Source organism: Acinetobacter sp. WC-323 (assembly GCF_000314615.1).
Classification (GTDB): Bacteria; Pseudomonadota; Gammaproteobacteria; order Pseudomonadales; family Moraxellaceae; genus Acinetobacter; species Acinetobacter courvalinii.
The window spans coordinates 1-56,177 of the sequence record NZ_AMZS01000056.1; the positions used below are offsets into that span (position 1 = coordinate 1).

Below are 56,177 nucleotides of genomic sequence, written 5' to 3' on the forward strand. Positions count from 1 at the left end.
AGTTGGTGACCTGACTGATGTCGGCGGCCTGCTTGGTGGTATTGGCGGTGGTGAAGGCGGCCCTCTAGGCGCAATTACAGGCATTATCGGTGGCATTACTGGTGGTATCGGCGGTGGCGAAGGCGGTCCTTTAGGTTCAATCACTGACATTATCGGTGGCATTACTGGTGGTATCGGTGGTGGTGAAGGCGGTCCTTTAGGTTCAATCACTGACATCATCGGCGGTATTACGGGTGGCATCGGTGGTGGCGAAGGTGGTCCTTTAGGCGCAATTACAGGCATCATCGGTGGCTTTACAGGCGGTGACCTAGGCAACAATCCTGTTACTGGTGTAATCCAGTCTGGTATTGATGTACTACAAGGTGTCGAAAGCCTGAAAACCGATATTATCAACACCGGTATTAGCACGGTCGGCGGTGCAATTGGTAGCGTACTTCCGGGTGTTCATCCTGTTACGGATCTGACCAATCTTGGTACCCTCACCTTTGAAACTTCTCGCGATACCGTAAACGGCACACTTGAAGCCATTTCTGATCTGGCAGGTGCTGATATTGGTGGGCTGCCGTTCCTTACGGTGTGTGGACATTGATCAAAAGGTTCACGCTTCGGTCTGTTCAACATGCAGTTGGTGACCTGACTGATGTCGGTGGCCTGCTTGGTGGTATTGGCGGTGGTGAAGGCGGCCCTCTAGGCGCAATTACAGGCATTATCGGTGGTATTACGGGTGGTATCGGTGGAGGTGAAGGTGGCCCTTTAGGTTCAATCACTGACATTATTGGCGGTATTACGGGTGGTATCGGCGGTGGTGAAGGCGGCCCTCTAGGCGCAATCACAGGCATCATCGGTGGCATTACAGGCGGTATTGGCGGCGGTGAAGGCGGCCCTTTAGGTTCAATCACTGACATTATCGGCGGAATCACTGGCGGTATCGGTGGCGGCGAAGGTGGTCCTTTAGGTGCAATTACAGGCATCATCGGTGGCATTACGGGCGGTGACCTAGGCAACAATCCAGTTACAGGCGTAATTCAAACTGGTATTGATGTGCTACAAGGTGTCGAAAGCCTGAAAACCGATATTATAAACACCGGTATTAGCACGGTCGGCGGTGCAATTGGTAGCGTGCTTCCGGGTGTTCATCCAGTGACTGATCTGACCAATCTCGGTACCCTCACCTTTGAAACTTCTCGCGATACCGTTAACGGCACACTTGAAGCCATTTCTGATCTGGCAGGTGCTGATATTGGTGGCGCTGCCGGTTCGCTTACAGGTGTGGTAGGTACATTGATTAACAATGGTTCCACTGCTTCTGGTCTGGTTCAACACGCAGTTGGTGACCTGACTGATGTTGGTGGCCTGCTTGGTGGCATCACGGGTGGTATCGGTGGTGGTGATGGTGGTCCTCTAGGCGCAATCACAGGCATTATCGGTGGTATTACGGGTGGTATCGGTGGGGGCGAAGGCGGTCCTCTAGGTTCGATTACTGACATTATCGGTGGAATCACTGGCGGTATAGGCGGCGGTGACGGCAGTCCTTTAGGCTCAATCACTGACATCATCGGTGGCATTACTGGCGGTATCGGCGGTGGCGAAAGTGGTCCTCTAGGTTCGATCACTGACATTATCGGCGGTATTACAGGTGGTATCGGTGGTGGTGAAGGCGGCCCTCTAGGTTCGATCACTGACATCATCGGTGGCATTACAGGTGGTATCAGCGGCGGTGTAAATAGCGGAGATATTATTTCTGGCATTGCTCAACCGATTCAGACCGTAATCAGTAATGGAAATGTGACGATTGATAGCTTGCAAGATCATGTCAGCACACTGTTCAGTGACGGTTCATTTGACGGTATTAATAACCTCATCAGTGTAAGTGCTGGCAATGGTGATTATAGTATTGATGGAAGTATCGATGGCATCTTGGATGCATTGACGGGTACTGTATCTTCAGGCATTGCTGTTGGCGAACCAAATCCAAATAGTGGTGCTTTAACAGATCTTGTTTCACTGCAATCTCCACTCAACAATCTTACAGATCATCTCTTCAGCTCTGTAAATCACTTCTAAATAGATCAAATAAAAAAGCCGCTGATCAGCGGCTTTTTTATATTTCTAATATTTATGATCTACGATCCGTAAAATTCAGGCACAAAAAAACCGCAATTAAGCGGTTTCTTCACTTTAAGTTGGTGCGCTCAGAGAGATTCGAACTCCCGACCCCTTAGTTCGTAGCCAAGTGCTCTATCCAGCTGAGCTATGAGCGCATTACTTATCTGCCTATTCAGGCGTGTGTTACTTTAAATCTTTACTTGGTGCGCTCAGAGAGATTCGAACTCCCGACCCCTTAGTTCGTAGCCAAGTGCTCTATCCAGCTGAGCTATGAGCGCCTTAAGTAAAGTGGCGGTGAGAGAGGGATTCGAACCCTCGATACAGTTACCCGTATGCATCCTTAGCAGGGATGTGGTTTCAGCCACTCACCCATCTCACCGTAACACGAGCGCAATAATACAAACTAAAACCACATTACACAAGGGATGTTCCTATTTTTTTCCACTATTTCAGCTCAATCAAATACTTTTTAATCAATTTTCGTATTTTTTCAGCATTTTTTAGTTCTACGCTTGTTAATATAGCGTTATCTCCTTTATTTGGATCGGGCCAATAAACAGAATCTTGCAATCTTTGACGTGCAGTTAGAGTTTGAATGACTTATGCTAAACCGATCTGCCAGATGTGAAATGAAACGATATGACTAAAAATTGGGCCGATCCCGAAGCAAAAGCAGAAGCGCAACGTTACGATAATCCTATTCCTAGCCGAACTCTTATTTTAACTACATTAGAACAATTAAAAGCTGCACAGTCTCATGCAGAACTGGTTGACCACTTCAATATCCCCGATCAGAAAAGTATTGATGCATTAAATCATCGTTTAAGTGCGATGGTGCGTGATGGGCAATTGATGAAGGATGGATTCAAATACCAGCCTGCAACCGATTTACCGAGCCATGAAGCCACGGTCTATATCAATAGTAAAGGTTTGGGGACTGCCAACATTGCAGGTCAGGATGATGTGCTCCTGCCTGAACGCGAATTACGTCTGGTCTTTAATGGCGATCGCGTTAAAGTCCGCCAGACCTCCGTTGACCGTAAAGGTAAAGCTTGGGGCTTTATTACCGAAGTGGTACAACGCCGGGTTAAACAGATTATTGGTAAAGTGGCTGAGCATGAAGGTGAATATTTTATTCAACCGGGCAATCCCAATCAGCATCAACCGATTACCTTAGAAAAAGAATTGATTGAACATGCCAATGCCAAAGTGGGCGATATGCTACGCGTGGCTATTGATGACTACCCGACCCGTGAAGAACTGGCGACCGGGCATGTGGTGCAGTCGATGGCGGATAAAGCCGATACAGAAATCATTATTCCGCAGACCATTCTAGAATTTGGTTTGCCTTATGAATTTCCAGAAGCTGTGATTAAGGAAGCCGAAAGCTTTAAAGAACCTTCTGAACAGGATCGTAAAGGTCGTGTTGATTTGCGTGATTTACCCCTCGTGACGATCGATGGTGAAGATGCACGCGACTTCGATGATGCAGTATTTGCAGAAAAACGTGCAGGTGGTGGTTATCGTGTGGTGGTCGCGATTGCCGATGTGAGCCATTACGTCCGTTTAGATTCACCTTTAAATGAAGAAGCTGAAGAGCGTGGGACCTCGGTTTATTTCCCGCACTTCGTGTTACCGATGCTGCCCGAAGCCTTATCCAATGGTCTATGTTCTTTAAATCCGCATGTAGACCGTCTGTGTATGGTCTGTGATTTAAAGCTGTCACGTGCCGGTAAAGTGACAGGTTATGAGTTCTACCCTGCGGTGATGCATTCCAAGGCACGGTTGACCTATACCCAAGTCGGCCAGTATTTTGAAGGTGCCACAGATGCCATCCCGGCAGATAAAACCATTCATAAATCATTAAACACTTTATTCCAGCTTTACCAAACGCTGAAAGAGTTACGTGCCAAACGTCATGCAATGGAGTTTGAAACCATTGAAACCTACATGACTTTTGATGAGCTAGGCGGAATCAAGGAAATCTTGCCACGTACCCGTAATGATGCGCATAAACTGATTGAAGAATGTATGTTGCTGGCCAACGTTGCCGCAGCAGAGTATTCATTAGAGCATGACATTCCGATGTTGTATCGTGTGCATGAAGCACCCGAGTTCTCCCGCATCCAAAAAGTGCGTGATTTCGTCAAATTACTAGGCTTACCGTTCCCTGAACAGCCAACTCAGGCCGACTACCAAGCTGTGATTGAAGCGACCAAAGATCGTCTGGATGCACCAAGTATTCATGCAGTACTGTTACGTTCAATGATGCAAGCCTATTATGGTGCGAACAATGCGGGACATTACGGTCTGGCTTATGAAGCCTATACGCATTTCACTTCGCCAATTCGTCGTTATCCGGATTTATTGTTACACCGTGCGATTAAGGCTTATCTTGATAAGAAACCTTACCCACTTTCAGGTGCAGCATTAGATGATGCGGGTGAGCATTTCTCACAAACTGAACGTCGTGCCGATGAAGCATCACGCAGCGTCACCACCTGGTTGAAATGCCATTATATGCAACAGCATTTGGGTGACGAGTTTATCGGCGTGATTAGCGCAGTAACCGAGTTCGGCCTGTTTGTCACCCTCAAAGACTTGTATGTGGATGGCATGATTCATGTGAGTCAGCTCGGTGAAGACTTCTTCCTGTATGATCAGGCCAGCCAAAGCCTCATCGGTCAGAATCGTGGTCAATCATTTAGCCTTGGTGATGAAGTCAAGATTCAAGTGGCAGGCGTGAATCTGGAAGAACGTAAAATTGACTTCCAGTTGGTTCAGCAATTAACCCATCTCGGCCGTGTGATTCGCCAGAAAGCACCTCGTACTGCGAATCCTTCTAGTCCGAATCGTGCGTCAACAACTGAAGAAGTATTTGGCAAAGCACCTTCATCGATGAAAGCTAAAGTCAGTGAAGACGGCGAAAAGCCTGTACGCAAGAAAAAGGATAAGAACAAACCAAGTTCTTATAGTAAAAAGCCAGCTAAAAAAGCAGCTGCTAAGCCTGAAACGAAAGAGAAGGCCAAAAAGAAAGTGAAAAAGAAAAAGTCGAATGCGAAAGCAAAGGCTGAGTAATTTATAATGGCTTTAGGGTTAACACCTTAAAGCCATTCACTTTATAACTGTTAATATCATGAAAATATTTTTAATCCTCTTTTTACTCTTACATTCATCCCAGTTATTGGCACAAACTGAAAAAATTATCTCTTCGACATCTAAAGAAATGCACCTAGATATTCCCGTATTTTCTCTTTTTTCAGACTTTTCCAAGATTCAATCTGAATTCCCCCTGCAAGAATACAGCCCCAATAAAAACTTTATTCAGGAATCAAAATATTATTTTTTTGAAGCTGAACTTGTTGATATTAAATTAACCGAGTGGAAGGGAAAGTTGCATGAAATCAATTACAGTCTTAAAACAGAAGATCCTGTTCAATTGAGAAAAATTCAAAAATATCTTTTCGAGCATTATAAAAAAAATTTCGAATGGGAACTAACTGTTGATAATGGATTTGGTAAATTCTATGAAAATTCCAATAAATCAATTTTAGGGATATATACTTATTCTTTTGAGCCTACAATCTCTTTTCTTTCAAATGAATTAAGAGTAGAGGAAACAAAAAGACGCTTTCCTGATTCAAATGAGTGATACACATGCAAAACTCAAAAATATTTTATTAGCCTTGATTTCTCTCCCGCTAAGCCCTACATCTATAACTATGTTTAGAAATGATATGGCAAAAATACAATGACACTACAGCAAGCGACACTTCCCACTCCCCAGTTTGATCAGATTCAACTTGCCGACTTAAAACAACAGATCGAACAAACGATTCAAAACGGTCAAGTCTTCCTGAATCAACTTAATGAGGTTCCACAAGGCACCGAAGCACAACTGGCGACATTGAGTGAAGTCGATCAGCTTGAAAATAATATGAGTGAGTCTTGGGGCATTTTGTCGCATCTCAATGCTGTGATGAACAATGCCGAAACCCGTGAAGTGTATCAGGCCCTGTTACCAAGTTTAAGCGAATACTACACCCAGCTTGGACAACACACGGCGTTATATCAAACCTATCAACAGATTCATGATAGCCCTGCATTTCAAACACTCAGTGAAGCCCAACAAAGTGCTATTAAGCTCGCACTTCGTGACTTTAAACTGTCTGGTGTGGCTCTCGAAGGCGAAGCGAAAAAACGTTATGCAGAAATTTCGGCACGTTTATCGCAGTTATCTTCGGACTTCTCCAATCATGTGCTTGATGCAACCCAGGCCTACTTTAAGCCTTTAACAGAAGCACAGCTCAAAGGCCTACCGCAAAGCAGCGTTGAACTGTTAAAACAATACGGACAACAGCGTGAGCTTGAACAGGCTGTTGCCACACTCGACTTCCCTGCCTATTTTGCAATTATGACCTATGCCGAGGATCGTGAACTAAGAGAAGAGCTGTATAAGGCCTATGTTACCCGCGCATCTGAGCAGTCTGACAAGACTGAATTTGATAATACCCCAGTGATGGAAGAAATCCTGAGCTTACGTCAGGAAATGGCACAACTGCTGGGTTTCAATAATTTCGCTGAATATTCACTGGCCAGCAAAATGGCACCTGATGTCGAAACGGTGGATAAATTTCTGGTCGATCTGGCAGAACATGCGCGCACCCCAGCACTGGCTGAAATTGCAGAGCTTAAGACCATTGCACAACAAGATGGCATTGAAGAACTTAAACCGTGGGATGCAACCTATTATTCTGAAAAGTTGAAACAACAACAATTCAACCTTTCTCAAGAGGCGCTAAAGCCATATTTCCCTGCACCAAAAGTAGTACAAGGTTTATTCCAGATCGTGCAACGCCTGTACGGTATCCAGATCGTCGAACGTCAGGCAGCCGTTTGGCAGGATGATGTGCGCTATTTTGAAATTGAAGATCAAGGCCAAGTGGTCGGTGGTTTCTATTTCGATTTATATGCCCGCAATGGCAAACGTGGTGGTGCATGGATGAGCGGCTTCCGTTCCCGCGTACAAACCACCAATGGTCTGCAAAAACCGATTTGCTACATGGTCTGTAACTTTACTCCACCGATTGGCGATCAACCTGCCCTGCTGACCCACGATGAAGTGATTACCTTATTCCATGAATTCGGACACGGCTTACACCACATGCTTACCGAAGTGGATAACATCTCGGTTGCAGGTACACATGGCGTGGCGTGGGATGCAGTGGAATTACCAAGTCAGTTCATGGAATTCTGGGCGTGGGACAATGAAAGTCTGGATGTCCTGAGTGAACATACCGAAACCAAACAAACCCTGCCGCAAGAACTGCTATCAGCATTATTAAATGCACGTTTCTTCCAGTCTGGTATGCAAACCCTACGTCAGATTGAATTTGCGCTGTTTGACCTGACCATTCACCGCCAAGCTCCAGCTTTAAACAGCCAGCAAATTCAGGAAACGCTGGACGAGATTCGCCATAAGTTTGCCGTTGTTCCTGCCGTACCTTATAACCGTTTCCAGCACAGTTTCAGTCATATTTTCGCGGGTGGCTATGCTGCGGGCTACTACTCATATAAATGGGCAGAAGTTTTAGCCAGTGATGCCTTTGACCGTTTCGAAAGCGAAGGTATTTTTAATACCGAGACTGGAAAAGAGTTTAGAAAGTTTATTCTAGCAGTTGGCGGAAAAGATACAGCACTTGATGCGTTTCGCAATTTCCGAAAAAGAGAGCCTAAAATAGATGCGTTATTACGTCATCAAGGTTGGACGAACACAGATAAAACCGCTTAAACTATGTCATTATTATTCACAGGGTGTAATTAACTGACATGAAAAGACAATTCATCGCGGGTGCAAAATGTCCCAAATGTGGAGCGTTAGATCGTGTGGTTAAGATCATCACTGTGGATGACGAGTGGATTGAATGTATCGAATGTGCTTACAGCGAAAAACGCCCGACCCACGTGGAAGAGCAACAACCCGCTGAGCCAGATGAAATTGGGGTGATACAGTTCAAACCTCGTCATTTTGACTAGAAAGGTTAAAAATGATGTCCACATATCCAACTGAAAATTCCAGATTATTATGGATGATCATCGGTGGAATAAGTGTTGTTGTGGTTCTGTTCCTTGCTGTCCAATGGTTTTTAGCACAAAAAGATCAGCAATCGACAACAACACCAACTCAACCTGCAGCGCAGACCGCTGTTACCACGTCTCAACCAGACCCTGCTGTCAGCAATGAAACCGTGACTGCGGAAAATGAGTCTGTAGAGCCGATTAAGCTGGTTGAAGAATCGATTATTAAAGCGCCGCTTCCAACCAATGACAGTCTGGCCAAGGAAGAAATTGCCAAACTGGATGATATTCACCTGCAACTTCAAGACCAGCAACATGAGCTTAAGCAGCAACATGAAGATGTTGATCAAATGCTTAAACTGAAGGAAGAGCAGATCAAGTTATTAGAAGCGCAACTTGCTGCCCAGAATCACTCTTGAAACCGAACAAGCTTTAACTTTCGTTAAAGCTTTTTTATTGCTGAACGTTTTAATCTAAAATTTGTTCAGAACGCGATTTCAACTGAACTGGTTTCTGAATCGTTTGCGCAATCAAGATTCCCACCAAAGTCAAACCACCACCAATATAATGGAACATTTGCAAATGTTCGCCGAGTAGGGCTACTGCAATCAAGGCAGTAAATAAAGGCAACAGGTTCATAAAGATACTGTTGCGATTCGGTCCTAAATGTCGGACCCCTTCAATCCATAAATAAGACAACAACACCGATGAGAAAATGCTGGCATAAACAATCAGCGGAATGGTTTGCTGATTTAACTGTATATCTTGGGCGGGTAAAAACACAAAGAATGGCAAGACATATAAAATTGCAAAGCTGGATTGGACGAAATTCGATTGCCAGGCCGGAATCGGCATTTTCCAGCGTTTTAATAACACCCCATATAAAGCATAGCCTGCTGCTGCAACCAGCATCAAGCCATCGCCGAGATGTACGCCCTGCCCCCATACATTGCGAATACTGCCATGACCCAATAAATATAAAATGCCATAAAAAGACAGTGCGCCGCCGAATAACATGCCATAGCTGATCCGATCTTTGAGCATCACGCTACTCAAGATCATGGTGAGTAATGGAATCAAGGCGGTGACAATCGCCATATTGGTTGCCGTGGTCGTCGCTGCGGCCTGATAGGATAAGAACTGAAATAATGACACCGACAAGAAACCGCCCAATGCCAATTGCTTCCAGTATTGCTGGATGGTGTGGCGGTTTTTCCAGACCGGAATCAATACAAAGGTACTCATCACCGCGAGCGCCAGTACCAGACGATAAAAGGTAATTGCCACAGGAGAAATGGCATGACTGGCCATTTTGGACACCACCACATTGCCTGCCCAAAATAAAATGGCGAACAATGGATAAAAATAAGCTTTCTGAAACATAATCAAAACCTGTACATAGCCGTACCGATCATGCTAAAAAATAATCACTTTATAGTTGCTCGATAAAAAGACGACAACTATCGCAAAAAGGACAAATTATTTTGGGTTTAGCTGAGTATGGGAAAAAACTTTAAACATGGTTTTTTGGATTATCCGGTCTATGCCTTCTCGGAGAATTATCCGCATGGCCATATTGAAGACTGGCATAGCCATGACCGTATCCAGTTAATCCATACCCTGACTGGCGTGATTCGGGTACAAACCCATGAAGGCATCTGGATTACACCGCCTGGAAGAGGCGTCTGGATACCTGCCCAAAAACCGCATGCGCTACTGAGCAGTGGTGAAGTTAAAGCAAGAGGCGTTTTTATTGAAAGCTCAACTCAAAAGGATCTCCCAGACCAATGTCGCGTGGTGGCAATTCCAGCGTTATTACGTGAATTGATCAGTAGTGCGATGCATATACAAAGCCATATTCAACCAGCTAGTCGCAATGAAAGGCTGCTACAGCTAATTCTGGACGAAGTGCGTCTCCTACCCGCACTGGCTTTTAATTTACCCGAACCCCAAAGCCCCAAACTCCAGCAGTTATGCCAGCGCATTAAAGAAAATCTGGCTTTAGAATGGAGTCTGGAACAAAGTGCGCAACACTTACATATCAGCACTAAAACGCTGGCACGTCATTTTCAAAAAGAAACTGGCCTACATTTTTCCCATTGGGTTCGGCAGGCAAAACTGATGCAGGCCATGATTGATTTAGCCATGTATAAACCCGTGCTGAATGTGGCCTTAGATTTAGGCTATGAGAGTCCCAGTGCCTTTAGTGCCATGTTTAAACGTGAAACTGGCATGACACCGAGTGATTATCTGAAACAATTTTCTGATCACATCTTTTGATGTGTATCAAGCAGTCCTATTAGAAAAATACATTCCCTTCACTTCCGCACAGGCATAAAATAAGCCCAAATTCTCGATACTGCCCTGGTTATGGATACTCCCCAAACGAATCGCAATCTCTTTGTGGCGATTGGTTGCCTAACGATTTCTGCACTACTTTTCTCTGTAATGGGTATTTGTATTCGTTATGCTTCTCATACGGTCGATAATTACACCATTGTGTTTTTCCGTAATGTGGTGGGGCTGATCCTGTTTCTGCCTTTTATTTTTAAGCAAGGCATTGGATTTGTAAAAACGGAAAAACTGTGGATGCATACCTGGCGCAGTATTGTTGGCCTTGCTGCCATGTATGGCTTCTTCTATGCCATCGCACATCTGAAACTCTCCAATGCCATGGTATTTACCTATTCTTCGCCGATTTTTATTCCTTTAATTGCTTGGTTATTCCTGAAAGAAAAAGTTACCACGGCGATGCTATGCGCTGCAGGGCTGGGATTTATTGGCGTATTCTGTGTGGCAAAACCCGATCAAGGTTTATTAAACTGGATCTCCATTGTCGGCATCAGTTCAAGTCTATTGGCCTCTATGGCCTTTGTCACCGTTCGTGCCCTGACCCAAACCGAACCACCTGAACGGATCGTATTTTATTTCTGCCTGATTGGTTCCCTGCTTTCGGTGATTCCGATGTTCTGGGTATGGCGACCTTATCATTTGCATGAGTTATTTTTCCTGATCGCGGCAGGTGTCCTAGCCAATGTCAGCCAGATTTTTATGTCACATGCCTACCGTCTTGCCCCTGCTGGACAGATTGCCCCTGTGAATTATATTGCGATTATCTTCGCCGGAATCTGGGGCTTTTTACTCTGGAATGAAGTGCCAGATTTATACAGTGTGATGGGTTTCGGCATTATTTTATTGGCAATTTTATTATGCAGTCCGCTGATCCAAAGCAAAAAGCAGACTTAATAAATAAAAATAAAGACATTAAAAAAGCACCCGAAGGTGCTTTTTTAATTTTCGCTATTAGTGTTTATACCAGCCAAACATCTGGAAGATATACGGTGCATAGGTCACCAGCACCAACGATGAGAACAATACGATAATCGGCAATAACCAACGTTCATAACGGAAGTAGAAACTGGTGTATTTCTCTTTCGCTTCCCTGTCAGCAGCCGAGACCTCCTCATCCCCGACGGAGAGTCGTGTCAGCAAGTGGTTCAAGGCAACCGGTGGCGTTACATAACCAAATTCGAAGGCGACTAGTACAATCATCCAGAAGTGGATCGGATAAATACCATTCTCATAGGCCACAGGTGCAACCGTTGCCGCCACCAGAATCACCGCACCGAATGGATCGGTGGTCATCCCAATAATCGCCAGTAACAGTGCAATAAAGGCAAGTGAAATATAGATATTGCCCAAGTGTGTTGGTAATAATTCCACCACTTCAGCACGTTCGATTAAGCCACCGACGCTTGCAGACAAGGCCATTAGCAGAATCAACGCACCGATATGTCCAACTGTTTCTGAGGTTGCAAAACGTAATGCACCACCAAAACCAAAGTGCTTACCGCCATGTGGATCATGAGACTTGAGGAACTCAGATTTTTTCTCGTGTTCACGAACCAGTGCTTCATGCTTAGGATCAATCACAGGCGCTGGCGCCATTTTTGATGCGAAGAGCTTGTCAAACAAGATCATTGCAATCAACACCAACGGTAAAATCATTGGTGCAGTGAATTCATTAATAGATGTATCTAAAGCCAGCTTATAGAACATCACGACAGCAAAACCGATAATCACATAAGGAATGACAGGGACACATGCACGCAACATGCCCGGTACCGCAACTTTAGGTGAATTCACACGGAATTTTTCTTCGGCAAGAATCAATGAAACACCGAGGAAAATAAACGCAGTTAACCAGAAGACATAGATACCGTGATCAAATAATTCGGTAGAAGTCACATGACGGCTGTCGAGCATTGAAATCAGGATCACCAGCAAGCATGGGCGAATCACTACACCTAAAGAGCCTGACATTGCCGATACAGCCAATGCATATTGACGACGCGCGCCGGAGTTCCAGACTTCCTTATAAATGATTGCGCCGGCCGCAATTACGAAAATCCCAGAAGCGCCGGTATAAGCGGTTGGAATCGCTGCTGCAATCAGAATCAACCAGGTTAAAGTTTCCGGTGCCAGATTCCATGGACGTAGGATATTTAAGAATAAATCCATCACACGGGTTTGGGTGAGTAACATACCAGCCCAGATAAACAGTGCAAGATTCAGGAAAATACCTGAGAATTCCACCAGAATACCCAAGTAGATCCCTTGCCCCATTGGATAGTCCATGAAGAAGGTAAATACAATACCGGTCACTAGCGACATGAACGCGTACAGTGGAACGCTGAGTAAGGCTAAACCAAAATTACCCTTCGGCTGAGCCGTCTTCGGTATAAAGATAAACTGAAAGATACTGATAATGGTCAGGGAGACAAATAATGCAATCCACAACCAGTACAAGACCGCCGTTTTCCCTGCAACTTCAACCCCAGAATTCAGTACAGAATGATATTGGCTAACCACTGAGTAGCTCAGTAAGGCATTCCCCGCTACCATCAGGGCTGAATAGACACGAAAGTCAATTTTGGTTTTTGGTGCACGTAAACCAATATGGTGGTAACGCAATGATGCTGTAATTGAAGCAAACAACACCATAACCAGCAGAATTACAGTCTGGTTTTCAGAACCTAATTTGAAGATTCCAAAGAAAGTGGTTTCAACTTTGCGATAAGTACGAATACTTGGATGCGCTTCCAAGTGCTTCATAGCTTTATCATAGAATTGATATTTTTCTTCACACTGCTGTTGGGCTGCTAATAAAGACGCACGCACATCAGCCTCAGAAGCTGCTCCGAACATGCTGGCAAATTCATCAGCAGCATTGGCTTTCATTTGCGCCTGAACTTGTGCCTCAATATTCGGATGTCGATCGCAAGATGGTTTTTCAGGCTCTGCCCGCAAAAACGAATATTGCATCCCTGTTGTTTGATCACCATAGAGACGCTCCCCCATCCGAAGCATCTGACCGTGAATCATTTCACCTGTCCCAATAAGCAAAGTCATTAGCAACAAGGCAAGAATAATGAATGTGGATATCCAGTCATTCCAGATATAGCCTAACCGGGCCAATCCAGTCTTTTTCTCTTGATCATTTTGCATGTCTATTCCAATTTATTGTTATCAACATCCATCCAAAGATGTTGAATCATGCGCTGTCCATGGTTGATAGATAAATGAATTTACCCTTTAAATCACCAATCCCTTTTAAACCGCTTAAATTTGCAGCAAACTTTTTAAAAAAAGAATGACTGCAATCACTTTTTTGTTGGTTGTTTTTATCAATTTACTCACTTAAGTTTTTCTTGGCATGACCGGATTTATAAACTTTATTGCTTAAAAATAGCTTACTCATTTACCCCTGTATGGCTAACTGACTTTAATCACTTGCCATCCAAATTTTCAGTCTGTTGATACCCTGCTTATCGGCCTTTCTTACTATTATGTTCATCCTCTATAACTTGCAGGACGGTATTCATCTTTTGGTTAGTGCCGTTTCATTCACCTTATTATTTAATCAATATCATAGCAACAATCATTTTATAAATTATAACTGCCCAAAAAAACAGGTACCGAGCGGTACCTGTTTTTTAGCTTAGCTATACCAGCCAAATAACTTCAAGGCGTAAGGCACATAAGCAATGATTAATATAGCTGGTACCATCACGAGTAATGGTAAGATCCAGCGCTCATAACGATAGTAAAAGGATAAATGTCGGACTTCTGCATCAGCCTCTGCCACTTCTGCATCACCAATCGACTGTCTTGCTAACAGGTGATTCAATGCCACTGGTGGCGTTACATAGCCAAGTTCAAATCCGATCAATGCAATCATCCAGAAATGTACAGGGTCGATCCCGTATTGATAAGCGACAGGTGCCACAGTTGCGGTAATCAGGATGACCGCACCAAATGGATCCATAATCATACCCACAAAAATCATCAGCAATACAATCAGGGTAATGACCACATATGTACTGTTAATATCTTGCGGGAAAGTCTCCATGATATGAATCTGCTCCAGGAATCCGCCGACACTGACTGAAAGTGCCATCAAGATCACCAAAGCCCCGATATGCCCTACTGTCTCGCTCGTCGACAAATGTAAAGCTTTTCCAAAAGAAACACGACGTTCCGGATTGCGGGGATCATCTTCCGGATTAATCTGGGGTACCGGTTCAGTTCCATCTGTAGAGATCGTATAAGATTTCAATGTACTGTCCCAATGCCCTACAGGTGCCAATGGCGCAGGTTCTTTACGCAGCTTATCGAACATAACCATTAACAGCAGAATCACAGGCATCATCACTGGTGCCGTAAACTCGTTTAGATCTGTCGCCAGCGCATGTTTGTAGAACAGCCAGATCAGAATGAAAATCACGATATACGGTGAAACCGGAACAAAGGCACGTAATGATTTAGGTAACGCGAGTTTAAAAGGGGCAATCCTGAATTTCTGTTCTGCAAAGAATAATGCCACCACCAGAAATAGGGTCGAGGTCAGTAGGAAAGTGTACATTCCATATCGATACAGCAGATCAGTCGTCACTTCTTTATTCAAGGAGGCTACGACTACAATTAACAGACATGGACGAAGCACAACACCTAATGAACCCGATAATGCCGTAGCCGCAAGCGCGAACTGACGCCGTCCCCCAGCATTCCAAACCTCTTTATAAATAATCGCACCCGCAGCAATAACAAAAATACCCGAAGCTCCGGTATAGGCTGTAGGTAAAGCAGCGGCAATCAAAATTAACCAGGTCAAGGTTTCAGGAGCCAGATTCCAGGGACGCAGAATATTCAGGAACAGGTCCACAATACGGGTCTGTTTTAACAACATCCCGGCCCAGATGAACAAGGCAAGGTTCAAGAAAATATTGGAGAACTCAACCAGTTGGCCCAAATAAATGCCTTGCCCCATTGGATAATCCATGAAGAAGGTAAATGCAACCCCGGTAATGATGGCCATGTAGGCATATAAAGGGACGCTCAGGAACGCAAGCCCAATATTGCCGCCTTCACGGGTCGGTGTAGGTGACTTGATCAACTGACACAGACTGATTAAGCTCAAAACTGCAAATAAGATCATCCATAACCAATAGATAATCTTCATTTCAGCGGTTACAGGTACGCCTGAGTTCATCACCGAATTATATTGACTGAGCACGGATGAAGTCAGTAAACCATTGCCGAGCAGCATGGCAATGCTATAAATACGGAAATCAATTTTAGTGGCAGGGCTTCTTAAACCGATATGATGTGCTTTCAGTGTGGCACTAATGGCTGCAAATACCACCATGATGACCAAGAACAAGGCACGATTTTCCGTACCAAATTTAAAAATCCCAAAGAAACTGGTTTCAATTTGACGATAGGTACGAACACTTGGATGCGCTTCGATGTGCTTCATGGCCTTGTCGTAGAACTGATATTTTTCCTCACATTGCTGTTGTGCGGCAATGAGAGAAGCACGGACATCAGACTCGGAAGCGACCCCAAACATACTTGCAAATTCATCAGCAGCATTTATTTTCATTTGCTCCTGAACTTGTGCATCAATATTCGGATTTCTATCACAGGTTGGCTTCTCTGGTTCTGCCCGAAGAAATGAATACTGCATGCCGATATCAGGATCACCATACAGGCGTTCGCCCATACGTAATAACTGACCGTGAATCATCTCTCCAGTACCAATAATCAGTGTCATGAGTAACAAGAAGAGAATAACAAAAGTTGATATCCATTCGGTCCAAATATGACTCAGTAGACCTAATCCAGATTTTTTCTGTTGATCATGTTGCATGTCTATTCCAGTTTATTTTTATCAACATCCATCCAAAGATGTTGAATTTCGCAATGTATATGGCTGATAGAGAACTGTTATGATCCTCTTTTTTCACCAATCCCTCTTTATCCCCACCAAATGAAGTCTATTTTCCGGATGAACATCATATTAATTTATAATCTTTCTTATAGATAAATAGCTTAAACCACATAAAAGCCCTCCAATTGCTCCAATCAAATGTGCCTCTGTTAATACTGGGCTACCGATGAGCTGGGCTGTACCCGTTTGTCCAAAAGTATTTTCCCAGACCAGTTTTGCAATAATCAGTACCAAGACCAGAATGGCAAATTTACGTTCGTTCTTATACTGCAGATATACCAGTCCTACCGCGGTATACAAGCCATGTAGTACGCCTGAAAGACCTGCATAGGCATCAATATAAGGTAAGTAAAAATAGAAAACCAAGCTGATGAATGGCGACAAGACCAGTAGTAATGCCCCTAAATGCCAATTGCGAACATGTGGAAAAATAAAAGGTAAGCACGCAAAGGCCAGCATATTTAACAGAAAATGTATCCAGCCCACGTGTACCCAATGTGCAGTCCATAACCGCCAGAATTCAGTAAGTAAGCTCGGTCTCCAGTAAATGAAATAATCGGAAAAAACTTGCAGACATGCCGATATGGATACACATATCGCGATCAAAATGACTTTTTCTATCCATATTTGATCTTTCATTGATTGACCACCTCTTGAAAAAACAGACCTTTTACCCAGTGTAAGTGCTGGTGAGGTAAAAGGCCGTTTAATTCAGGTTACTCAGCTGGCGTTTCTTGCGCTGGAGCGGCCTCATCCTGTGCTGGTGCAGAGGCTGCCTCGCCACCCCCATCAAAGAGTGAATCCAGTTCAGCTGAACTTTCTTGTTTGTCATCCCAGAATGTGGTCATGCCTTCATCGCTTGCTCTGACACCGGTATTTTCAGTCCAGTAACGGTCTGCAATGCCACGTACCATCAAACCAGCCATTTTATCAATCAGTCTGAACTGAGGATTTGCAGGTTTGTCATCACCTGTTGCGGCTGCATAAGAACGCAATGCATCACGTAATTTGGCATCATCACCGCTGGCCTGTGCTGCAACAGCATATAAAGCATGGGATAAGCGCACACCTTTCTTCTCGCCAATCGCCATTGATTGTTTCATGGTGGCATACGGTTCAGGTTTACCATCGCCAGCGCCAGGTAATAAAGTCCAGATCACGGCGCGAGTCGCCATTGGCGCACCCCAGAATTTTTCATTGTCCAGACAGGTCATGCCACGCTCAACAATCCCGGCAATATCCTTAGGCACATTGATTGCACCGCCCGAGTTAATGTCATTGGTCATGGCTTGCAAGCCACTCACCATACCGAGTAAATACACGGTCTGATCCAGATCATTACGCATGGTTGGGCATGAATCGCCTAATTTATATTTGTATTTTGATTCCCAACGATGGGCAAAAAGTTGATAACCTGCATATTGACGTTCAGCCGCAATCCCAGCCCAACGTTTCTGCTCGATACGCGCGTCTTGAGCTTCCGAAACCTGACCTGCTTTAGATGCACGTAAATAACGTAATTCTGCTTCCAATGCCTGATTCTCAGCACAAATTCCTGCTGCGGTATACAGCAGCACAGCCATACGTGTTGGATCGGCACCCATATCTTTGGTTGACATCACTGCAGGCGTTAATGCATTGCCTGAGTTACACACCATTTCAGCATCATCCATGGCCAAAATCGGTGGAACGATATGTTTTTCACCAAAACCTAATGCGACATTTGCTCCAGTTTTAACAACATATGAACATCCAGATAACATTGATGTTGTCAGCAAAGCTACCGCGATGCCCTGTCCAATTTTATGGAGTTTAGACATACTTCCTGTCCCTCTAATAATTTGTTTTTTCCTTTTAGCTGTACATTATCAGATGCAATACTTGAATTAAAGAGTAATTGCTCTAATTTTACAGGGACATTTTGACATACTTCACACATGAATAAATTGACAGATCTGCGGCGATACAGAAATTTCAGGCAAAAAAAAGTAGCATTGCGACGGTTCAGCACATGCTACTTATTAACTGGTAAAATCGTGAAACTCTTTATCTTTTAGTTTTGTTGAAAAAAATCCTTGAGTAATGTCCCGGCTCTTCCTACTACAATCGCCATAACGATCGCAATTACCAGAAACATCCACATTGAAATCTCCATAGAGACCTCCTACACTTTTCGTATCTACTTTTGATAGATACTAGATTGGCGTTCACCATCGATATTCACAGGAGCGTGATATATTGATGATACTTTCAATCTCTTTCTCTTGGTCACAGCAACAGGTTGATGTGATTCAAGATATTCCCTGAGTAAAGTTCCTGCTCTTCCTACTACAATCGCAAACACAATTGCGATCACCAGAAACGACCATGTTGGAATTTCCATTTTGGACCTCCACCACACTTTACGTTGGTGTTTGTACTTTAACGAAAATAAATCGGTCTTGAGGGGCAGATTGTCTGACAATCATAATTTTCACTATTTTTTAGAGTTTTTAACCTAACAATCGAAGCAAAATACACGCTTAAAAATAATATATCATTGAAATTTATAAAATAATTAATTATATACAGATGTAAAATTGTCAAACAATTAGCCCAGTTTTGCCTGTAATTTTAAGGATTTCCACTGTAAAAATGATAACTGATCCCACCAGATGATGAAATTTTTATGTTTTGGATCAGAAAAACACAGCACGATATAAGCTTGATGATCAATTATTCTTGTGATGGATCGGGTCTGGATCGGAAGAGATGAATCGTAAAATTCAAATGACCACGCCTGTTGGTCGAGATGCTCAAAACGTTTTAATCGGGGTTGCTGCAGAAATAGTAACCAGCTCAATATCAATATGAAGCAACTGCCTAACCATACAGCCAAAGAAAACAAAGAATACGTCAGGCTAACAATCAACAGCAGCATAAACAGTTGCAATACCATCGAAAAACGACTGTATTGCAACTCAAAAACACGATCAGCCGTGGACATAATGTTTTAGTTTGAGAATAAATGCTTTCAGTTCAGTCCTTGGCGGTTCCCCAACTTCCATGAACCAGTCCAGTAAATCCGGATCTTCCTGATCAACCAGTTCTGCGAATAAGGCCTTTTCAGCCGGATCGGCAGTGAGATAGTAATTTTTAACATATGGGTCAAAATATACATCGATTTCTTTTAAACCACGACGTGCACGATACACGACCTTACGTTCTTCCAGTGTCATTTCATCAGACATTATCTGTTCCACTATGCAATCATTTACTCTGATAGTGTACCTGATCCCCCTTTAACTTCGCAGCGTTTTTTCTCAACTGACCAAATACATCAATCAAATTGAGCATTGATCACATTGTTCACTATTTTCCCTTTCTTGTATGGTGAAGAGGATGATCTACATTCAACAAACCAGGGAAAATATAACAAATGCAATCAGGTGCAATTCGTCCAGTTCCAAACATGCTCGCGCGTAAACTCTTTACTTCTGATCATGAAGCATTTCGTGAAACTGTACGTAAATTCTATGAAAAAGAAGTTGTTCCAAATATTGAAAAATATGAAAAACAACAACATGTTGACCGCGACTTATGGAATAAGGCCGGTGAGCTTGGCTTGCTGTGTACCACCATGCCAGAGCAATATGGCGGCTCAGGTGTTGATCGTCTCTACAGTATGATTCTGATTGAAGAACAAGCCTATGCCATGGACTCCAGCACTGGTTTTTCATTACATTCAGATATTGTGGCCAACTATATCAACAACTTTGGTAATGAAGCACAAAAGCAGCACTGGCTGCCAAAAATGGCAACGGGTGAAGCGGTCACCGCGATTGCCATGACTGAACCAGGAACAGGTTCAGACCTGCAAGCCGTTCGTACTACCGCGGTACTGGATGGCGATGACTATGTGATTAATGGCTCGAAAATCTTTATTACCAATGGCTATCTATGCGATATGGCCATCGTGGTGTGTAAGACTGGCAATAGTGAAAAAGGTTCAGCCAATCTGTCGTTAATTATTGTGGAAGCAGATCGTGCGGGCTTCAGTAAAGGCAAACCTTTGAATAAAATCGGGATGAAAGGTCAGGATACCTGTGAGCTGTTCTTTGACAATGTTCGCGTTCCGAAAGAAAACCTGCTCGGTATGGAAGGTATGGGTTTTATGATGCTGATGAAAGAATTGGCATGGGAACGTATGCTGGTTGCTATCATTTGTCAGGCTGGTGCTGAAGCCGCTTTTGCACATACTGTGCAATATACCAAAGACCGTAAAGCCTTCGGCAAAGCCATTAGCACCTTCCAGAACACCCGTTTTAAACTGGCTGAATTACGGACGGAAATTGATTTCTGTCGCACTTATTTAGATCGCTGTATGGAGTTACAACTCGAAGAAAGCTTAGGAGTCGATGCTGCTGCCGCTGCAAAATATAAAATTTCCGATATGTTCTCGAAAGTGGTGGATGAATGTTTACAGTTACACGGTGGTTATGGCTACATGCTGGAATATCCAATCGCACGTGCCTATATCGACAACCGTGCCAACCGTATTTATGCAGGTACCAATGAAATCATGAAAGAATTGATTTCCCGTACTCTCTAAAGACAGAAAAACAAAAAGGGATCATGCTTAATGTATGATCCCTTTTTATTTATTTAACTTCTGTTTTCTCATTGCCCGTCTGGGCAGCTTGCGGATTCATCCGTTGCATTAACTGCTTGACCTTAGGGTTTTCACTATACTGTTGCATGGTGGTATTCAGTGCATTGCGCGCATTTTGTGTGGTGAAATGTGCCACCTCACTACCAACATCACTAGCTTTCTTGGCCCAGACCTTCCCTTCAGCAGATTGGTAGAAGTTCAACGCAGCCTGTAATTCTTTTTCACTAAAGCTTTCGACATAGCGCTGTACAATAAACTGCTTGCGTTGCTCACTATCCAGATTCTTAGTTAAATCGCTATAGAAGCTTTCTGGCAAATCCTTGGGCAAACGCATCCGGATTTGCTCTAGAATCATTTTATCGGTGTTTTGCAACCCCTGTTCCGTGCCATCGACCGATACCAGTTTTTGTGCAATCGCTGCCTTCTGTTTTGCATCATCAGCAAAAGCCAGACTGCTTGATAACATGATCCCCAAAATGATAAGTTTTTTCATCCAATCATCCCTATCTTAATTTTCTAATCTGCCCAATATACGTGATATTTTTACAATTCAAAGCTTATTTCCAATAAAAAACCCTATGTATGGACATAGGGTTTTCAATGATCAGGTTACTACATTACGAGACCAGTTTTGGTTTACGGTCAGCATGTTCATCACGTTTGTGAAACTGTAGAACGCCATCATTAAATTTAGCATCTTTCAACTCTTTACGGTCTGCCAGATAGTTATTGGTAATTTTCCAGGGCGCTTGCTTGCCTTGTTTCGGCATCACATCTGCGGCACGCGCAATATAGCCAGAAGACATTTTGCCCATAATCGTGTCGTGTTCCAGTTGTGATGGGTCCGCATGCGCAATCACTTCATCAAAACCATTCTTGTCCATATGATTGAGCAAACGGCAAATATATTCAGCGGCAATATCAACTTTTAAGGTCCACGAGGCGTTGATATAACCAATGATCATGGCCATATTCGGTACATCGCTGACCATCACCCCTTGATAGAGCATATGTTGTGAAGTGTTCATTGGCTTACCGTCAATTGACCCTTTCACACCACCCAGAATCTGAATTTCCAGACCTGTTGCAGAAATGACGATATCTGCTTCAAGATGCTTACCAGATTTTAGTTGGATGCCATTGGCCGTGAACTTCTCAATTTGATCCGTTTCTACGCTGGCCTGCCCCTGACGTAATGCTTTAAATAAATCGCCATCCGGTACCACACATAAACGTTGATCCCAAGGGTTATAGCTCGGGGTAAAGTGTTTCATGTCAACTTTACCTTTCAACTGCAACTCAATCCCTTTCAGCAATAAGCGACGTACTGTTTTTGGATATTTTTGTGCAAGCGCATAAATACCACGTTGCATGCCAATGTTACGTGCACGGGTAAATTTATAAGCGGTTTCTTCAGACATAAATTTACGGGTTTTTTCATAAATAAAGTCAATTGAAGGCACGGTTGCAATATAGGTTGGTGAACGCTGTAACATGGTTACATGACCTGCCCCACCTTTGACCATTGAAGGCACCAAGGTAATTGCAGTTGCACCACTACCAATGATCACGACTTTCTTACCGGTGTAATCCAGGTTTTCAGGCCAATGTTGCGGATGAATAAACTGACCTTTGAAATCTTCCTGTTTCGGGAATTTCGGTGCATAGCCCTGATCATAATTATAGTAACCGGTACAGCCCATCACAAAGTTTGCGGACCAAGTTTGCTTTTTCTTGTTGCTATCTTCAATCTCAACAGACCATTTTTTCTTGCTTGAATCGTAATTTGCAGAAAGCACGCGATGACCAAAATGGATTTTTTCTTTCAACTGATTTTCGCTAATCACATCGCTTAAGTAGCTTTTGATTTCAGCGCCACTCGCAAGCACTTTTTCTTTTGCCCATGGTTTGAAGTTAAAACCGAAGGTCGACATGTCCGAATCAGAGCGAATACCAGGGTAACGGAATAAATCCCAAGTTCCACCAAAACTGTCACGACGTTCTAAGATTTCAAATTTACGTTGTGGACAGTTCTTAGAGAGGTGTACAGCCAATCCGATTCCTGAGATCCCTGCACCAATAATTAATACATCAACTTGCTTTTCCATTTTTTTTATACCCTGTATAAACCATGTCTTTATTAAAGCACAAATTTGACAATACACAATGTCAAGTTTAGTCATTCATCGGTTTTTTTATATCAGTTCGGGACATTTTGATAAAAATCTGCTGGCAAAAATGTTGAGATTTTTGCTTGGATTTCTGAATTGAATATCTTTAATCGAGTAAGAAGATGGTATAAGTCTTAAGATTATTACAGCTGTACCCTAGCGCAGAAAAAGCTTCATCAACAGCTCATCCGTATATTCATTGTTATTTTTCAAGGCTTTTTTATCTACCCCATACACCTCAAAGCCCATTTTTTGATATAGCTTGATGGCTGACTGATTATCTGCGGCAACGGTCAGCAAAACTTGTTCTACCTGTGCTTGACTATAGGCGATAACAGCACGAAGTAATGCGGTTGCTATGCCTTGGCTTTGAAATTCTGGTTCAATAAATACACTGGATAGAACAGCCTTATGAACCAACTATATTCCACTTTCTTGTATTAACGCCGCCAAGCCTATAATTCTATCTTTATGATCAACCCCAAAAATTGTTGAATTTGATAAGCAACTTTGAAAAAAACTTAACGGCTTTACGATTTCTACATCATAAGTAGAACCGAACATTGCAGGGGCTTTTGCTAAAGCTGAAAGCCGAATCTCTCTAAAATCATTCAGCTCATTCACACTTAGAATTTTAATCTCAATATCTAATATATGTATTTAAATTTTTTATAGTATCTCAGCTTAATTTAGCACAATGGTCAAATACTCAAACCAATATTGATAAGCAAATTATTATTGAGAATCTTCCCATCTCGGAAAACATCAAAAACAAACAATAAAAAGGCCGGTTATTACACCGGCCTTTTTTGGAACAACTGACTGTTCTACACGTAGAAGTATTATTTTACTTCACGGTCAACGAGTTCAACGTAAGCCATCGGTGCAGCATCACCTGCACGGAAGCCCGCTTTAAGAACACGAAGATAACCGCCGTTACGTTCTTTGTAACGAGGGCCAAGAACGGTAAATAATTTACCAACAGTTGCTGCAGAACGAGTACGAGCAAACGCTAAACGACGGTTTGCTACTGTATCGTTTTTTGCCAAAGTGATTAAAGGCTCAGCAACGCGGCGAAGTTCTTTCGCCTTAGGCAAAGTTGTTTTAATTAACTCGTGCTCAACTAAAGCATTTGTTAAGTTTTGGAACAACGCCTTACGGTGGCTGCTTGTACGGCCTAATTTCACACCACTATTACGATGACGCATGGTGATAGTCCTACTTAATTAACGGCTACGATAGGCAAAACGGTCATCCATACGGAGACTAGCTGGTGGCCAGTTCTCTAAACGCATGCCGAGTTGTAAACCTTTCGATGCCAAAACATCTTTGATCTCTGTTAACGATTTTTTACCTAGGTTAGGAGTTTTTAACAACTCAACTTCGGTACGTTGAACAAGATCACCAATGTAGTAAATATTTTCTGCCTTCAAACAGTTAGCAGAACGAACAGTTAGCTCGAGATCATCTACTGGACGAAGCAAAATCGGGTCAACTTCTTCGCGAGGTTCTTGAGCAACCGGAGTTTGATCTTTCTGAAGATCAACAAAAATTGCAATTTGTTGTTGCAAGATTGTTGCCGCTTTGCGGATTGCTTCTTCTGGATCAACAGTTCCGTTAGTCTCAAGATCGATCACTAACTTATCAAGATCGGTACGTTGTTCAACACGAGCATTTTCTACTGTGTATGAAACACGCTTGATTGGGCTATAAGAAGCATCTAACTGTAAACGACCTACTGGACGTGTTTCACCTTCAGGGAAACGTGAGTCAGATGTTTCATAACCACGACCTTGAGCAACTTTCAGGCGCATTTTTAATGAACCAGAAGAACTCAAAGTACCGATTAAATGATCAGGGTTAACCACTTCAACATTATGAGGTAAACGAAGGTCAGCTGCAGTTACGTCACCTGCCCCTTGTTTCTCTAATGTTAAATATGCTTCATTTTGATCGAACAGCTTAATAGACAATCCTTTTAGGTTCAGCAAGAGCTCGACGATGTCCTGCTGCAAGCCTTCTAAAGTACTGTACTCGTGCTCGACACCTTCTATTTCTACTTCAACCACAGCAGCGCCAGGTAAAGAAGACAATAGAATGCGACGTAAAGCATTACCTAGAGTATGACCAAAGCCACGCTCTAAAGGTTCCAGAATCACTTTTGCCGAGGTCCCGCTCACCGCTTCGACCTTGATCGCTTGCGGAGTTAGAAACTCGTTTGCAGTACGCGTCATTTATTGCTACCTCAAGGATTATTTAGAATACAATTCTACAATCAAGCTTTCGTTGATTTCAGCAGGTAAATCAGAACGATCTGGCGCAGCTTTAAACGTACCTTCTAACTTAGAATGATCAACTTCCATCCAAGCAGGGATACCACGTTGAGCAGCTAATTCAATTGCGCTTTTGATACGTAATTGTTGTTTAGCGCCTTCATGTACTGCAATTACATCACCAGCTTTAACTTGGATAGATGCAATGTTAACACGACGACCGTTCAAAGTGATGCTACGGTGAGATACTAACTGACGAGCTTCTGCACGTGTAGAACCAAAACCCATGCGATAAACAACGTTATCAAGACGGCTTTCAAGCAACTTCAACAAGTTCTCACCTGTTGCGCCTTTAACACGAGCAGCTTCTTTATAGTAGTTACTAAATTGACGCTCTAACACACCGTACATACGACGTACTTTTTGTTTTTCACGTAATTGTAGTGAGTACTCAGATTGTTTGCTACCACGAGCTCCGCCATGTTGGCCAGGAGCTTTAGCATGTTTTTTAGTCTTAACGTCAAATGGTTTAACGCCAGATTTTAATTGCAGGTCTGTCCCTTCGCGGCGAGAGAGTTTGCATTTTGGACCAATATAACGAGCCATGAATGTTTCTCCTTACACGCGACGTTTTTTAGGTGGACGGCAACCGTTGTGCGGAATTGGAGTCACATCGGTAATGCTGTTAATTTTATAACCCACTGCACCTAATGCACGAACCGCAGATTCACGACCAGGACCAGGACCTTTTACAAGGACGTCCAAGTTTTTCAAACCGTAATCTAAAGCAGCTTTACCAGCAACTTCAGCAGCTACCTGAGCAGCAAACGGTGTTGATTTACGTGATCCACGGAAGCCTTGTCCACCTGAGGTAGCCCAAGCCAATGCATTACCTTGACGATCGGTAATCGTAACAATGGTGTTATTAAAAGAAGCGTGAATGTGTGCGACACCTTCAGAGACGGTACGAGTGACCTTCTTGCGTGCGCGAGTATCTTTAGCCATCTTTTAGCTTCCAGAAATCTTATTTCTTAATCGGTTTGCGCGGACCTTTACGGGTACGTGCGTTAGTTTTGGTGCGTTGTCCGCGAACAGGCAAGCTGCGACGATGACGAAGACCGCGGTAGCAGCCTAAATCCATTAAACGTTTAATGTTCATGGAAATTTCGCGACGTAAGTCACCTTCGGTCGGAACCTTAGCAACTTCTGCACGAATCGCATCAAGCTGAGCATCATCTAATTCACGGATCTTTGTAGTTTCAGTGATACCTACAGCAGCCAAGATGTTCTTAGCAGTGTGGCGACCGATACCAAAAATATACGTGAGAGAGATAACAGCATGCTTGTTATCCGGAATGTTTACACCGGCAATACGAGCCATTCAATTTTCTCCAAAAAGGCAGTCAAGATAATCAACCGCCCCACAAAAATCTTGAGGGGCGGATAATAACCTAATTAGCCTACTGAAATCAACAGGTCTTAATTAAATTAACCTTGACGCTGCTTATGACGAGGTTCTGCGCTACAAATTACGCGAATTACCCCATTACGACGGATAACTTTACAGCTACCACAAATTTTCTTTACAGAAGCTTGTACTTTCATGATGAAACCTTCTAAGTGCGCTTATCCCTTAGGATGAGCAGTCGTTTTTCTCATTAACGTTTGATTATCATATTGATGCGAAGTAAGGTGCGCTTGGAGTTGCGCCATAAAGTCCATTACCACTACCACTACAATCAGTAACGATGTCCCACCCAGATGGAATGGAATACCGAACGAGCTTTGTAGCACCATAGGCATTAAACACACTACAGTGATGTAGATTGCACCAATGAAGGTCAAACGGTTAAGAATATGATCTAAATAACGAGCCGTTTGCTCACCTGGGCGGATACCAGGCACATATGCCCCGCTACGTTTTAAATTCTCTGAAACTTCTTTCGGGCTAAATACAAGCGCCGTATAGAAATAACAGAAGAAGATAATCAACGCGCCAAAGAGCATTAGATACAACGGCTGTCCAGGCGATAACACCAATGCCAGATCTTGTAGGCTACGTTTCACAATTCCTGCATTTGGATCAGCACTTCCTAACCATTGTCCCAAGCTCGCTGGAAATAATAACAATGAGCTTGCAAAAATTGCCGGAATTACACCCGCCATATTAATTTTTAATGGCAAATGCGTCTGCTGTGCAGTAAATATACGACGGCCTTGCTGTTTTTGAGCATAGTTCACTGGAATACGACGTTGTGCTTTTTCAATAAACACGATCGCAGCTAAAACGGCTAATGAGAGTAAGCCGAAGACAACTAAACCAATTAAACTACCCTGACCATTCTGTACAGACGTAAACGACTGAATCACAAGATTTGGCAAACCTGCCACAATTCCTGCGAAAATGATCATCGAGATCCCATTACCAACACCACGTTCGGTAATCTGCTCGCCCAACCACATCAAGAACATGGTTCCTGCAACTAACGAAGTTACTGCCGGAACATAGAATGCCAGACCTGAGGTTAAGGTAATACCTTGACTGATCAAGCCAGCACACATCCCTATACCTTGCACCAGTGCAAGAAATAAGGTGCCATAACGCGTATATTGATTGATCTTACGTTTGCCTTGCTCGCCTTCTTTTTTCAAAGCTTCCAGTGAAGGAACCACCGTAGACATCAACTGCACGATAATCGATGCAGAAATGTACGGCATGATCCCTAACGCCAGAATCGACATGCGTTCTAATGCACCGCCAGAGAACATGTTAAATAAACCTAAGAAGGTACCTTCATTAGCTTTAAAAAACTGTGCTAGCGCTACATTATCAATCCCCGGCAACGGAATATGCGCTCCTAGTCGAAAGACCAACAACGCGCCAATCAAGAACATTAATCGACGAATAATTTCACGGTATTTCACATGAAACGGTTGGCCTTTCATCATGTTGACATGACCTGAAGAACTAGGAGTCATAGACACTCGAGATTACTCCTCGACTTTACCGCCAGCAGCTTCAACAGCAGCTTTAGCGCCTTTAGTCAACACAACACCTTTAACAGTGAATGCGCGAGTGATTTCACCAGAAAGAACGATGCGAGCACGAATTTGGTCACGACGAACAACATTCGCAGCTTTCAAAGTTTCAAGGCTAACTACATCGCCTTCAACTTTGTTGAGCTCAGACAAACGTACTTCAGCAGTTTTCAAAGCGATTTGGCTAGTGAAACCGAATTTAGGCAAACGACGATATAACGCAGTTTGACCGCCTTCAAAGCCTGGACGAGTACCACCACTTTTACGTGAGTTTTGACCTTTGATACCACGACCACCAGTCTTACCTACGCCAGAACCGATACCACGGCCTAGACGACGGTTTTCACGTTTTGCACCTTCTGCAGGTGAAAGTTCATTTAAACGCAGAGTCATGGCTTATTCCTCTACACTAACCATATAGTAAACTTTGTTGATCATACCACGGTTAGAAGGCGTATCTTGCACTTCTACAGTATGACCAATACGACGCAGACCTAAACCTTGAAGGCAAAGTTTATGATTTTTTAAACGATGCGATGAAGATTTAGTCTGGGTAACTTTAATCGTTTTCATGATTGATTACCCTTGAATTTGTTCTACTGAAAGACCACGTTTCGCAGCGACTTTCTCAGGAGAAGTCATATCACGCAAACCTTTGAAAGTTGCGTTTACTACGTTAGCAGCATTTGTAGAACCATAACATTTAGCAAGTACGTTATGTACACCTGCAGCTTCAAGAACAGCACGCATAGCGCCACCAGCAATTACGCCAGTACCTTCTGAAGCAGGTTGCATGTATACACGGCTTGCGCCATGACGAGCATTCACAGGGTGTTGTAAAGTAGTACCCGCGAGGTCTACAGTGATCATGTTACGACGAGCAGCTTCAAGTGCTTTAGAAATAGCAGCTGGAACTTCACGTGCTTTACCACGACCAAAACCTACACGACCGTTACCGTCGCCCACAACAGTTAATGCTGTGAAAGAGAAGATACGACCACCTTTAACAACCTTGGCTACACGATCAACGGCAACCAGCTTTTCAACGAGACCTTCGTTTTGTTCAACTTTCGCCATGATTAGAACTCCAAGCCGCCTTCACGAGCAGCATCAGCCAAGGCTTTGATACGACCATGATATTTAAAACCAGAACGGTCAAATGCAACTTTAGTAACACCAGCTGCTTTAGCACGTTCTGCGATCAAAGCACCAACTTTTGTAGCTGCATCTACGTTACCCGTAGTACCGCTACGCAAAGATGCATCTAAAGTTGAAGCTTGCGCTAAAACTTTGCCACCATCTGCTGAAATAACTTGCGCATAGATGTGACGCGGAGTGCGGTTTACACACAAACGAGTCGCACCCAATGCACGAATGTGCAAGCGTGTGCTTTTCGCACGACGCAAACGGGTTTGTTTCTTTTCGTTCATAAGAACCTCGCGCCTTATTTCTTCTTAGCTTCTTTACGAAGAATAATTTCATCCGAATAACGAACACCTTTACCTTTATATGGTTCAGGAGCACGGTATGCACGGATTTCCGCTGCCACTTGACCTAACAACTGCTTGTTTGCTGATTTCAAAATGATTTCAGTAGCAGTTGGAGTTTCCGCTGTTACACCTTCAGGTAAAGCGTAGTCAATTGGGTGTGAGTAACCGAGGTTAAGGTTTACAGAAGTACCTTTAACCGCAGCTTTATAACCAACACCAACAAGCTGTAACTTACGTTCGAAGCCTTCGCTAACACCTTTTACAAGGTTGTTCAATACAGCGCGAGCAGTACCAGCTTGCATCCAAGCGTCTTTCGACTCTTTAGCCGGAGCAAGTTGAAGTTTACCTTCTTCCTGTTTTAGCTCGACCAGCGCATGCAGGTTGAAAGACAATGTACCTTTGCTGCCTTTCACTTCGACCTGCCGGCCGTTCTGAGTAACTGTTACACCATTAGGTACAGTTACTGGGGCTTTAGCCACACGAGACATGAGGAATCACCTATTAAGAAACAAAAGCAATAACTTCACCACCGATGCCCGCAGCACGTGCAGCGCGATCAGTCATGATGCCTTTGCTTGTAGAAACAATTGCAATACCTAAACCTTGCTTAACGCTAGGAATTTTATCTTTACCGCGGTATTGGCGAAGACCTGGACGGCTTACACGCTTAACGGTTTCGATAACTGGTTTGCCTTCGAAATATTTTAACGTAATTGTCAGTGTAGCTTTTGTCTCTTCTTGAGCAACGGCTACATCTGAAATATAACCTTCTTGTTGAAGAACGTTTGCAATTGCAACTTTCAACTTAGAAGAAGGCATAGAAACAGTTTGTTTCTTTGCCATTTGTGCGTTACGAACACGGGTTAACATGTCGGCAACGGTATCTTGCATACTCATTTAGTCGCTCCTTACCAGCTTGCCTTAACAACGCCCGGTACATCACCTTGCATTACTGTGTCACGTAATTTGTTACGGCTTAAACCGAACTTACGGAAGTAACCATGAGGACGACCAGTTAAACCACAACGGTTACGAAGACGTACTGGAGATGCGTTACGTGGCAATGCCTGTAACTTTAATGTCGCTTCGAAACGTTCTTCGTCACTCGCATTTACATTTGCAATCGTTGCTTTTAATTCAGCACGTTTTGCAGCGTATTTAGCAACTGTCTTTTCGCGTTTCAATTCGCGATTAATCATACCTTTCTTAGCCATATCGACCTCTTATTTGAACGGGAAGCCGAATGCACGCATAAGCGCACGGCCTTCGTCATCGCTACGAGCAGTGGTCGTAATAGTGATATCTAAACCACGGATACGATCAATTTTGTCAAAATCGATTTCAGGGAAAACGATTTGCTCTTTTAAACCCATAGAGTAGTTACCACGACCATCAAATGATTTCGCAGAGAAACCACGGAAGTCACGGATACGAGGGATTGCGATCGAGATCAAACGATCCAAGAATTCGTACATTTGGTCGCCGCGTAAAGTAACTTTACAACCGATCGGCCAACCGTCACGGATTTTGAAACCAGCGATTGATTTACGAGCAAGAGTCACAACTGGTTTTTGACCAGCAATGAGTTGCATGTCAGCAACAGCGCCATCTAATAATTTCTTATCAGTTGCAGCTGCGCCTACACCCATGTTCAGGGTGATTTTCGTGATGCGAGGAATATCCATCACGTTCTTAACGCTAAGTTCTTCTTTTAACTTTGCTTTAAGTTCGTCGTTGTAACGTGCTTTAAGTCTGGCCATTGCCTATTCAACCTATTACTTCGCTACCGCCACTGATTCACCATTTGATTTATAAACACGAGTTTTCGCGCCATCAATCACTTGGTAACCAATACGGTCAGCCTTTTGGGTTGTAGCATTAAAAATTGCCACGTTTGAGATATGAAGCGTCGCCTCTTGAGTAACGATGCCGCCTTCAGCGCCAGTTACACGGTTTGGCTTTTGATGCTTCTTCACTAAGTTAAGGCCTTCAACCTTAACTCGATCTTCAGAAACAGACAAAACGATACCTTGTTTGCCTTTTTCTTTACCTGCGATCACGATTACTTGATCGCCTTTTTTAATCTTAGCCATGATTGCCTCTTATAGAACTTCAGGAGCCAATGAAATGATTTTCATGAACTGTTCAGTACGAAGTTCACGAGTCACTGGTCCGAAGATACGAGTAGCAATCGGAGCTTTGTTGTTGTTCAAAATAACAGCTGCGTTATCGTCGAAACGAATCACTGAACCGTCTGGACGACGGATGCCGAATTTTGTACGAACAACTACAGCATTCATCACGTCACCTTTTTTAACACGTGCGCGTGGGATTGCTTCTTTTACAGTAACTTTAATAATGTCGCCAACTGAAGCATAACGACGGTGTGAACCACCAAGTACTTTAATACATTGTACGCGGCGTGCACCACTGTTGTCTGCTACGTCGAGCATACTTTCGGTTTGAATCATTGCCCTACTCCAAAACCGAGCATCACCGGTCACAATTTCGAAAGGCTCAAAGAGTACTCGAAATTGTCCGATGATGCAACAAGAACGTCTAATTACTCAGCAGCAGCTTCAACTACTTCCACTAAAGTCCAAGCTTTAGTTTTAGAAATTGGGCGGCTTTCTTTGATGGTTACCAAGTCGCCTAATTTAGCAACATTGTTCTCATCATGAGCGTGTAATTTAGTTGAACGGCGGATTGATTTGCCGTACAACGGGTGTTGAACGCGGCGTTCAATAAGCACAACAATAGACTTGTCCATTTTGTCGCTTACGACTTTGCCGGTTAACGTGCGGACTGTTTTTTCACTCATTGTCCGTTCCCCTGTTTTTCGGTAAGGAGTGTCTTGATACGAGCAATTGTCTTACGAGCAATTTGCACTTCATGCGATTTGCCTAGCTGACCAGTTGCTTTCGCCATACGAAGACGGAATTGGTTAAGCTGTTGCTCATCAAGCAAAGCCTTCAACTCTTCTACCGACTTTTCACGTAGATCTTTAGTTTTCATTACATCACCGTCCGAGTCACGATAGTGGTTTTAAACGGGAGTTTAGCAGCAGCTAAAGCAAAAGCTTCACGCGCTAACTCATCGCTAACACCTTCAATTTCGTACAGGATCTTACCTGGCTGGATCTGACAAACCCAGTATTCCACGCTACCTTTACCTTTACCCATACGAACTTCTAATGGTTTTTCGGTAATTGGTTTGTCTGGGAATACGCGGATGAAGATTTTACCACCACGTTTGATACGACGGCTAATGGTACGACGTGCAGCTTCAATCTGACGCGCAGTCATACGACCACGTTCAGTTGCTTTAATTGCAATCGAACCAAATGATACTGTACTACCACGATGCGCTAGACCAGTGTTACGGCCTTTGTGCACTTTACGGAATTTGGTACGTTTAGGTTGCAACATGGATTATTCTCCCTTGTCAGCAGCACGGTCACCGCGACGACCACGACGCTCTTGACCTTCACCACGACCACGACCGCGTTTAGCTGGACGCTCTTCAGCAGGAGCAGGGTTCATGACTTGTTTCATGCCACCTAAGATCTCGCCACGGAAAATCCAAACTTTAACACCGATCGTACCGTATGTTGTTTCTGCGCGCATAGTTGCATAGTCGATGTCAGCACGAAGCGTATGCAAAGGTACACGACCTTCACGATACCACTCAGTACGAGCGATCTCTGCACCACCTAAACGGCCAGAAACTTCAACTTTGATACCTTTAGCGCCAGCACGCATTGTGTTTTGAACCGCACGCTTCATAGCACGACGGAACATAACACGCTTTTCCAATTGAGAAGCAATTGCTTCAGCAACTAGACGTGCGTCCAAGTCAGGGCGATCAATTTCATTGATGCTAACTTGAGCCGGAACACCCATGATGTTGGTGAGTTCGCGCTGTAATTTCTCAATATCTTCGCCTTTTTTACCGATAACGATACCAGGACGAGCAGTGCTAATAGTTACTTTAGCAGCGCCTGTAGGACGTTCGATAAGAATATTGCTGATCATCGCGTTTTTAAGTTTTTTGATTAAAAACTCACGAACTTGAAGATCTTTAAGCAAGTATTCAGCGTATTGTTTCGGATTCGCATACCAGTTAGCGTTATGGCGTTTCACAACACCTAGGCGGATACCGATTGGATGAACCTTCTGACCCATATCAAACCCCTACCTTAACGGTGATGTGACAAGTACGCTTAGTAATACGATCTGCACGGCCTTTAGCACGTGGCATGATACGTTTAAGGCTCATGCCTTCATCAACGTAAATCGTAGTTACTTTAAGGTCATCAACATCTAAGCTGTTGTTGTGTTCAGCATTCGCGATTGCAGATTCAAGTGCTTTTTTAACGAGCACAGCTGCTTTCTTGTTGCTGAAGTTTAAAATGTCTATCGCACGTGCAACCGACTTACCACGGATCAAATCAGCAACTAAACGTGCTTTTTGTGCCGAGATAGCGGCACCGCGTAATTTAGCAGTTACTTCCATCATAGCACCTATTAACGTTTAGACTTCTTATCAACACCGTGACCACGATAGGTACGAGTTGGCGCGAATTCACCCAATTTATGACCAACCATGTGTTCAGTAACAATTACTGGAACGTGGTTACGGCCATTGTGAACAGAAATTGTTAAACCAACAAAGTCTGGAAGGATCATTGAACGACGTGACCAAGTTTTGATCGGCTTACGGTTGTTAGCAGCTACAGCAGCTTCAACCTTAGCGAACAAATGTGCGTCGACGAATGGACCTTTTTTTAATGAACGAGGCATTATTCAGATTCCCTTACTTGACGCGACGGTCGCGAATAATCATCTTAGTCGTACGCTTGTTGGTACGTGTCTTGTACCCTTTAGCTTTTTGACCCCATGGGCTTACAGGTTGAATACCTTTACTACGCCCTTCACCACCACCGTGCGGGTGATCTACTGGGTTCATCGCCATACCACGAACGGTAGGACGAATACCACGCCAGCGCGCAGCACCAGCTTTACCCAATGAACGAAGGTTGCTTTCTTGGTTAGAAACTTCACCAATTACAGCGCGACATTCAACATGGACTTTACGCATTTCACCAGAACGTAAACGAACGATAGCGTAAGAACCATCACGACCCAACAACTGAACTGAAGTACCAGCAGAACGTGCTAATTGAGCACCTTTACCGATTTTAAGTTCAAGGTTGTGAAGTGTAGAACCGATTGGCATGTTGCGAAGTGGCAAGCAGTTACCTGGACGAATTGGAGCATCGTTACCAGATTGAACTTTATCACCAGCGCGTAAGCCTTTAGGTGCAATGATGTAACGACGTTCACCATCAGCATATTTCAATAAAGCAATATGCGCTGTACGGTTAGGATCGTATTCGATGCGCTCTACAGTCGCTGGAATACCATCTTTGTTACGTTTAAAGTCAACAATACGGTAGTTTTGCTTATGACCACCACCCACGTGACGTGTAGTGATGTGACCATTGTTATTACGACCACCAGTACGTTTTTTAGCTTCTACCAACGGTGCATAAGGCGCGCCTTTGTGAAGGTGATCATGAACCACTTTCTCTACAAAGCGACGTCCTGGAGACGTTGGCTTACATTTTTGAATTGGCATAATTCTCGTCCTTATTCCGCTGCGTTTTCAGCGGTATCGCCCAAGTCAGCCATTTCTACATCTTGGCCGGCTTTCAGGGTGACGTATGCTTTTTTCACATCAGAACGACGTCCTAATGTTTTACCAAAGCGTTTTGTTTTACCTTTAGTGATCGTTGTATTGATTTTTACAACTTCAACACCGAAGAGTTGCTCAACTGCTTTCTTGATTTCAAGTTTGTTTGCATTTAATGCAACTTTGAACACTTGAACACCAGCAGTATCACCTAAAACTTGTGCTTTTTCTGAGAATACTGGTCCTAATAGGACTTGATAGATACGTTCGTTGTTCATCCGAGTTCTACCTCAATTTTCTTAGCAGCAGCTACAGACATTACAACTTTATCGAATGCGATCAAGCTAACAGGATCAATAGCAGTAGCATCAACCACATCAACGTGTGGAAGGTTGCGAGCTGCGAGATACAAGTTCTCATCTACAGCATCTGTAATGATCAATGCGCGAGTTGCATTCAAGTCAGTAAGCTTTGCAAGCAATTCTTTAGTTTTTGGAGCTGCAACAGCAAACTCTTCAACTAATACAAGACGATCTTGGCGAACAAGTTCAGCTAAGATACATTGCATTGCACCGCGGTACATCTTACGGTTTACTTTTTGAGACCAATCTTGTGGACGAGCAGCAAAAGTTTTACCACCACCAACCCAGATCGGGCTACGAATAGAACCCGCACGAGCGCGACCAGTACCTTTTTGACGGAATGGTTTTTTACCACCGCCAGAAACATCTGCACGTGATTTGTGAGCACGAGTACCTTGACGACCACCAGCTAAGTAAGCTGTAACAACTTGGTGTACAAGAGCTTCGTTAAATTCACGTCCGAAAGCAACTTCAGACAATTCAACAGCAGAGCCGGAAACAGTTTTTAAATTCACAGTATTTCCCCTCAGGCCTTGATGGTAGGACGTACGATAACGTCACCGCCAGTTGAACCAGGAATAGCACCCTTAACAACTAAAACAGAACGTTCAGCGTCAATAGATACGATTTCAAGACCTTGAACTGTTACGCGTTCGTCACCTAAGTGACCAGCCATTTTCTTGCCTTTGAACACGCGACCAGGAGTCTGGTTTTGACCTGTAGAACCTAATACACGGTGAGATACAGAGTTACCATGAGTAGCATCTTGCGTACGGAAATTCCAACGCTTAACACCACCTTGGAAACCTTTACCTTTTGATTGACCAGTTACGTCAACAATTTGACCAACTGTGAACAAATCAACACCGATAGAAGCACCAACTTCACGGCCTTCAAGCTCAGCTTCAGTAACACGGAACTCTTTAACTAAACGACCAGCAGCAACACCCGCTTTCGCGAAGTGACCTTTCTGAGCGTTAGTTACGCGCGATTCGCGACGTTCACCAGTAGTTACTTGAATTGCTTGATAACCATCAGTTTCAAGTGTTTTGATTTGCGTAATGCGGTTTGGATCGACTTCGATAACTGTAACAGGTACAGATACACCAGCATCTGTAAAGACGCGAGTCATACCACATTTGCGACCGACTAAACCAATAGCCATGTGCATAAACCTCTAATAAAGCGGCCTAATTAACTTAAAAGTTAATCAACCGAAAGCCTTAACCCAAAGCGATCTGAACATCAACACCAGCAGCAAGATCTAACTTCATCAATGCATCAACAGTTTTATCTGTTGGTTGAACGATATCGATCAAACGTTTATAAGTGCGGATTTCGTACTGATCACGAGCGTCTTTGTTGACGTGTGGTGAAGTAAGAACGTTGAAGCGTTCGATGCGAGTAGGCATCGGAATTGGACCACACACTTGTGCGCCAGTACGCTTAGCGGTTTCTACGATCTCTTGAGCAGATTGATCAATCAGACGATGATCAAAAGACTTCAAACGGATACGAATTCTCTGGTTAGACATACCAGTAAACTCCAAGCCAAATATATAAAGAATCACCCATGACGCACCTCACCTTTTGGTAAGTGTCAAGGGCAGTGAAAATCACTATGGTCGTGATCGATGCCACGACTGTAATGCGTTAACTACTTTCTTCGTAGTAAACGCCCTCCTTTTGAGGGTCGCCCATTATAACGATTGTTTAAGTCTTATGCAATTCTTCTTTTCATTTTTTAAGCATTTTCTCAGCTCAGGCACTGACCACATAATCAATCGCCTGATTCAGCAAACGATTTCCCTGTTCAAATTTATGTTTCAAGCTTTTTTTCAATTCAGCTATCGGCTGTACATAGCTGCCATTAAAAACCGCTAACTCCTCCTCTCCCTCGATCAACAGCGTCAAGGCATGAGGAGTCATTTCCGGATGAAACTGAAAACCCAGTACATTACGGCCAATTTGATACATCTGATTCAAGCAAACCTTATTCTCGGCCAAACGTACAGCGCCTTTGGGGATTTCAAAGGTTTCACTATGCCACTGCAATACATTTAACTGCTCCGGGATTTGAAAATAATCCTTTGGTACGTAAGCAGCTCGCCCGACATCCATCCAGCCCAGTTCCTGATGTGGGTTGCGACTCACCGCTGCACCTAAAGCATTGGCAATCAGTTGCCCGCCCAGACACAACCCAATCGCAGGTTTTCCAGCCGCCAGATAACGTCTGAGCCATCTTTTTTCTAATTTTAACCAGGGATAATTCGCTTCATCATTTACGCTCATGGTGCCGCCCATGATAATCAATAGATCCACTTCATCTACGCGTGGCAAAGCTTCCAGTTCCAAGGGCAAATCGACAGGTAAAGCAAAAAATTCGGTTGCGGTAATTTTTGCGTGATGTGCTTTTAAAAAGTCGTAGCAACTGCCAAAACCTTCGCCAGCGATGTGCTGAAAATAATGCACTCTTAAATGCGACTTCATGCGCGACAACCTATTATCGTTAGAATGATGCTTAGTCTTAGCAAAAATAAAGCCAGTTTTTATTGATCACCCGAATCTGTACCGATTCTGTACAAAAGCAGCAAAGCACTAGCAGCTTTCATGATTTTCTCTTAACCTGAGATGCATTATATCGATTTGATTTTGCCCTATGACATCTCACAATAAAGCACAAACTGATCTCATTCATGCACCACGCCAAGCCCCTCAATACATAGAAACCATCCAGCCTCCCCTATTTCGTGCATCTACGATTATTTTTAAAAGCACAGCGCACCTTTTTGATCGCCACTGGACCGATGCTTATGACTATAGTTATGGTACACACGGCACCCCAACCACTTTTACCTTAGGCGACAATATCGCAAGAATAGAAGGCGGCAATTATTGCCTGCTTGCACCCAGCGGCTTATCTGCGATTAATCTGGTGAATAGTGCCTTTTTAAGCAGTGGCGATGAGGTTTGGGTCGCCGACAATATCTATGGCCCCAATCTTGAACACTTGAATCATTTGCAAGACCGTTATGGCATCAGCGTAAAAATTTATAATCCGGTTGATGCTGCTAGCTTTCAACCGACTGAGAAAGCCAAACTGATCTGGCTGGAAGCGGCAGGCTCGGTCACGCTAGAGTTTCCCGATCTCAAAAATCTGGTCAAGAAAGCCCAACAGGCCAATGTACTGACTGCATTAGACAATACCTGGGGCGCAGGACTGGCGTTTAATGCCTTCGATTTCTCTGACGAACATTTGGCGGTCGACATCACCGTACACGCACTGACCAAATATCCAAGCGGCGGCGGCGATATTCTGATGGGTTCAGTGGTGACCCGTGATCAACAGTTACATCACAAGCTATATCGCATGCATGCCATTCAAGGGATCTCTGTGTCAGGCGATGATACGGCCCAGATTCAACGTAGTCTGGCACACATGTCGCTCCGTTATGAACAGCAAGCACAAAGCGCTCTTGTGTTATTGGAATGGCTCAAGCAACAGCCTCAATTTAGTCAGGTTTTACACCCGAGCTCACCAGATTCAGCAGGACATTCGTTCTGGTCAGAAACGTGTACCACCGGCAAAAGCGCAGGTCTGGTCAGTGTCATTTTTAAAGCCAAGTATGACTTGACGGCGGTTCGACAATTCTGTGATAACTTAAAATTGTTTAAACTTGGATTTAGCTGGGGTGGCCCAGTCAGCCTGGCCATGCTCTATGATTTAAAGCAGATGCGTTCGCTGGACAATACACATTTACAACAAGGTTTATTGGTGCGCTTCTGTATAGGACTAGAACATCCAGAAGATTTAATCCAAGATATTCAAAACGCATTAAAACAGCTCGATTGAGATCAAAAACAACAGGTGAAGAATGAGTACACCAATCGTTATTGCTAAAAAAACCACAGATACAACACAAGATATTGTTTTGCATTCTAAATTCGCCAACCGACATGGTTTGATTGCTGGTGCAACAGGTACAGGAAAAACCGTGACCCTCAAAGTACTGGCAGAAAGCTTTTCCCGACTGGGTGTACCGGTTTTCCTTGCCGATGCCAAAGGCGATGTTTCCAGCCTTGCCAAGGCTGGCGAGAGTAATCCTAAATTTGATGAACGACTGAAAACCTTACAACTTGAACCGATCCCATTTGCCGCTTCACCTGTAGTTTTCTGGGATTTATTTGCTCAGCAAGGCCACCCGATCCGTACCACCATTTCAGAAATTGGCCCCTTACTTCTAGCACAAATGCTCAATCTGAATGACACGCAGGAAGGTGTCCTTTCAGCCGTGTTTCGTGTTGCAGATGACCAAGGCCTGCTCCTGATTGATTTTAAAGACCTAAAAGCCATGCTGACCTACGTCAGTGAAAATGCAGCCGAACTAAAAGCTGAATATGGCAATCTCTCTCCTGCCAGCCTCGGTGCCATTCAACGCAATTTACTGGCCTTAGGCGATCAAGGTGGAGAACAGTTCTTTGGCGAACCCAGTCTGAATATTCTCGACTTCATTCAGACTGATACCAATGGTCATGGCTACATCAATATTTTAGCGGCCGACAAGTTAATGAATACCCCAAAGCTGTACGCCACCTTCTTACTGTGGATGATGTCGGAACTGTTCGAACAACTACCAGAAGTCGGCGATATGGACAAACCCAAATTGGTGTTCTTCTTTGATGAAGCCCACCTGCTCTTTGACAATGCCAGTCCAGCTTTACAACAAAAAATTGAACAAGTGGTGCGTCTGATCCGCTCTAAAGGCGTCGGGATTTACTTTATTACCCAGAACCCACTGGATCTACCGGAAAGCGTTTTAGGACAACTCGGCAATCGTATACAACATGCCTTACGTGCGTTTACCCCTAAAGACCAGAAAGCCGTTAAAACTGCCGCGGACACCTTCCGCGCCAATCCAGAGTTTAAAGTGGATCAAGCCATTACCGAGCTTGCAGTTGGCGAAGCATTAATTAGCTGTCTGGATGAACAAGGTACACCACAAATCGTAGAGCGTGGCTGGGTCATGCCGCCCTACTCATCATTTACGCCGATCAGTCCCGAAGAACGTCAAGTGATCATTTCACAAAGCATCGTCGCGGGTGTTTACGATCAAGCGGTAGATCGTGATAGTGCCTATGAAATGCTGCAAAAGAAAGTATTGCAACAATCCCAGCAGAAAGAGGCTGACGATCTGGCAAAACAACAAAGTAAAGAACAGGAAGCGCTCGCCAAGCAACAAGCCAAAGAGCAAGAGCGTTTTGCCCGCGAGCAGCAAAAAGCTGCTGAAAAAGCACAACGTGACCGTGAAAAACTGACACAGGATATCGTGGGAACATTTGCCAAAAGTGCCGCGCGTAGTCTAGGCGGTAGTACCGGACAGAAAATTGTGCGTGGTCTACTCGGTTCTCTTTTCGGCAAAAAATAAAGTGATACTGTTTTGAAAATTAAGGGATAATTTATTATCCCTTAATTTTTCTATGGCTTTTATTTAATTTAGCATTGCAAATCCACTCTTAAAGGTATATTTTAAATACATCTTATAAATGATAGCCAAGAGAGATCAACAATGACTCCGCAGCAAATTGACCTTGTAAAAGCCACTGTTCCAGTACTCCGTGAAAATGGCGTAGCGCTGACTGGATACTTTTATAACCGCATGTTGGGTAATAACCCTGATTTGAAAGAAACCTTTAACATGGGGCATCAACGTAGCGGTGCGCAAGCACAGGCGCTTGCGGGGGCAGTTTTGGCTTATGCAGAGAACATTGAAGATCCTTCCGTGCTTTTACCTGTGGTTGAACTGATTGCACATAAACATGTCAGCTTAAATATCCAGTCACCAGATTACGGCATCGTGGGTGAAAACCTGCTGCATTCGATTAGTGAAGTATTGAATATTTCCATGGAAGATCCGCTAATTGGTGCATGGGCTGCGGCTTATGGTCAACTGGCTGATTTATTTATCAGCACTGAAAAAGCAATTTATGAGCAGCATCAACAAACTAAAGGTAGCTGGTTGGGCTGGCGTAATTTCAAAATCGCCAAAAAAGTTGTAGAAAGCGACGAAATCAGCTCGTTCTATCTGGCACCTGTGGATGGGGGCGAATTACCCAAATATGAAGCAGGCCAATACATTTCAGTTCGCGTATTTGTGCCTGAACTAAACTTAAGACAGCCGCGTCAGTACACCCTTTCAACCAGCCCACAGGCAGATTACCTGCGTATCTCGGTGAAACGTGAGGATGAAAAAGGCGAACTTGCTGGTGGTTGGGTCTCAAGCACCTTACATGGTTTAGCGGAAGGCTCAGAAATTGAAGTATCTGCACCGACAGGAAACTTCTATTTAATTGATAGCAATAAACGCAATGTCTTTATCAGTGGGGGTGTCGGTTTAACCCCAATGATTGCCATGCTGAATCAACTGGTGACTTTAGATATGCCACAACCGGTGAGCTTTATTCATGCCTGCCGCAGTAGTCAGGTGCATGCCATGAAGCAGCATATTCAGGAACTGAAAAGCAAATATCCACGCTTGAGTACATTCACTGCTTATGAGTTCCCGCATGAATCTGATGTGCTCGGTGCAGATTATGATGTCGCTGGCCGCCTGGATCTAGGTACAATGGATGCTGCACTACTGCCAGTGAATGCCGATTACTATTTATGTGGGCCGATGCCATTTATGGCAGCGCAACATCAGGCGCTTGTAGCACGTGGTATTCCGGCTGAAAATATTCACAGCGAAGCCTTTGGTACCGGTGGTGTTAAACTCAGCTAATTTGCATCGCATTTTGTATAAGGCTAGCCTGTGATAGACTAGCCTTTTCCATTTATTGCGGCAGATTGAGTCAAACCCCATGCAACTCAATAAGTTTACAGATTATGCACTCAGAATCCTGATGTATGTCGCTCGTCCGAGTGATGTACCCTATACGATTGCAGATATCGCGCAAGACTTGCATGTGTCGCAAAATCACCTGGTGAAGGTGGTTCACTTCATGGGCAAGCAGCAATGGATTGTCACCATTCGTGGCAAAGGGGGCGGTCTTCGCCTAAACCCAGAAGCCAAAAGCCTGAAATTGGGCGAAATTGTCCGCACCCTGCAAGGCAACCAGCAAATCGTAGAGTGCAATACCCCGCCCTGCGTATTACGTTCCCATTGCGGCCTGAAGGGTATTTTAGATCAGGCACTAGAAAGCTTTTATCAAAGCCTGAATCAATATACGCTTGGTGAAGTGGTTCAGCACGGTATTGTTCTTTCTCCGATCCATTCAGAAATCAACTTTTTAGAGTTGTCGCAGAAAGCCTAACCAGCGCTTCAACATCAAGATTCGCACGAAGCCGTTACATCCTTTATAATGGTCGTTGCTATTTCAATTCAAAAGTAAGCTTCTATGCGTCGCAGTGAAAAATCCAAAGACACCAAAGCCAGACTCGCTCCGAAACAAAAAATCAGTTATGAGAAAAAAGCTGACCCTGCATTGACTGAATACGCAGTACAGTCTCTGACTTGGTTACGCCAAGCTGAATTTTTGATGAGTGCGCCAAAACTGTCTTTGTGCGTAGAAGATACAGGCTATGAAATTGCATTTGCTGGCCGTTCTAATGCCGGCAAGTCCAGTGCGATCAACACCTTAACCAACCAAAAGCAACTGGCACGCGCCTCTAAAAAACCGGGCCGCACCCAGATGATCAACTTTTTCAGCTTGGGCAATCCCGATCAACGTCTGGTCGATTTACCCGGTTATGGGTATGCGGCTGTTCCAGAAGCTATGAAAATCGTCTGGCAGAAAGAGCTGGAAAACTATCTGATCCATCGTAAGAGTTTGCAAGGTCTGGTGTTATTGATGGATATTCGTCATCCCTTACAACACTTTGACCTGATGATGCTGGAATGGGCGCATTCACGCCATTTATTCGTACATATCCTGCTAACTAAAGCCGACAAGCTGAACCGCGGCCCTGCCAATAAAGTGCTATTAGAAGTTAAACAGCAATTGAAAAAGATGAAACTTGATTTCTCGATTCAGTTGTTCTCCTCCTTGAACCGGATCGGCCTAGAAGAACTGGCCAGTGTCATGGCGGGACGTTTGAATTTCACCCTCGATCAACCGACTGAATTTGACCTTGATCAGATCCCTGAAGCCTCGGAAACTGATGTAGAACAATAAAACATGCATTTTATGCAACTTGATGCATAAAATAATTTTTAATTGTCCCGTATTGCTAATCACAAACACTAGGCAGTTTTCATATACTGCTTAGTGTTGGTTCATTGCACTATCGATTAGGACTAAACAACAATGAAATTACTATCATTTGTGAAGAACAAACTTGGTTCTTCGATTGACTATAAAATCCTCCCGCGCAAAGTCAAATTTGATTGGGAAAATACACCTGTAGATTGGATTCCAAACCAGCCATTTGCCAGCTATTTTATTAATGAAATTAACAACATTTTACCTGCTGGTGAGTTTTGGTTTTGCCGTTTATATAACAAAGTCCTGCCTGAAATTACCGATGAAAAACTAAAACAGGATGTGCAGGCGTTTATTCGTCAAGAAGCCATGCATGCTGTGGCCCACACCTCTGCCAACAAGGAATATCTCAGCCAGCGCAATATCGATATTCAGCGTAATCTCGACATTATGGACTTCTTATTTACCAAAGCTTTGGCAGATAAACCTTTCGGCAAAGAAATCCCGAAAGCGCTGGATCATCAATGGGATCTGTTCCGTCTCGGTGTGATTGCCACCGTTGAGCACATGACCTGTGTACTCGGTAAATATGCGCTTTACAACAAACGCTGGGAAGAACTTGGTGCCGATCCTGAAATGCTTGACCTGATCAAATGGCATGGGTCGGAAGAAATCGAACACCGTACCGTTGCCTTTGATCTTTACCGTCATTTAGGTGGGGGCTATCTCGCACGTTACTACCTCAGTGTTGCAGTCATTGCGGGCGTTTTAGGACTCTGGGTCGACGGCGCAGCACATATCATGAGTCAGGATCCACGTTTCGCTGATAAGAAGCCAAGTGTGTTCAAGCCATGGATCTGGATTGAATGGTCGAAGATTGCCTTAAAAGATTCTAAAATCTTACCCGGCCCTGCATGGTTGGTGACACAACAGCTTGACTATCTGATGCCGTGGTACGACCCTGTTAAGGAAGGTAATACTCAAGATGCCGTGAATTACTTAAACAATTCACCAGCCGCAAAACGTGCTTTACAACAAGCCGCTTAAAACATAAAAAAGCAGGAATAATCTCCTGCTTTTTTTTATTCCAATTCAGTTTAGCTTGCCTCAGCTTCTGCCTGTTTGGCATAGCGATCCACCACCACACTGATCATCATGTCACCCTGTACATTTACTACGGTACGTACAGTATCGAGCACACGGTCAATCGGTAATAAGATGGCAATCGCTTCCGCAGGCAAACCGACCGATTGCAGCACCATAATCATGGTCACCATACCGGCACTTGGAATCCCTGGTGCACCCAATGATGCAATCATGGCGGTTAAACAGACAATAATCTGCTGCGTCAGACTAAGATCCAAACCCATTAAATTGGCAATAAATAAAGCCGCAGCAGCTTCATAGAGTGCCGTACCATCCATATTCAACTGCGTACCTAGTGGAATGACAAAACCTGCCGTTTGTGGTCGGACCCCCAGGTTTTCTTGCGCACACTTCATGCTCAGAGGCATGGTGGCAGAACTGGAACTGGTAGCAAATGCGGTGACCAAAGCTGTTCTCGCACCTCTGAAAAAAGTGATCGGATTCATGCGCCCAAAAATCCACAGTAAGGCAGGTAATACCACCACACCGTGGAAAATGGTGGTTCCCGTCACCACCGCCGCAAACTCGACCAAACGGCTCAGTACCGACAGATCCTCGGTCGCAATCAACTTCGCCAAGAGTGCAAAAATACCAATTGGCGCCAGCTTCATTACCCAGCCGACCAGCATCATCATGATGTCAAAAAATTGCTGGCTGATATTGCGGACCAAAGTAAAACGTTCCCCGCCCTTGACCAAAGCTACCCCCAGAAACAGGGCAAACACCACCACGGCCAGCACATTGCCTTCACTAAAGGCCTTAAATGGATTAATTAAGGTATTTTGAATAAAGGTGGTAAAGAAACTGGATGGTGTTAAGGTATCGGGAGTTTGATGACTATCCATGGCAGCCTGAAACAGCTGGATATCCACGCCCTTACCCACATCGAATAAATGCGCACAACTAATTCCTAAAATCAAAGCTAAAGTCGTCGTGGTTAAACAGCTCAACGCGGTAATTTTCCAGACCCGACCGAATTGACCGCCTGCCTGCAAATTAGAAACACCCACAACAATCGAACTAAAGATCAGTGGAATCAGTAGCATTTTCAACAAGCCGATAAAAATGCTACTCAACACCCCCAGGCCATATAGACTGTAGTCAACAAATGCCGTTTGCGGATAAGCAATCAGCAGAAAACCAAAGGCCACACCGAGCACGGCGGCAATTAAAATTTGTGTATTTAGATTCATTGTGAATGGATAAAATCTTTTAACTTAGCCGTACTATGGCATGCTCATGTTGAAGAATCGAGCAATTTTTTGTCACATCTTTATGATAAAAAAAGCCATCAGAATGATGGCCTTAATGTGGGTTTATTTTTTACTGGGTTTCGATTTCTCTGAGCCGAATCAAACCTTCCTGAACGGTACTACAGACCAGTTGACCATTTTGCCACATCCGCCCAAAGTTCAGACCACGCGAACTCGCACTCACAGTTGCTTCCATCTCATAGAGCATCCATTCGTCAGCCCGGAGCGGACGGTGGAAATAAATGGTGTGATCGATACTGGCACATTGCAGATTTGGGGAAATCCAGGATAAACCATGCGGACGCAATGCCGTGGTCATCAGGGTAAAGTCGGAATAGAACGCGACGATGGCCTGATGTAAGGAAATTTCATCCAGATCTTGCGGAATCGTGCCATGGGTCCGGATGTAATGAGCATAGAACGGTGCTTCGGGCTGCGGCTGAAACGGATTGATCAACTGGGTTGGGCGAATCTCGACATGGCGTTCACGCATAAAGCTGGCACGCACATTTTCAGGCACAAAATTAATCAGGCTTTCCTTCAGCTCATTTTCAGACTTTAAGCTCTCAGGCAACGGGTATTCTGGCTCTTTGTGCTGATAGTTCAGCCCCTCTTCGGGATTGGCAAAAGAGACCATCGCAGAAAAAATAATACGTCCATGCTGAATAGCCCGAACCTGCCGACTGGCAAAACTCTTGCCATCGCGAAGTGGATCAACTTCGTAGATAATCGGCGCATTCACATCGCCGCCATAGAGGAAATATGCATGCAGGGAGTGGGCTGGACGATCTGTGGTATATGACGCTGCTCTCAAGGCTTGTCCAAGAACCTGTCCACCGAATACTCGTTTGCCAACCAGATTGCGGCTATTGCCTCGGAAAATATGCTCTTCCAGCTTTTCCAGAGTCAAAAGTTCAACCAGTTCTTGAGTTAACGCATTCATGTAATATTCTTCCAACATCAATGAGGAGAGATCAACCAATCCTTTCAGGGTTGATAATTGTGATTGTGCCACAAATTCAAATAACAATGCTCAGGATAAAATGATTCATCCGTCACGTTAATTGTATTTATAACTGCTAAAAATACGATTTTTAACGATAAAATCTACCAAATACGCTATATTCTGTCAGAAAATAACATACCGTTTTATGTCAGAATACCGCAGAATGTCGTGTTCATCATGAATCGATGCCAGGATTATGATTTAGGAGTTTGTAATGTCCAAGACTGGATTTGGTCAAATGTATCGCCAACTTTCGAGTAAGTTACTTGACCTGGTGGTCACCCCACATGTTCTTGGTGAAGTTCCTACAGAATCCACCACAGCAGAGCAACAGACAACAGAATCAAATAAGCTAGTCTGCTATGTTTTACAGAATTATTCGCGTAGTAACGCCTTGGTGGTCGATGGTGAAACCCGTCGCCTCAATTTAAAACCCGCGCTAGACCCTTTGAGTTTTGGCACTTATCAAGAAAAAAATTCTGTCCTGTTCTTACATCATAACGAAAATAATTTCTTTAATACCCAAACCTTTCCTCCCCGCCTATTACAACTGGTTGAAGCACTGGAACAGCATCCTGAAGTGGATATTCAGCTGGTGCCTGTAACTGTACTTTGGGGACGTTCACCAGATAAAGAAGATTCCTGGTTCAAACTATTATTCTCTGATACCTGGGCCACCCCAGGTACCGTCAAGCAGTTGATGAATATTGGCTTGCATGGCCGCCAGTCTTATTTAGAGTTTCATGAGCCGCAATCATTGCGTGAACTGGTTGACTATGCCAAGAGCAATCACCCGAATGTTTCACCCGCTACCTATATTGCCAGTTCATTAGATACTTACCTCGATCAACAGCGTGAAGTGGTGCTCGGCCCCGATTTATCGGATCGTCGTAACGTCATGCAATCGGTGATCAAATCTCCTGAAGTACAAGATGCGATTCGTCGTGAAAGCATCCAGCATAAAATCAGCATGCTTGAGGCAGAACGTCGTGCCATCGGTTATGTCAATGAGATCGTTTCGGATTACTCTGCCTCGGCAGTCCGTTTTGCCGATATGGCCCTGACCCGTCTATGGACACAGCTCTACGACGGCGTTGAAGTACATAACTTCAGTACGGTCCGTGAACTGGCAAAAGACTATGAAATCGTTTACACCCCGTGTCACCGCAGCCATATCGATTATTTGTTATTGTCATATGTCATTTATAAACGTGGCTTGATGATTCCCTATATCGCAGCCGGTGATAACCTGAATCTACCTTTTGTCGGTCAGTTATTACGTGGTGGCGGTGCCTTCTTTATTCGTCGTTCCTTCCGCGGTAATGCGCTTTATACCTCTGTATTTAAAGAATATTTATACAGCATCTTATCGCGTAATACCCCAATCGAATACTTCATTGAAGGTGGCCGTTCACGTACAGGGCGTTTACTCCCGCCGAAAACCGGTATGCTGGCAATGACCATTCAAGGGCATTTACGCGGCCCGGCCAAACCGATCGTATTCGTACCGACCTATATCGGTTATGAGCGCCTGATGGAAGGCTCAACCTATGTCGGTGAAATGCAAGGTAAACCGAAAGAAGCCGAATCCATTTTTGGTATTGTTAAAACCTTACGCAAAATTGAACGTATCTTCGGTAAAGTGCATGTGAATTTTGGCGAACCAGTGTTCCTGAATGATATCCTGAAACAGAATAATGTAGAGCAAAACCCGACTGATGTACCAAGCTCGACCGAGATTTCAACCGTGGTTGCAGACTCAGCACATCTGATTCTGGAAAATATCAACCGCGCTGTCGTGATTAATCCGGTTTCATTGCTCTCGTTAATTTTATTGGCGACACCGAAACACACTTTGGATGAAGAGATTTGTGCCAAACAACTCGACATCTATCGTGATCTGGCCACCCAGCAACCTTATGATGAACGCACTCAAGTGACCTCATTATCAGGTAAAGAAATCGTTGCCTATGGTCTCAAGCTGAAGCTGATCAAACGTGTACAACACGTGCTGGGCGATATTATTGCGATTGAAGATAATCAGGCCGTGTTGCTGACTTACTTCCGTAATAATATTTTGCATGCCTTTGTGTTACCGTCATTGGTCGCATCTCTGGTTGAACACAACGGAAAAATTCACAAGAATGACTTAAGTAACGTGATTCGTACCTTATATCCATTCTTGAAAGCCGAACTGTTCATGAAGTGGCAAGCAAGCGACTTGCAGCAGCAGATTGATAGCTATATCGATGCTTTGGTGAAGATTGGCCTGATTTTCCAGGATCACGATGGTAACCTGTTTAGCCCAACACCAAACAGTGAAGAACATCAAAAACTGGTGACTTTGGCAATGCCAGTCAAACAGAGCCTGGAACGTTACTACATGACGCTGGCACTGATCACCCAACGTGGTTCCGGTAATATCTCGACCAAGCAGGTGGAAGAGCTGAGTCATTTACTCGGTCAGCGCCTGTCTGTGCTGTATGAGTTCAACTCGCCAGAGTTCTTCGATAAAGCATTATTCCAGAGCTTTATTAAAGTGCTGACCCAGCAAAATTATATTCGTAACAATGAACAAGGCTTCATTGAATATGATGACAACTTCAGCGAAATGGCTGCAGGCGCACAACTGGTACTGGATGAAACCACCTTGCAAATGTTGCAGCACATCACCACCTTTAGCGATGAAGAACTGGCTGAAGCATTGGAAGCCGTGGCGTCACAACAAGCCAAACGTCGTTTGAAACGTAAGAAAGCATAAATAGAAAATAAATCCTCCCTCTTGCGCTGCTATAACCGCAGCTCACCTTTAAAAAGAGGGAGTTCATGAAGTCTAAAATTATCTTAGATTCTCAACCATTCCCCTCTTTTTAAAGAGGGGTTAGGGGAGATTTTTAAATGAATAATTAAAAAGTTTTACTCAGTGATCAATATTACAACTTCAGCTGCCTTTTCCTTGCACTGTTAACGGCGACATGCCAGATATTTAGGATCATCCTGACAGCGCAAGCGGTTAATCAGCTCGACAAAGTAGCCATCGTAATACTCAGCATCGACATAACGTTTACTGATTTTAGCCACTAACGCATCGTACCCCTGCTTTTCATAGCCCGAGATATCTGCCCAGTAATAAGCGGGTAAATGGTTTTCCCACTGGATCGCCTGCGCGGCTAATACATTACTGTTATTCACAAACCAGTCGCGTATCTGATGACCGAATCCGGCCGGATAAGCTTGTGGCCGGATGACCACATTCATTGCAAAATAAGCCACAGGAAAATTCACCACCTGCGTCGTCTCACCAAATTCCTTTTTAAGATTATAAGGCAGTATGCCATACGCAGGCGCTGCCAGAATGTCGATCTTTTTATGCTTGAATGAATCCACTGCATTGGAAAAATCGACATATACCGGTTTGGCGCCAACACTTTGCACCAGTGCCAGTTGTGGCGGATTATCTGCCAGGATTCCAATGGTTTTATTGCGTAATTGTGAAACCTTATTGATCTGTTGTGTGTTCATGATCATATAAACCGTTCCAATCGGAATCATGCCCAAGACTTCATAATCTTTTGCCACCATACGCTTTTCGACATTGGAATGATTCAGCAGTTGCAGAAAAGCCCGAGCCACCCGATTATTCGGAATGAGTCCAATTCCCCCGGTGGTGCCCATAAAACGATTGTAGCGATAGGTATTAAAATTCGAAGCGACCAGACCAGAACATTGCTTTTGCTCAAATGAGCGTATGGCATCCTTTTCATTCTTAAAGATTTTCAGTTTTAATTGCACCTGATATTTTAAGGCATAGGCCCGCACATCTTGTAAACGGCGACTAATATCGCCTTGCGTGCTTAAAGGATCAAATACACACCAGCTTTGCTCTGCCGCCCAACCCGTTGTCGTCATTAATCCAAGCAGGCTCATGCAGATTATTTTTTTCATGTTTCACCTTTTATGCCTTGCAGCAAACCCCGTGCTTAATTCAGGCAGTTCCTTTGCGGAATCTGTTGGTATTTTAAGTTCAAAATCCATACCAACTCTTTAAGCGTTCTTTACAGTGTAATCGAATTATTTTTCATTACTATGGACAGATAAGGCCGCAGCGTAGTCATTAAAGCAAATCAAATGGTCAAATTTAAATCCGGTCTTTGGCAAGCGGGTGGCATAAATTTGCTTGCCGCTCGGTCGGTCCGAAAGCAACTTTAAAGGCGCTAAATACAATTGCTGTTGGAACCACAATAGAATTTCATGCATCGGAAGCGGTCGATTATTGGTGACGATATAGCTCTGTTCAACGTGAACCAAATTCACCAGTAATGCTAAAAACCTAGCCAGATCATCAATATGAATCCGGTTGCTATAATGAACAGTCGGATAAGTCGTGCTTTGCTCAGCCAGTTTTTTCAGTCGGGCAATTGAAGTCCCATAGATCCCCGCAGGACGGACAATGATACTGTGTTGTGGGTAATGCTGCTGCCACAGCAACTCCATACGTCGCAATAGCTCACCTTGTGGATCAGCAGGATGGATCTCGCTCTCGTCATCAATACGTTGCCCTGCATTTTCGCCATAGACGCGGGTTGAGGATACAATCACGATACGTTGCACCGGATGGGCTTTTAAGGCCTGAGCAATCGGCTCCACGCTATCGACATAGGTCTGCTGATAAGCCTCAATCCCACTTTCAGAAGGCGCCAGAATTACATACACCACATCCACAGGCGCCAGCCCGGTCAAATCAAGTTGATGAATGTCCTGAATATAATGGGTCGCGTAACAATCTGTTTTTGCACTGCGACTTATTGTGCTAATGTGGTGTCCTTGCTCAAATAAGTGTTTAGCGACACGCTGAGATGTTTTACCATAACCAATAAATAAAATATGCATACACACCTTTGACCAGAGATGACATCAGTTCAGCAATTACAAGGCGTTGGTGCTGCCGCAGCGACCCTCTTAGAAAAGCTTCATATTTTTAGCACGGATGATTTGTTATTCCATCTTCCCCGCGACTATGAAGATCGTAGCACTATTATTCCAATGAATCAGCTGGTCGTTGGACGAAGTTACTTGCTTGAAGGTGAAGTCCGCTCTGTTGACTTCCCACCCGGGAAAAAGAAATCTCTTGCCGCATTGGTCCAGGATGATTTCGGCAAGGTCACCTTACGCTTCTATCATATTTATAAAGGTCTTACGGACCGTATCAAAATGGGGCAACGGCTGCGCATTTTTGGTGAGGTGCGCGTTGGTGCACGTGGTCTGGAACTGTATCATCCCGAAATTCAGGTGATCCAGCAACATACGGCCCTGCCCAAGACCCAGCTGACCGCGATTTATCCCAGTACCGAAGGCCTGACCCAACCCAAATTACGTGAATATGTCCGTCAGGCACTTACCCATCACAGTGATGATCTGCCCGAATTATTACCTAGCAAATATAGCAATGGCTATGAGCTGAAAGAGGCGTTGCATTACATTCATGAGCCGCCCACCGATGCCAACATGTTGCAGCTCAATCAAGGCTCACATCCGGCACAGCAACGGCTGATTTTTGAAGAACTGGTGGCGCATCAAATCAGTTTACTCACTCGCCGTGCCTATATCCGTCAGATTTCAGCACCACGCTTTAGTAGCAGTAAAGTACTTGCAAAGACATTATTAGAAGGGCTGCCTTTCCAGATGACCAATGCGCAAAAGCGCGTTTCCAAGGAAATCTTGCAGGACCTTAAACAAGATCAACCGATGTTACGTCTGGTGCAAGGCGATGTCGGTGCTGGTAAAACCTTGGTGGCCGCAGTAGCTGCCTGTCATGCACTGGAAGCGGACTGGCAGGTGGCACTGATGGCACCCACTGAAATTCTAGCCGAACAGCATTATTTAAACTTTAAACGCTGGTTTGAACCTTTGGGTATTCAGGTGGCATGGCTGTCGGGTAAACAAAAAGGCAAAGCCAGAACACAGGCTGAACAGCAGATTAAAGAAGGTCATGCCCAGTTGATTGTGGGTACCCATGCGCTGTTTCAGGATACGGTCGGTTTTTCCAAGCTCGGCTTGGTGATTATTGATGAGCAGCACCGTTTCGGGGTTGATCAACGCCTCGCCTTGCGCAATAAAGGCGCGGACCAGTTCACCCCGCACCAACTGGTGATGACCGCAACCCCGATTCCCCGCACCCTCGCCATGAGTGCCTATGGCGATCTGGACACCTCGATTATTGATGAGCTGCCACCCGGTCGTACCCCGATCCAGACCGTCACCATCCCCCTGGAACGGCGGGAACAGGTCTTGCAACGTATTGCCAGTAATTGTCGTGAAGGTAAACAGGCCTACTGGGTCTGTACCTTGGTAGAGCAATCTGAAACACTGGACGCACAAGCCGCAGAGGCCACTTATCAGGAAATTAAAGAACGCTTCCCAGATATCAATATCGGGCTGGTACATGGCAAGATGAAAGCCGATGAAAAGCAAGCGGTCATGCAGGCCTTTAAGGACAATCAGTCACAACTGTTGATTGCCACCACGGTCATTGAAGTGGGGGTTGATGTCCCCAATGCCTCGATTATGGTGATTGAAAATGCAGAACGTTTAGGCCTGTCTCAACTGCATCAGTTGCGTGGCCGTGTCGGCCGTGGTGCTACAGCCAGTTTTTGTGCCTTACTCTATAAAACCCCGTTATCACAAAATGGGCAGGAACGGCTTTCTATTTTACGGGAAAGTAATGATGGCTTTGTGATTGCAGAAAAAGATCTGGAAATTCGTGGCCCCGGTGAATTACTCGGGACCAAGCAAACTGGTGATATGGGCTTTCGTGTGGCTCGTCTAGAACGCGATGACCACCTGCTGACTCAGGCACATTATGTCGCAGAGCAAATCTTGAAAGATTATCCGCAACATGCAGAAGGTCTACTGAAACGCTGGTTACCCGAAGCACCAAGATATGCCTATGTTTAAATTATTGGGCAGATCAGCACAGCAGCTATTTGATTATTTTACCCCATGTAGCCTGTGTGATATTGGCATGAAACGGCAGTTCGGTGTCTGTCAAAGCTGCTGGCAACAATTGCCCTGGCTCAAGCAAACCATTGAACGCAATCAACAGCAAATTATGGTGGCCTGCCATTATCAGTACCCGATTGACCGGATTATCCAACAGTTTAAATATGAGCAGAAACTGCATCATCAACGTCTATTAAATGGCTTGTTATTACAACCCAGACTACCCAAAGTGCATGCCATTGTGCCCATGCCTATTTCAACAGATCGTCTGGTCGAGCGTGGTTTTAACCAGAGCCTGCTCTTGGCGCAAGCCTTAAGTGAGCACTTGAACATTCCCGTCTGGCAACCGGTCCAGCGCTTGACCCAGCACTCTCAAAAAGGGTTAAGCCGTCTGGAGCGGCTGGAAAATATTGAACAGCAATTTGTTGCTGCTGCACCGAACCAGATTCGCTATCGCAAGGTCCTCATTGTCGATGATGTGGTCACCACAGGCAGTTCAATTACTGCATTATCTCAGGTGCTGCAACAACTGGGCTGCCAACAGGTCTATAGCCTGTGTCTGGCAGCCGCACAGCATCAGGAAATTAATTCAAATGCTGCTGCTGACACCACGGAATCACCACGTCTTTAGTCAGTGGCGCCAGTAGCGTTGACTGGTCATCCAGATCGATCCATTTCATCTCTGCAATCTCAGCCGCGATTTGTGGCTGCTGTTTTAACTCAACCGCATATACATAGCTAATCAAGGCATGATCAGGTTCATTGGCTGCTGCTGTTCTAAATTCACCGACAAACTCCTTAAGCTCACACTCACAGCCGATTTCTTCCAGAATCTCACGCTGAATTGTCACCTCAGGTGCTTCATCCAGCTCAAGCTTACCGCCGACCTGCATAAAGGCATGGGTATTTTGCTTACGCACCAACAGTAATTGATTGTGCTCGTTCAAGATAATGGCAGCAGCAACAGTAATGGTTTTCACAATCGTATCCTCAGGCCTGAATTTCAGTGCTAGATAGCCACTTCGGTGCCGCAGGCTGATAAGCCGCAAATGCAGCCAGAACCTCTTCAATCTGCTCGGCCACAATCAGCTTATCCACAAAACGTGCTTGGGTAAAACCACTGTCAACCGAGGCTTGCAGCATTTTCAGCAAATCGGTATAAAAACCATTCACATTTAAAAAAGCACAAGGCTTTTGATGGATACCCAACTGGCTCCAGGTCCATTGCTCAAAGATTTCTTCGAGTGTGCCTGCACCACCGGGCAAAGCCACAAATGCATCAGATAGCTCAGCCATTTTGGTCTTGCGCTCATGCATATTGTTGACCCGATACAATTCGGTTAAACCGGTATGGACCAGCTCTCGATCCACCAAGGCATGGGGAATCACACCAACCACACGGCCACCCGCCTGTAGC

General features: G+C 44.2%; 61 protein-coding genes, 3 tRNA genes and 3 pseudogenes (1 of these 67 running past the window's edge). 18 read left to right on the top strand and 49 right to left on the bottom strand.

From position 1 onward, the window contains the following. Window positions 1-2,064, top strand: a pseudogene (locus tag ACINWC323_RS06440) (beta strand repeat-containing protein); the annotation flags it as partial. Window positions 2,065-2,184: 120 nt separating this feature from the next. Here the strand turns inward: ACINWC323_RS06440 and ACINWC323_RS06435 are convergent. The 3 genes from ACINWC323_RS06435 to ACINWC323_RS06425 form a co-directional block, all read right to left on the bottom strand. Beyond that, window positions 2,185-2,261, bottom strand: a tRNA-Arg gene (locus ACINWC323_RS06435). Between the two features lie 46 nt (window positions 2,262-2,307). After that, window positions 2,308-2,384: transfer RNA gene (locus ACINWC323_RS06430), tRNA-Arg, on the bottom strand. An 11-nt stretch (window positions 2,385-2,395) separates the two neighbouring features. Beyond that, a tRNA-Ser gene (locus tag ACINWC323_RS06425) sits at window positions 2,396-2,485 on the bottom strand. Window positions 2,486-2,745: 260 nt separating this feature from the next. Between ACINWC323_RS06425 and rnr the strand changes: the two genes are divergently transcribed. The 5 genes from rnr to ACINWC323_RS06400 all read left to right on the top strand — a co-directional run bounded on the left by rnr (window position 2,746) and on the right by ACINWC323_RS06400 (window position 8,603). Further along, the gene (rnr, locus tag ACINWC323_RS06420; RefSeq protein WP_009513949.1) at window positions 2,746-5,184 is read left to right on the top strand and encodes a ribonuclease R; all 2,439 of its coding nucleotides are present in this window, start codon (window positions 2,746-2,748) and stop codon (window positions 5,182-5,184) included. A gap of 58 nt (window positions 5,185-5,242) precedes the next feature. Then, complete coding sequence (locus ACINWC323_RS06415) at window positions 5,243-5,758, top strand: hypothetical protein (RefSeq protein WP_009513856.1); 516 nt, start codon at window positions 5,243-5,245, stop codon at window positions 5,756-5,758. A gap of 99 nt (window positions 5,759-5,857) precedes the next feature. Further along, window positions 5,858-7,897 (top strand): M3 family metallopeptidase, encoded by a 2,040-nt coding sequence (locus ACINWC323_RS06410; protein WP_009513906.1) that lies wholly within the window; start codon window positions 5,858-5,860, stop codon window positions 7,895-7,897. A 38-nt stretch (window positions 7,898-7,935) separates the two neighbouring features. Continuing rightward, a complete protein-coding gene (locus ACINWC323_RS06405; RefSeq protein WP_004660391.1) occupies window positions 7,936-8,142 on the top strand; it encodes a YheV family putative metal-binding protein in 207 nt (68 codons plus the stop codon). A gap of 11 nt (window positions 8,143-8,153) precedes the next feature. Continuing rightward, complete coding sequence (locus tag ACINWC323_RS06400; RefSeq protein WP_032881604.1) at window positions 8,154-8,603, top strand: hypothetical protein; 450 nt, start codon at window positions 8,154-8,156, stop codon at window positions 8,601-8,603. Window positions 8,604-8,652: 49 nt separating this feature from the next. Here the strand turns inward: ACINWC323_RS06400 and ACINWC323_RS06395 are convergent, their stop codons facing one another. After that, on the bottom strand, window positions 8,653-9,567 hold the full coding sequence (locus tag ACINWC323_RS06395; RefSeq protein WP_009513799.1) for a DMT family transporter: 915 nt from the start codon (window positions 9,565-9,567) through the stop codon (window positions 8,653-8,655). Between the two features lie 117 nt (window positions 9,568-9,684). Here ACINWC323_RS06395 and ACINWC323_RS06390 point away from each other — a divergent pair, with 117 nt between their 5' ends. After that, window positions 9,685-10,464 (top strand): AraC family transcriptional regulator, encoded by a 780-nt coding sequence (locus ACINWC323_RS06390; protein WP_009513786.1) that lies wholly within the window; start codon window positions 9,685-9,687, stop codon window positions 10,462-10,464. Window positions 10,465-10,554: 90 nt separating this feature from the next. After that, window positions 10,555-11,430: a DMT family transporter gene (locus tag ACINWC323_RS06385; protein WP_032881606.1), complete on the top strand. Its 876-nt coding sequence runs from the start codon at window positions 10,555-10,557 to the stop codon at window positions 11,428-11,430. Between the two features lie 57 nt (window positions 11,431-11,487). On the opposite strand, the gene ACINWC323_RS06380 is transcribed toward ACINWC323_RS06385, so the two are convergent. From ACINWC323_RS06380 to ACINWC323_RS06360, 7 genes are all read right to left on the bottom strand, one after another. Then, window positions 11,488-13,692, bottom strand: a complete 2,205-nt coding sequence (locus tag ACINWC323_RS06380; protein WP_009513807.1) for a TRAP transporter large permease subunit — start codon at window positions 13,690-13,692, stop codon at window positions 11,488-11,490. A 493-nt stretch (window positions 13,693-14,185) separates the two neighbouring features. Beyond that, a complete protein-coding gene (locus tag ACINWC323_RS06375) occupies window positions 14,186-16,396 on the bottom strand; it encodes a TRAP transporter large permease subunit (protein WP_009513919.1) in 2,211 nt (736 codons plus the stop codon). A gap of 150 nt (window positions 16,397-16,546) precedes the next feature. Continuing rightward, the gene (rrtA, locus tag ACINWC323_RS0119240; protein WP_032881607.1) at window positions 16,547-17,116 is read right to left on the bottom strand and encodes a rhombosortase; all 570 of its coding nucleotides are present in this window, start codon (window positions 17,114-17,116) and stop codon (window positions 16,547-16,549) included. 77 nt (window positions 17,117-17,193) lie between these two features. Next, window positions 17,194-18,297 carry a hypothetical protein gene (locus ACINWC323_RS06370; protein WP_009513892.1) on the bottom strand — a complete coding sequence of 368 codons (1,104 nt, stop codon included), beginning with the start codon at window positions 18,295-18,297 and terminating at the stop codon, window positions 17,194-17,196. A 359-nt stretch (window positions 18,298-18,656) separates the two neighbouring features. After that, window positions 18,657-18,860, bottom strand: coding sequence for a hypothetical protein (locus ACINWC323_RS0119245; RefSeq protein ID WP_005227396.1), 204 nt, complete (start codon window positions 18,858-18,860; stop codon window positions 18,657-18,659). Between the two features lie 207 nt (window positions 18,861-19,067). Continuing rightward, on the bottom strand, window positions 19,068-19,463 hold the full coding sequence (locus ACINWC323_RS06365) for a hypothetical protein (RefSeq protein ID WP_032881608.1): 396 nt from the start codon (window positions 19,461-19,463) through the stop codon (window positions 19,068-19,070). Next, a complete protein-coding gene (locus ACINWC323_RS06360) occupies window positions 19,450-19,707 on the bottom strand; it encodes an FAD assembly factor SdhE (RefSeq protein ID WP_005227398.1) in 258 nt (85 codons plus the stop codon). Before ACINWC323_RS06360 ends, ACINWC323_RS06365 begins: the two co-directional genes overlap by 14 nt. A gap of 188 nt (window positions 19,708-19,895) precedes the next feature. Here ACINWC323_RS06360 and ACINWC323_RS06355 point away from each other — a divergent pair, with 188 nt between their 5' ends. After that, on the top strand, window positions 19,896-21,068 hold the full coding sequence (locus ACINWC323_RS06355; protein ID WP_005227399.1) for an acyl-CoA dehydrogenase family protein: 1,173 nt from the start codon (window positions 19,896-19,898) through the stop codon (window positions 21,066-21,068). 49 nt (window positions 21,069-21,117) lie between these two features. Here ACINWC323_RS06355 and ACINWC323_RS06350 read toward each other — a convergent pair whose 3' ends face one another. The 32 genes and pseudogenes from ACINWC323_RS06350 to ACINWC323_RS06205 form a co-directional block, all read right to left on the bottom strand. Further along, the gene (locus tag ACINWC323_RS06350) at window positions 21,118-21,621 is read right to left on the bottom strand and encodes a DUF2059 domain-containing protein (protein ID WP_009514002.1); all 504 of its coding nucleotides are present in this window, start codon (window positions 21,619-21,621) and stop codon (window positions 21,118-21,120) included. 124 nt (window positions 21,622-21,745) lie between these two features. Then, complete coding sequence (locus ACINWC323_RS06345) at window positions 21,746-23,236, bottom strand: flavin-containing monooxygenase (protein WP_005227403.1); 1,491 nt, start codon at window positions 23,234-23,236, stop codon at window positions 21,746-21,748. A 219-nt stretch (window positions 23,237-23,455) separates the two neighbouring features. Continuing rightward, window positions 23,456-23,953: pseudogene (locus ACINWC323_RS0119250) on the bottom strand (GNAT family N-acetyltransferase). A gap of 188 nt (window positions 23,954-24,141) precedes the next feature. Continuing rightward, the gene (gene rplQ, locus ACINWC323_RS06340) at window positions 24,142-24,507 is read right to left on the bottom strand and encodes a 50S ribosomal protein L17 (RefSeq protein WP_004641032.1); all 366 of its coding nucleotides are present in this window, start codon (window positions 24,505-24,507) and stop codon (window positions 24,142-24,144) included. Window positions 24,508-24,525: 18 nt separating this feature from the next. Next, the gene (locus tag ACINWC323_RS06335) at window positions 24,526-25,533 is read right to left on the bottom strand and encodes a DNA-directed RNA polymerase subunit alpha (protein ID WP_004660372.1); all 1,008 of its coding nucleotides are present in this window, start codon (window positions 25,531-25,533) and stop codon (window positions 24,526-24,528) included. Window positions 25,534-25,551: 18 nt separating this feature from the next. Next, a complete protein-coding gene (rpsD, locus tag ACINWC323_RS06330) occupies window positions 25,552-26,178 on the bottom strand; it encodes a 30S ribosomal protein S4 (protein ID WP_004775874.1) in 627 nt (208 codons plus the stop codon). 12 nt (window positions 26,179-26,190) lie between these two features. Further along, entirely contained in the window at window positions 26,191-26,577 is a 387-nt protein-coding gene (gene rpsK / locus ACINWC323_RS06325; RefSeq protein ID WP_004281491.1) for a 30S ribosomal protein S11, read from the bottom strand. Between the two features lie 19 nt (window positions 26,578-26,596). Further along, window positions 26,597-26,953 carry a 30S ribosomal protein S13 gene (gene rpsM, locus ACINWC323_RS06320; protein WP_000090815.1) on the bottom strand — a complete coding sequence of 119 codons (357 nt, stop codon included), beginning with the start codon at window positions 26,951-26,953 and terminating at the stop codon, window positions 26,597-26,599. 107 nt (window positions 26,954-27,060) lie between these two features. Next, a complete protein-coding gene (gene rpmJ / locus ACINWC323_RS19865; RefSeq protein ID WP_000867907.1) occupies window positions 27,061-27,177 on the bottom strand; it encodes a 50S ribosomal protein L36 in 117 nt (38 codons plus the stop codon). A gap of 21 nt (window positions 27,178-27,198) precedes the next feature. Then, on the bottom strand, window positions 27,199-28,518 hold the full coding sequence (secY, locus tag ACINWC323_RS06315; RefSeq protein WP_171062208.1) for a preprotein translocase subunit SecY: 1,320 nt from the start codon (window positions 28,516-28,518) through the stop codon (window positions 27,199-27,201). A gap of 45 nt (window positions 28,519-28,563) precedes the next feature. Then, the gene (gene rplO / locus ACINWC323_RS06310; RefSeq protein ID WP_005227407.1) at window positions 28,564-29,004 is read right to left on the bottom strand and encodes a 50S ribosomal protein L15; all 441 of its coding nucleotides are present in this window, start codon (window positions 29,002-29,004) and stop codon (window positions 28,564-28,566) included. A gap of 3 nt (window positions 29,005-29,007) precedes the next feature. Then, window positions 29,008-29,184 carry a 50S ribosomal protein L30 gene (gene rpmD, locus ACINWC323_RS06305; RefSeq protein ID WP_000849088.1) on the bottom strand — a complete coding sequence of 59 codons (177 nt, stop codon included), beginning with the start codon at window positions 29,182-29,184 and terminating at the stop codon, window positions 29,008-29,010. A gap of 6 nt (window positions 29,185-29,190) precedes the next feature. Then, window positions 29,191-29,688, bottom strand: a complete 498-nt coding sequence (rpsE, locus tag ACINWC323_RS06300) for a 30S ribosomal protein S5 (protein WP_004657688.1) — start codon at window positions 29,686-29,688, stop codon at window positions 29,191-29,193. Between the two features lie 2 nt (window positions 29,689-29,690). After that, window positions 29,691-30,041, bottom strand: a complete 351-nt coding sequence (rplR, locus tag ACINWC323_RS06295) for a 50S ribosomal protein L18 (protein WP_004775881.1) — start codon at window positions 30,039-30,041, stop codon at window positions 29,691-29,693. 14 nt (window positions 30,042-30,055) lie between these two features. After that, window positions 30,056-30,589 carry a 50S ribosomal protein L6 gene (rplF, locus tag ACINWC323_RS06290; protein ID WP_009513965.1) on the bottom strand — a complete coding sequence of 178 codons (534 nt, stop codon included), beginning with the start codon at window positions 30,587-30,589 and terminating at the stop codon, window positions 30,056-30,058. A gap of 13 nt (window positions 30,590-30,602) precedes the next feature. Then, window positions 30,603-30,998 (bottom strand): 30S ribosomal protein S8, encoded by a 396-nt coding sequence (gene rpsH, locus ACINWC323_RS06285; protein ID WP_004775883.1) that lies wholly within the window; start codon window positions 30,996-30,998, stop codon window positions 30,603-30,605. 11 nt (window positions 30,999-31,009) lie between these two features. Continuing rightward, on the bottom strand, window positions 31,010-31,315 hold the full coding sequence (rpsN, locus tag ACINWC323_RS06280; protein ID WP_004641050.1) for a 30S ribosomal protein S14: 306 nt from the start codon (window positions 31,313-31,315) through the stop codon (window positions 31,010-31,012). Window positions 31,316-31,324: 9 nt separating this feature from the next. Next, window positions 31,325-31,861: a 50S ribosomal protein L5 gene (gene rplE, locus ACINWC323_RS06275; protein WP_004775884.1), complete on the bottom strand. Its 537-nt coding sequence runs from the start codon at window positions 31,859-31,861 to the stop codon at window positions 31,325-31,327. A gap of 15 nt (window positions 31,862-31,876) precedes the next feature. Further along, entirely contained in the window at window positions 31,877-32,194 is a 318-nt protein-coding gene (gene rplX / locus ACINWC323_RS06270) for a 50S ribosomal protein L24 (RefSeq protein ID WP_004804115.1), read from the bottom strand. 9 nt (window positions 32,195-32,203) lie between these two features. Continuing rightward, complete coding sequence (gene rplN, locus ACINWC323_RS06265; protein WP_004657680.1) at window positions 32,204-32,572, bottom strand: 50S ribosomal protein L14; 369 nt, start codon at window positions 32,570-32,572, stop codon at window positions 32,204-32,206. A 92-nt stretch (window positions 32,573-32,664) separates the two neighbouring features. Continuing rightward, complete coding sequence (rpsQ, locus tag ACINWC323_RS06260; protein ID WP_004657679.1) at window positions 32,665-32,922, bottom strand: 30S ribosomal protein S17; 258 nt, start codon at window positions 32,920-32,922, stop codon at window positions 32,665-32,667. Beyond that, window positions 32,919-33,116 carry a 50S ribosomal protein L29 gene (rpmC, locus tag ACINWC323_RS06255; RefSeq protein ID WP_000849927.1) on the bottom strand — a complete coding sequence of 66 codons (198 nt, stop codon included), beginning with the start codon at window positions 33,114-33,116 and terminating at the stop codon, window positions 32,919-32,921. Before rpmC ends, rpsQ begins: the two co-directional genes overlap by 4 nt. Further along, a complete protein-coding gene (gene rplP / locus ACINWC323_RS06250) occupies window positions 33,116-33,529 on the bottom strand; it encodes a 50S ribosomal protein L16 (protein ID WP_004657678.1) in 414 nt (137 codons plus the stop codon). The genes rpmC and rplP overlap by 1 nt, the downstream gene beginning before the upstream one ends. Further along, a pseudogene (gene rpsC, locus ACINWC323_RS06245) lies at window positions 33,469-34,285 on the bottom strand (30S ribosomal protein S3). The gene rplP and the pseudogene rpsC overlap by 61 nt, the downstream one beginning before the upstream one ends. A 1-nt stretch (window position 34,286) precedes the next feature. After that, window positions 34,287-34,616: a 50S ribosomal protein L22 gene (gene rplV, locus ACINWC323_RS06240; RefSeq protein ID WP_004657676.1), complete on the bottom strand. Its 330-nt coding sequence runs from the start codon at window positions 34,614-34,616 to the stop codon at window positions 34,287-34,289. A gap of 11 nt (window positions 34,617-34,627) precedes the next feature. After that, complete coding sequence (gene rpsS, locus ACINWC323_RS06235) at window positions 34,628-34,903, bottom strand: 30S ribosomal protein S19 (protein WP_004775885.1); 276 nt, start codon at window positions 34,901-34,903, stop codon at window positions 34,628-34,630. Between the two features lie 13 nt (window positions 34,904-34,916). Then, window positions 34,917-35,741, bottom strand: coding sequence for a 50S ribosomal protein L2 (gene rplB, locus ACINWC323_RS06230; RefSeq protein WP_004660349.1), 825 nt, complete (start codon window positions 35,739-35,741; stop codon window positions 34,917-34,919). Window positions 35,742-35,752: 11 nt separating this feature from the next. After that, window positions 35,753-36,073, bottom strand: coding sequence for a 50S ribosomal protein L23 (gene rplW / locus ACINWC323_RS06225; protein WP_004641070.1), 321 nt, complete (start codon window positions 36,071-36,073; stop codon window positions 35,753-35,755). Continuing rightward, window positions 36,070-36,672: a 50S ribosomal protein L4 gene (rplD, locus tag ACINWC323_RS06220; protein WP_004641072.1), complete on the bottom strand. Its 603-nt coding sequence runs from the start codon at window positions 36,670-36,672 to the stop codon at window positions 36,070-36,072. The genes rplW and rplD overlap by 4 nt, the downstream gene beginning before the upstream one ends. Before the next feature lie 11 nt (window positions 36,673-36,683). Further along, window positions 36,684-37,322, bottom strand: coding sequence for a 50S ribosomal protein L3 (gene rplC / locus ACINWC323_RS06215; RefSeq protein ID WP_004657674.1), 639 nt, complete (start codon window positions 37,320-37,322; stop codon window positions 36,684-36,686). A gap of 58 nt (window positions 37,323-37,380) precedes the next feature. Then, on the bottom strand, window positions 37,381-37,692 hold the full coding sequence (rpsJ, locus tag ACINWC323_RS06210) for a 30S ribosomal protein S10 (RefSeq protein WP_000070912.1): 312 nt from the start codon (window positions 37,690-37,692) through the stop codon (window positions 37,381-37,383). A gap of 226 nt (window positions 37,693-37,918) precedes the next feature. Next, window positions 37,919-38,647: a type 1 glutamine amidotransferase gene (locus tag ACINWC323_RS06205; RefSeq protein WP_009513957.1), complete on the bottom strand. Its 729-nt coding sequence runs from the start codon at window positions 38,645-38,647 to the stop codon at window positions 37,919-37,921. 169 nt (window positions 38,648-38,816) lie between these two features. Between ACINWC323_RS06205 and ACINWC323_RS06200 the strand changes: the two genes are divergently transcribed. The 6 genes from ACINWC323_RS06200 to ACINWC323_RS06175 all read left to right on the top strand — a co-directional run bounded on the left by ACINWC323_RS06200 (window position 38,817) and on the right by ACINWC323_RS06175 (window position 45,403). Then, window positions 38,817-40,010: a PLP-dependent transferase gene (locus ACINWC323_RS06200; protein ID WP_009513897.1), complete on the top strand. Its 1,194-nt coding sequence runs from the start codon at window positions 38,817-38,819 to the stop codon at window positions 40,008-40,010. 22 nt (window positions 40,011-40,032) lie between these two features. Beyond that, window positions 40,033-41,583, top strand: a complete 1,551-nt coding sequence (locus ACINWC323_RS06195) for a helicase HerA-like domain-containing protein (RefSeq protein ID WP_005282980.1) — start codon at window positions 40,033-40,035, stop codon at window positions 41,581-41,583. A gap of 141 nt (window positions 41,584-41,724) precedes the next feature. Beyond that, window positions 41,725-42,936 (top strand): NO-inducible flavohemoprotein, encoded by a 1,212-nt coding sequence (hmpA, locus tag ACINWC323_RS06190; RefSeq protein WP_009513930.1) that lies wholly within the window; start codon window positions 41,725-41,727, stop codon window positions 42,934-42,936. Between the two features lie 79 nt (window positions 42,937-43,015). Further along, the gene (locus tag ACINWC323_RS06185) at window positions 43,016-43,468 is read left to right on the top strand and encodes an RrF2 family transcriptional regulator (RefSeq protein WP_009513790.1); all 453 of its coding nucleotides are present in this window, start codon (window positions 43,016-43,018) and stop codon (window positions 43,466-43,468) included. 84 nt (window positions 43,469-43,552) lie between these two features. Then, complete coding sequence (yihA, locus tag ACINWC323_RS06180) at window positions 43,553-44,329, top strand: ribosome biogenesis GTP-binding protein YihA/YsxC (RefSeq protein ID WP_009513904.1); 777 nt, start codon at window positions 43,553-43,555, stop codon at window positions 44,327-44,329. 132 nt (window positions 44,330-44,461) lie between these two features. Continuing rightward, window positions 44,462-45,403: a metal-dependent hydrolase gene (locus ACINWC323_RS06175; RefSeq protein ID WP_009513886.1), complete on the top strand. Its 942-nt coding sequence runs from the start codon at window positions 44,462-44,464 to the stop codon at window positions 45,401-45,403. Between the two features lie 50 nt (window positions 45,404-45,453). On the opposite strand, the gene ACINWC323_RS06170 is transcribed toward ACINWC323_RS06175, so the two are convergent. Beyond that, on the bottom strand, window positions 45,454-46,695 hold the full coding sequence (locus tag ACINWC323_RS06170) for a dicarboxylate/amino acid:cation symporter (protein ID WP_005282969.1): 1,242 nt from the start codon (window positions 46,693-46,695) through the stop codon (window positions 45,454-45,456). A gap of 130 nt (window positions 46,696-46,825) precedes the next feature. Then, on the bottom strand, window positions 46,826-47,698 hold the full coding sequence (locus tag ACINWC323_RS06165; RefSeq protein WP_005282967.1) for an acyl-CoA thioesterase: 873 nt from the start codon (window positions 47,696-47,698) through the stop codon (window positions 46,826-46,828). Between the two features lie 277 nt (window positions 47,699-47,975). On the opposite strand from ACINWC323_RS06165, the gene plsB reads away from it, so the two are divergent. After that, window positions 47,976-50,522 carry a glycerol-3-phosphate 1-O-acyltransferase PlsB gene (plsB, locus tag ACINWC323_RS06160; RefSeq protein WP_009513947.1) on the top strand — a complete coding sequence of 849 codons (2,547 nt, stop codon included), beginning with the start codon at window positions 47,976-47,978 and terminating at the stop codon, window positions 50,520-50,522. A 203-nt stretch (window positions 50,523-50,725) separates the two neighbouring features. On the opposite strand, the gene ACINWC323_RS06155 is transcribed toward plsB, so the two are convergent. Together ACINWC323_RS06155 and ACINWC323_RS06150 are read right to left on the bottom strand one after the other, a co-directional pair. After that, a complete protein-coding gene (locus ACINWC323_RS06155) occupies window positions 50,726-51,706 on the bottom strand; it encodes a putative solute-binding protein (protein ID WP_009513951.1) in 981 nt (326 codons plus the stop codon). A 126-nt stretch (window positions 51,707-51,832) separates the two neighbouring features. Beyond that, on the bottom strand, window positions 51,833-52,651 hold the full coding sequence (locus ACINWC323_RS06150) for an NAD-dependent epimerase/dehydratase family protein (RefSeq protein WP_009513928.1): 819 nt from the start codon (window positions 52,649-52,651) through the stop codon (window positions 51,833-51,835). An 18-nt stretch (window positions 52,652-52,669) separates the two neighbouring features. On the opposite strand from ACINWC323_RS06150, the gene recG reads away from it, so the two are divergent. Further along, window positions 52,670-54,715, top strand: coding sequence for an ATP-dependent DNA helicase RecG (gene recG, locus ACINWC323_RS06145; RefSeq protein ID WP_005227443.1), 2,046 nt, complete (start codon window positions 52,670-52,672; stop codon window positions 54,713-54,715). Further along, entirely contained in the window at window positions 54,708-55,391 is a 684-nt protein-coding gene (locus tag ACINWC323_RS06140; protein ID WP_009513803.1) for a ComF family protein, read from the top strand. The genes recG and ACINWC323_RS06140 overlap by 8 nt, the downstream gene beginning before the upstream one ends. Here ACINWC323_RS06140 and ACINWC323_RS06135 read toward each other — a convergent pair. Both ACINWC323_RS06135 and ACINWC323_RS06130 read right to left on the bottom strand, forming a co-directional pair. After that, window positions 55,345-55,740, bottom strand: coding sequence for an NUDIX hydrolase (locus ACINWC323_RS06135; protein ID WP_009513932.1), 396 nt, complete (start codon window positions 55,738-55,740; stop codon window positions 55,345-55,347). The genes ACINWC323_RS06140 and ACINWC323_RS06135 overlap by 47 nt on opposite strands. A 10-nt stretch (window positions 55,741-55,750) precedes the next feature. Further along, window positions 55,751-56,177, bottom strand: the 3' portion of a protein-coding gene (locus ACINWC323_RS06130; protein ID WP_032881612.1) for an LOG family protein. It continues 158 nt past the right edge of the window; the window shows 427 of its 585 coding nt (coding positions 159-585); its start codon lies beyond the right edge, outside the window; it ends in the stop codon at window positions 55,751-55,753.

Excerpts from the sequence above, each read along its gene's own strand:
- rplW (WP_004641070.1), bottom strand. The coding sequence starts at position 36,073 with ATGAACAACGAACGTATCTATCAAGTCCTATTAGGACCAGTATTCTCA.
- rpmC (WP_000849927.1), bottom strand. The coding sequence starts at position 33,116 with ATGAAAACTAAAGATCTACGTGAAAAGTCGGTAGAAGAGTTGAAGGCT.
- ACINWC323_RS06345 (WP_005227403.1), bottom strand. The coding sequence starts at position 23,236 with ATGGAAAAGCAAGTTGATGTATTAATTATTGGTGCAGGGATCTCAGGA.
- ACINWC323_RS06400 (WP_032881604.1), top strand. The coding sequence starts at position 8,154 with ATGATGTCCACATATCCAACTGAAAATTCCAGATTATTATGGATGATC.
- plsB (WP_009513947.1), top strand. The coding sequence starts at position 47,976 with ATGTCCAAGACTGGATTTGGTCAAATGTATCGCCAACTTTCGAGTAAG.
- ACINWC323_RS06175 (WP_009513886.1), top strand. The coding sequence starts at position 44,462 with ATGAAATTACTATCATTTGTGAAGAACAAACTTGGTTCTTCGATTGAC.
- ACINWC323_RS06375 (WP_009513919.1), bottom strand. The coding sequence starts at position 16,396 with ATGCAACATGATCAACAGAAAAAATCTGGATTAGGTCTACTGAGTCAT.
- ACINWC323_RS06205 (WP_009513957.1), bottom strand. The coding sequence starts at position 38,647 with ATGAAGTCGCATTTAAGAGTGCATTATTTTCAGCACATCGCTGGCGAA.
- rplX (WP_004804115.1), bottom strand. The coding sequence starts at position 32,194 with ATGGCTAAGATTAAAAAAGGCGATCAAGTAATCGTGATCGCAGGTAAA.
- ACINWC323_RS06185 (WP_009513790.1), top strand. The coding sequence starts at position 43,016 with ATGCAACTCAATAAGTTTACAGATTATGCACTCAGAATCCTGATGTAT.
- ACINWC323_RS06200 (WP_009513897.1), top strand. The coding sequence starts at position 38,817 with ATGACATCTCACAATAAAGCACAAACTGATCTCATTCATGCACCACGC.
- rrtA (WP_032881607.1), bottom strand. The coding sequence starts at position 17,116 with ATGAAAGATCAAATATGGATAGAAAAAGTCATTTTGATCGCGATATGT.
- ACINWC323_RS06380 (WP_009513807.1), bottom strand. The coding sequence starts at position 13,692 with ATGCAAAATGATCAAGAGAAAAAGACTGGATTGGCCCGGTTAGGCTAT.
- rpsK (WP_004281491.1), bottom strand. The coding sequence starts at position 26,577 with ATGGCTAAAGATACTCGCGCACGCAAGAAGGTCACTCGTACCGTCTCT.
- ACINWC323_RS06165 (WP_005282967.1), bottom strand. The coding sequence starts at position 47,698 with ATGAATGCGTTAACTCAAGAACTGGTTGAACTTTTGACTCTGGAAAAG.
- hmpA (WP_009513930.1), top strand. The coding sequence starts at position 41,725 with ATGACTCCGCAGCAAATTGACCTTGTAAAAGCCACTGTTCCAGTACTC.
- ACINWC323_RS06140 (WP_009513803.1), top strand. The coding sequence starts at position 54,708 with ATGTTTAAATTATTGGGCAGATCAGCACAGCAGCTATTTGATTATTTT.
- ACINWC323_RS06410 (WP_009513906.1), top strand. The coding sequence starts at position 5,858 with ATGACACTACAGCAAGCGACACTTCCCACTCCCCAGTTTGATCAGATT.
- ACINWC323_RS06415 (WP_009513856.1), top strand. The coding sequence starts at position 5,243 with ATGAAAATATTTTTAATCCTCTTTTTACTCTTACATTCATCCCAGTTA.
- recG (WP_005227443.1), top strand. The coding sequence starts at position 52,670 with ATGACATCAGTTCAGCAATTACAAGGCGTTGGTGCTGCCGCAGCGACC.
- ACINWC323_RS06395 (WP_009513799.1), bottom strand. The coding sequence starts at position 9,567 with ATGTTTCAGAAAGCTTATTTTTATCCATTGTTCGCCATTTTATTTTGG.
- ACINWC323_RS0119245 (WP_005227396.1), bottom strand. The coding sequence starts at position 18,860 with ATGGAAATTCCAACATGGTCGTTTCTGGTGATCGCAATTGTGTTTGCG.
- rplP (WP_004657678.1), bottom strand. The coding sequence starts at position 33,529 with ATGTTGCAACCTAAACGTACCAAATTCCGTAAAGTGCACAAAGGCCGT.
- ACINWC323_RS06360 (WP_005227398.1), bottom strand. The coding sequence starts at position 19,707 with ATGTCTGATGAAATGACACTGGAAGAACGTAAGGTCGTGTATCGTGCA.
- rplE (WP_004775884.1), bottom strand. The coding sequence starts at position 31,861 with ATGGCCAGACTTAAAGCACGTTACAACGACGAACTTAAAGCAAAGTTA.
- rplR (WP_004775881.1), bottom strand. The coding sequence starts at position 30,041 with ATGAACGAAAAGAAACAAACCCGTTTGCGTCGTGCGAAAAGCACACGC.
- rnr (WP_009513949.1), top strand. The coding sequence starts at position 2,746 with ATGACTAAAAATTGGGCCGATCCCGAAGCAAAAGCAGAAGCGCAACGT.
- rpsD (WP_004775874.1), bottom strand. The coding sequence starts at position 26,178 with ATGGCTCGTTATATTGGTCCAAAATGCAAACTCTCTCGCCGCGAAGGG.
- ACINWC323_RS06405 (WP_004660391.1), top strand. The coding sequence starts at position 7,936 with ATGAAAAGACAATTCATCGCGGGTGCAAAATGTCCCAAATGTGGAGCG.
- rplB (WP_004660349.1), bottom strand. The coding sequence starts at position 35,741 with ATGCCAATTCAAAAATGTAAGCCAACGTCTCCAGGACGTCGCTTTGTA.
- rpsM (WP_000090815.1), bottom strand. The coding sequence starts at position 26,953 with ATGGCTCGTATTGCCGGTGTAAACATTCCGGATAACAAGCATGCTGTT.
- ACINWC323_RS06385 (WP_032881606.1), top strand. The coding sequence starts at position 10,555 with ATGGATACTCCCCAAACGAATCGCAATCTCTTTGTGGCGATTGGTTGC.
- rplO (WP_005227407.1), bottom strand. The coding sequence starts at position 29,004 with ATGACTCTGCGTTTAAATGAACTTTCACCTGCAGAAGGTGCAAAACGT.
- ACINWC323_RS06390 (WP_009513786.1), top strand. The coding sequence starts at position 9,685 with ATGGGAAAAAACTTTAAACATGGTTTTTTGGATTATCCGGTCTATGCC.
- ACINWC323_RS06365 (WP_032881608.1), bottom strand. The coding sequence starts at position 19,463 with ATGTCCACGGCTGATCGTGTTTTTGAGTTGCAATACAGTCGTTTTTCG.
- rpmD (WP_000849088.1), bottom strand. The coding sequence starts at position 29,184 with ATGAAAACGATTAAAGTTACCCAGACTAAATCTTCATCGCATCGTTTA.
- rpsE (WP_004657688.1), bottom strand. The coding sequence starts at position 29,688 with ATGGCGAAAGTTGAACAAAACGAAGGTCTCGTTGAAAAGCTGGTTGCC.
- rplV (WP_004657676.1), bottom strand. The coding sequence starts at position 34,616 with ATGGAAGTAACTGCTAAATTACGCGGTGCCGCTATCTCGGCACAAAAA.
- rpsJ (WP_000070912.1), bottom strand. The coding sequence starts at position 37,692 with ATGTCTAACCAGAGAATTCGTATCCGTTTGAAGTCTTTTGATCATCGT.
- rplN (WP_004657680.1), bottom strand. The coding sequence starts at position 32,572 with ATGATTCAAACCGAAAGTATGCTCGACGTAGCAGACAACAGTGGTGCA.
- rplF (WP_009513965.1), bottom strand. The coding sequence starts at position 30,589 with ATGTCTCGTGTGGCTAAAGCCCCAGTAACTGTACCTAATGGTGTAACA.
- rpmJ (WP_000867907.1), bottom strand. The coding sequence starts at position 27,177 with ATGAAAGTACAAGCTTCTGTAAAGAAAATTTGTGGTAGCTGTAAAGTT.
- ACINWC323_RS06355 (WP_005227399.1), top strand. The coding sequence starts at position 19,896 with ATGCAATCAGGTGCAATTCGTCCAGTTCCAAACATGCTCGCGCGTAAA.
- rpsN (WP_004641050.1), bottom strand. The coding sequence starts at position 31,315 with ATGGCTAAGAAAGGTATGATTAATCGCGAATTGAAACGCGAAAAGACA.
- rplQ (WP_004641032.1), bottom strand. The coding sequence starts at position 24,507 with ATGCGTCATCGTAATAGTGGTGTGAAATTAGGCCGTACAAGCAGCCAC.
- ACINWC323_RS06335 (WP_004660372.1), bottom strand. The coding sequence starts at position 25,533 with ATGACGCGTACTGCAAACGAGTTTCTAACTCCGCAAGCGATCAAGGTC.
- ACINWC323_RS06170 (WP_005282969.1), bottom strand. The coding sequence starts at position 46,695 with ATGAATCTAAATACACAAATTTTAATTGCCGCCGTGCTCGGTGTGGCC.
- ACINWC323_RS06195 (WP_005282980.1), top strand. The coding sequence starts at position 40,033 with ATGAGTACACCAATCGTTATTGCTAAAAAAACCACAGATACAACACAA.
- ACINWC323_RS06370 (WP_009513892.1), bottom strand. The coding sequence starts at position 18,297 with ATGTCTAAACTCCATAAAATTGGACAGGGCATCGCGGTAGCTTTGCTG.
- ACINWC323_RS06155 (WP_009513951.1), bottom strand. The coding sequence starts at position 51,706 with ATGAAAAAAATAATCTGCATGAGCCTGCTTGGATTAATGACGACAACG.
- yihA (WP_009513904.1), top strand. The coding sequence starts at position 43,553 with ATGCGTCGCAGTGAAAAATCCAAAGACACCAAAGCCAGACTCGCTCCG.
- ACINWC323_RS06150 (WP_009513928.1), bottom strand. The coding sequence starts at position 52,651 with ATGCATATTTTATTTATTGGTTATGGTAAAACATCTCAGCGTGTCGCT.
- rpsQ (WP_004657679.1), bottom strand. The coding sequence starts at position 32,922 with ATGAGTGAAAAAACAGTCCGCACGTTAACCGGCAAAGTCGTAAGCGAC.
- secY (WP_171062208.1), bottom strand. The coding sequence starts at position 28,518 with ATGAAAGGCCAACCGTTTCATGTGAAATACCGTGAAATTATTCGTCGA.
- ACINWC323_RS06350 (WP_009514002.1), bottom strand. The coding sequence starts at position 21,621 with ATGAAAAAACTTATCATTTTGGGGATCATGTTATCAAGCAGTCTGGCT.
- rpsS (WP_004775885.1), bottom strand. The coding sequence starts at position 34,903 with ATGCCTCGTTCATTAAAAAAAGGTCCATTCGTCGACGCACATTTGTTC.
- rpsH (WP_004775883.1), bottom strand. The coding sequence starts at position 30,998 with ATGAGTATGCAAGATACCGTTGCCGACATGTTAACCCGTGTTCGTAAC.
- rplC (WP_004657674.1), bottom strand. The coding sequence starts at position 37,322 with ATGGCTATTGGTTTAGTCGGTCGCAAATGTGGTATGACTCGCGTCTTT.